This window comes from Pseudoalteromonas sp. MER144-MNA-CIBAN-0113 (assembly GCF_040308965.1).
Taxonomy (GTDB): domain Bacteria; phylum Pseudomonadota; class Gammaproteobacteria; order Enterobacterales; family Alteromonadaceae; genus Pseudoalteromonas; species Pseudoalteromonas tetraodonis.
This window is the reverse complement of record NZ_JBEOOG010000027.1, coordinates 1-47,625: the sequence shown is the minus strand read 5'-3', so window position 1 is coordinate 47,625 and position 47,625 is coordinate 1. Positions and strand designations below refer to the sequence as shown.

The 47,625-nt window shown below is 40.7% G+C and carries 46 protein-coding genes and 1 tRNA gene; 18 read left to right on the top strand and 29 right to left on the bottom strand.

What is annotated here, in order from left to right; all coding sequences use genetic code 11:
- Positions 1-283: 283 nt before the first annotated feature.
- The 3 genes from AAEY57_RS09365 to AAEY57_RS09355 all read right to left on the bottom strand — a co-directional run bounded on the left by AAEY57_RS09365 (position 284) and on the right by AAEY57_RS09355 (position 2,658).
- Complete coding sequence (locus AAEY57_RS09365; protein WP_013466001.1) at positions 284-658, bottom strand: hypothetical protein; 375 nt, start codon at positions 656-658, stop codon at positions 284-286.
- Positions 659-721: 63 nt separating this feature from the next.
- Positions 722-1,330: a paraquat-inducible protein A gene (locus AAEY57_RS09360; RefSeq protein WP_273002276.1), complete on the bottom strand. Its 609-nt coding sequence runs from the start codon at positions 1,328-1,330 to the stop codon at positions 722-724.
- Between the two features lie 53 nt (positions 1,331-1,383).
- On the bottom strand, positions 1,384-2,658 hold the full coding sequence (locus AAEY57_RS09355; RefSeq protein ID WP_024601950.1) for an EAL and HDOD domain-containing protein: 1,275 nt from the start codon (positions 2,656-2,658) through the stop codon (positions 1,384-1,386).
- 267 nt (positions 2,659-2,925) lie between these two features.
- Here AAEY57_RS09355 and AAEY57_RS09350 point away from each other — a divergent pair, with 267 nt between their 5' ends.
- Together AAEY57_RS09350 and AAEY57_RS09345 are read left to right on the top strand one after the other, a co-directional pair.
- Entirely contained in the window at positions 2,926-3,492 is a 567-nt protein-coding gene (locus AAEY57_RS09350; protein WP_273002272.1) for a PhnA domain-containing protein, read from the top strand.
- Between the two features lie 135 nt (positions 3,493-3,627).
- Positions 3,628-4,434: an META domain-containing protein gene (locus AAEY57_RS09345; protein WP_350607600.1), complete on the top strand. Its 807-nt coding sequence runs from the start codon at positions 3,628-3,630 to the stop codon at positions 4,432-4,434.
- A gap of 430 nt (positions 4,435-4,864) precedes the next feature.
- Here the strand turns inward: AAEY57_RS09345 and AAEY57_RS09340 are convergent, their stop codons facing one another.
- Positions 4,865-5,704 (bottom strand): 23S rRNA (adenine(2030)-N(6))-methyltransferase RlmJ, encoded by an 840-nt coding sequence (locus AAEY57_RS09340; RefSeq protein ID WP_013466006.1) that lies wholly within the window; start codon positions 5,702-5,704, stop codon positions 4,865-4,867.
- A gap of 238 nt (positions 5,705-5,942) precedes the next feature.
- Between AAEY57_RS09340 and AAEY57_RS09335 the strand changes: the two genes are divergently transcribed.
- The 9 genes from AAEY57_RS09335 (at position 5,943) to AAEY57_RS09295 (ending at position 13,201) form a co-directional block, all read left to right on the top strand.
- Positions 5,943-6,173, top strand: a complete 231-nt coding sequence (locus tag AAEY57_RS09335; RefSeq protein WP_008466311.1) for a hypothetical protein — start codon at positions 5,943-5,945, stop codon at positions 6,171-6,173.
- Positions 6,173-6,478: a cell division protein ZapA gene (locus AAEY57_RS09330; RefSeq protein ID WP_013466007.1), complete on the top strand. Its 306-nt coding sequence runs from the start codon at positions 6,173-6,175 to the stop codon at positions 6,476-6,478. The genes AAEY57_RS09335 and AAEY57_RS09330 overlap by 1 nt, the downstream gene beginning before the upstream one ends.
- Before the next feature lie 56 nt (positions 6,479-6,534).
- Positions 6,535-7,554 carry an MBL fold metallo-hydrolase gene (locus tag AAEY57_RS09325; RefSeq protein WP_273001722.1) on the top strand — a complete coding sequence of 340 codons (1,020 nt, stop codon included), beginning with the start codon at positions 6,535-6,537 and terminating at the stop codon, positions 7,552-7,554.
- Between the two features lie 56 nt (positions 7,555-7,610).
- Entirely contained in the window at positions 7,611-9,059 is a 1,449-nt protein-coding gene (locus AAEY57_RS09320; RefSeq protein ID WP_055012394.1) for a transglycosylase SLT domain-containing protein, read from the top strand.
- A gap of 66 nt (positions 9,060-9,125) precedes the next feature.
- On the top strand, positions 9,126-9,614 hold the full coding sequence (locus AAEY57_RS09315) for an FKBP-type peptidyl-prolyl cis-trans isomerase (RefSeq protein ID WP_054202647.1): 489 nt from the start codon (positions 9,126-9,128) through the stop codon (positions 9,612-9,614).
- A 21-nt stretch (positions 9,615-9,635) separates the two neighbouring features.
- Positions 9,636-10,364 carry an SDR family NAD(P)-dependent oxidoreductase gene (locus AAEY57_RS09310; RefSeq protein ID WP_010391710.1) on the top strand — a complete coding sequence of 243 codons (729 nt, stop codon included), beginning with the start codon at positions 9,636-9,638 and terminating at the stop codon, positions 10,362-10,364.
- Entirely contained in the window at positions 10,361-11,200 is an 840-nt protein-coding gene (locus AAEY57_RS09305) for an amidohydrolase family protein (RefSeq protein ID WP_350607595.1), read from the top strand. Before AAEY57_RS09310 ends, AAEY57_RS09305 begins: the two co-directional genes overlap by 4 nt.
- A 48-nt stretch (positions 11,201-11,248) precedes the next feature.
- Complete coding sequence (locus AAEY57_RS09300) at positions 11,249-12,811, top strand: S41 family peptidase (RefSeq protein ID WP_350607592.1); 1,563 nt, start codon at positions 11,249-11,251, stop codon at positions 12,809-12,811.
- A gap of 3 nt (positions 12,812-12,814) precedes the next feature.
- The gene (locus tag AAEY57_RS09295) at positions 12,815-13,201 is read left to right on the top strand and encodes a hypothetical protein (RefSeq protein ID WP_350607590.1); all 387 of its coding nucleotides are present in this window, start codon (positions 12,815-12,817) and stop codon (positions 13,199-13,201) included.
- 51 nt (positions 13,202-13,252) lie between these two features.
- Here AAEY57_RS09295 and AAEY57_RS09290 read toward each other — a convergent pair whose 3' ends face one another.
- The 4 genes from AAEY57_RS09290 to AAEY57_RS09275 form a co-directional block, all read right to left on the bottom strand.
- Positions 13,253-14,428, bottom strand: coding sequence for a mandelate racemase/muconate lactonizing enzyme family protein (locus AAEY57_RS09290; RefSeq protein ID WP_010391702.1), 1,176 nt, complete (start codon positions 14,426-14,428; stop codon positions 13,253-13,255).
- A gap of 27 nt (positions 14,429-14,455) precedes the next feature.
- Positions 14,456-15,223 carry a class II aldolase/adducin family protein gene (locus AAEY57_RS09285; RefSeq protein WP_350607587.1) on the bottom strand — a complete coding sequence of 256 codons (768 nt, stop codon included), beginning with the start codon at positions 15,221-15,223 and terminating at the stop codon, positions 14,456-14,458.
- A 134-nt stretch (positions 15,224-15,357) separates the two neighbouring features.
- Positions 15,358-15,681: a c-type cytochrome gene (locus AAEY57_RS09280; protein WP_010391700.1), complete on the bottom strand. Its 324-nt coding sequence runs from the start codon at positions 15,679-15,681 to the stop codon at positions 15,358-15,360.
- Between the two features lie 171 nt (positions 15,682-15,852).
- A complete protein-coding gene (locus AAEY57_RS09275) occupies positions 15,853-16,392 on the bottom strand; it encodes a DUF2058 domain-containing protein (RefSeq protein ID WP_010391699.1) in 540 nt (179 codons plus the stop codon).
- A 194-nt stretch (positions 16,393-16,586) separates the two neighbouring features.
- Between AAEY57_RS09275 and AAEY57_RS09270 the strand changes: the two genes are divergently transcribed.
- Positions 16,587-17,735: an MFS transporter gene (locus tag AAEY57_RS09270; RefSeq protein WP_350607584.1), complete on the top strand. Its 1,149-nt coding sequence runs from the start codon at positions 16,587-16,589 to the stop codon at positions 17,733-17,735.
- Here the strand turns inward: AAEY57_RS09270 and AAEY57_RS09265 are convergent.
- Both AAEY57_RS09265 and AAEY57_RS09260 read right to left on the bottom strand, forming a co-directional pair.
- Positions 17,702-18,202, bottom strand: a complete 501-nt coding sequence (locus AAEY57_RS09265) for a prolyl-tRNA synthetase associated domain-containing protein (protein WP_013466016.1) — start codon at positions 18,200-18,202, stop codon at positions 17,702-17,704. The two genes, AAEY57_RS09270 and AAEY57_RS09265, sit on opposite strands and share 34 nt — an antisense overlap.
- Position 18,203: 1 nt before the next feature.
- Positions 18,204-18,590 carry a hypothetical protein gene (locus AAEY57_RS09260; protein WP_350607582.1) on the bottom strand — a complete coding sequence of 129 codons (387 nt, stop codon included), beginning with the start codon at positions 18,588-18,590 and terminating at the stop codon, positions 18,204-18,206.
- A 165-nt stretch (positions 18,591-18,755) separates the two neighbouring features.
- On the opposite strand from AAEY57_RS09260, the gene AAEY57_RS09255 reads away from it, so the two are divergent.
- Positions 18,756-18,831 (top strand) — tRNA-Ala (locus AAEY57_RS09255).
- Positions 18,832-19,011: 180 nt separating this feature from the next.
- Here the strand turns inward: AAEY57_RS09255 and AAEY57_RS09250 are convergent.
- On the bottom strand, positions 19,012-20,259 hold the full coding sequence (locus tag AAEY57_RS09250; RefSeq protein WP_076921856.1) for a glutamate-5-semialdehyde dehydrogenase: 1,248 nt from the start codon (positions 20,257-20,259) through the stop codon (positions 19,012-19,014).
- The gene (gene proB / locus AAEY57_RS09245; protein ID WP_013466019.1) at positions 20,256-21,362 is read right to left on the bottom strand and encodes a glutamate 5-kinase; all 1,107 of its coding nucleotides are present in this window, start codon (positions 21,360-21,362) and stop codon (positions 20,256-20,258) included. The genes AAEY57_RS09250 and proB overlap by 4 nt, the downstream gene beginning before the upstream one ends.
- 862 nt (positions 21,363-22,224) lie before the next feature.
- Between proB and AAEY57_RS09240 the strand changes: the two genes are divergently transcribed.
- Positions 22,225-24,084: a cation:proton antiporter gene (locus AAEY57_RS09240; protein WP_076921855.1), complete on the top strand. Its 1,860-nt coding sequence runs from the start codon at positions 22,225-22,227 to the stop codon at positions 24,082-24,084.
- 132 nt (positions 24,085-24,216) lie between these two features.
- Here the strand turns inward: AAEY57_RS09240 and AAEY57_RS09235 are convergent, their stop codons facing one another.
- The 15 genes from AAEY57_RS09235 to cutA form a co-directional block, all read right to left on the bottom strand.
- Positions 24,217-24,855, bottom strand: a complete 639-nt coding sequence (locus AAEY57_RS09235) for a tetratricopeptide repeat protein (RefSeq protein WP_054202658.1) — start codon at positions 24,853-24,855, stop codon at positions 24,217-24,219.
- A gap of 125 nt (positions 24,856-24,980) precedes the next feature.
- Positions 24,981-26,294 carry an adenylosuccinate synthase gene (locus AAEY57_RS09230; protein WP_024601937.1) on the bottom strand — a complete coding sequence of 438 codons (1,314 nt, stop codon included), beginning with the start codon at positions 26,292-26,294 and terminating at the stop codon, positions 24,981-24,983.
- 209 nt (positions 26,295-26,503) lie between these two features.
- Positions 26,504-27,382, bottom strand: a complete 879-nt coding sequence (gene hflC / locus AAEY57_RS09225; RefSeq protein WP_013466023.1) for a protease modulator HflC — start codon at positions 27,380-27,382, stop codon at positions 26,504-26,506.
- Positions 27,383-27,387: 5 nt separating this feature from the next.
- The gene (gene hflK / locus AAEY57_RS09220; RefSeq protein WP_013466024.1) at positions 27,388-28,557 is read right to left on the bottom strand and encodes an FtsH protease activity modulator HflK; all 1,170 of its coding nucleotides are present in this window, start codon (positions 28,555-28,557) and stop codon (positions 27,388-27,390) included.
- Positions 28,558-28,657: 100 nt separating this feature from the next.
- A complete protein-coding gene (hflX, locus tag AAEY57_RS09215) occupies positions 28,658-29,947 on the bottom strand; it encodes a ribosome rescue GTPase HflX (RefSeq protein ID WP_138765203.1) in 1,290 nt (429 codons plus the stop codon).
- Between the two features lie 16 nt (positions 29,948-29,963).
- Positions 29,964-30,227 (bottom strand): RNA chaperone Hfq, encoded by a 264-nt coding sequence (gene hfq, locus AAEY57_RS09210; RefSeq protein WP_013466026.1) that lies wholly within the window; start codon positions 30,225-30,227, stop codon positions 29,964-29,966.
- A gap of 81 nt (positions 30,228-30,308) precedes the next feature.
- Positions 30,309-31,226 carry a tRNA (adenosine(37)-N6)-dimethylallyltransferase MiaA gene (miaA, locus tag AAEY57_RS09205; RefSeq protein WP_138765204.1) on the bottom strand — a complete coding sequence of 306 codons (918 nt, stop codon included), beginning with the start codon at positions 31,224-31,226 and terminating at the stop codon, positions 30,309-30,311.
- A gap of 10 nt (positions 31,227-31,236) precedes the next feature.
- A complete protein-coding gene (mutL, locus tag AAEY57_RS09200) occupies positions 31,237-33,063 on the bottom strand; it encodes a DNA mismatch repair endonuclease MutL (RefSeq protein ID WP_138765205.1) in 1,827 nt (608 codons plus the stop codon).
- Positions 33,064-33,092: 29 nt separating this feature from the next.
- On the bottom strand, positions 33,093-34,436 hold the full coding sequence (locus AAEY57_RS09195) for an N-acetylmuramoyl-L-alanine amidase (RefSeq protein WP_350607575.1): 1,344 nt from the start codon (positions 34,434-34,436) through the stop codon (positions 33,093-33,095).
- 28 nt (positions 34,437-34,464) lie between these two features.
- Positions 34,465-34,932, bottom strand: coding sequence for a tRNA (adenosine(37)-N6)-threonylcarbamoyltransferase complex ATPase subunit type 1 TsaE (gene tsaE / locus AAEY57_RS09190; protein ID WP_013466030.1), 468 nt, complete (start codon positions 34,930-34,932; stop codon positions 34,465-34,467).
- A 126-nt stretch (positions 34,933-35,058) separates the two neighbouring features.
- Positions 35,059-36,399: an acetyl-CoA carboxylase biotin carboxylase subunit gene (gene accC, locus AAEY57_RS09185; RefSeq protein ID WP_013466031.1), complete on the bottom strand. Its 1,341-nt coding sequence runs from the start codon at positions 36,397-36,399 to the stop codon at positions 35,059-35,061.
- A 26-nt stretch (positions 36,400-36,425) separates the two neighbouring features.
- Entirely contained in the window at positions 36,426-36,887 is a 462-nt protein-coding gene (gene accB / locus AAEY57_RS09180; protein WP_024601932.1) for an acetyl-CoA carboxylase biotin carboxyl carrier protein, read from the bottom strand.
- A 33-nt stretch (positions 36,888-36,920) separates the two neighbouring features.
- A complete protein-coding gene (aroQ, locus tag AAEY57_RS09175) occupies positions 36,921-37,373 on the bottom strand; it encodes a type II 3-dehydroquinate dehydratase (RefSeq protein ID WP_013466033.1) in 453 nt (150 codons plus the stop codon).
- 230 nt (positions 37,374-37,603) lie between these two features.
- Positions 37,604-39,409 (bottom strand): protein-disulfide reductase DsbD, encoded by a 1,806-nt coding sequence (locus AAEY57_RS09170; protein ID WP_350607571.1) that lies wholly within the window; start codon positions 39,407-39,409, stop codon positions 37,604-37,606.
- On the bottom strand, positions 39,409-39,729 hold the full coding sequence (cutA, locus tag AAEY57_RS09165) for a divalent-cation tolerance protein CutA (protein WP_013466035.1): 321 nt from the start codon (positions 39,727-39,729) through the stop codon (positions 39,409-39,411). The genes AAEY57_RS09170 and cutA overlap by 1 nt, the downstream gene beginning before the upstream one ends.
- Positions 39,730-39,969: 240 nt before the next feature.
- Between cutA and AAEY57_RS09160 the strand changes: the two genes are divergently transcribed.
- The 4 genes from AAEY57_RS09160 (at position 39,970) to rnk (ending at position 43,134) form a co-directional block, all read left to right on the top strand.
- Positions 39,970-40,449 carry an FxsA family protein gene (locus AAEY57_RS09160; protein ID WP_064664113.1) on the top strand — a complete coding sequence of 160 codons (480 nt, stop codon included), beginning with the start codon at positions 39,970-39,972 and terminating at the stop codon, positions 40,447-40,449.
- A gap of 109 nt (positions 40,450-40,558) precedes the next feature.
- Entirely contained in the window at positions 40,559-40,846 is a 288-nt protein-coding gene (locus tag AAEY57_RS09155) for a co-chaperone GroES (RefSeq protein ID WP_008113511.1), read from the top strand.
- 49 nt (positions 40,847-40,895) lie between these two features.
- On the top strand, positions 40,896-42,542 hold the full coding sequence (gene groL, locus AAEY57_RS09150; protein WP_350607567.1) for a chaperonin GroEL: 1,647 nt from the start codon (positions 40,896-40,898) through the stop codon (positions 42,540-42,542).
- Between the two features lie 178 nt (positions 42,543-42,720).
- A complete protein-coding gene (rnk, locus tag AAEY57_RS09145) occupies positions 42,721-43,134 on the top strand; it encodes a nucleoside diphosphate kinase regulator (RefSeq protein ID WP_024601929.1) in 414 nt (137 codons plus the stop codon).
- A gap of 80 nt (positions 43,135-43,214) precedes the next feature.
- Here the strand turns inward: rnk and AAEY57_RS09140 are convergent, their stop codons facing one another.
- Together AAEY57_RS09140 and AAEY57_RS09135 are read right to left on the bottom strand one after the other, a co-directional pair.
- Positions 43,215-45,203 carry a methyl-accepting chemotaxis protein gene (locus AAEY57_RS09140; RefSeq protein WP_350607564.1) on the bottom strand — a complete coding sequence of 663 codons (1,989 nt, stop codon included), beginning with the start codon at positions 45,201-45,203 and terminating at the stop codon, positions 43,215-43,217.
- A 74-nt stretch (positions 45,204-45,277) separates the two neighbouring features.
- A complete protein-coding gene (locus AAEY57_RS09135) occupies positions 45,278-46,780 on the bottom strand; it encodes an NAD(P)H-hydrate dehydratase (protein ID WP_350607561.1) in 1,503 nt (500 codons plus the stop codon).
- Positions 46,781-47,625 lie beyond the last annotated feature (845 nt).

Sequence of the window (47,625 nt, the reverse complement as noted above, 5' to 3'; positions counted from 1 at the left end):
TCATTAGATTTAACATCGCAAGAACTTGAAATTTTAGAGAGTAATAATCTAATGTTGGCTTAACCAGATCTCAGGTTAGTTAATTGCCTCATTTAAACTCAGTTCAGCACTGTGTACAGAGACACTAATGCTCAATAAGCTGCTCACACAAACGGCTTTTAATACTGCGAAGTGATTCATCACTTGCTCCACTTAAATTTAAAAAATAAAAAACGATTAAATTTTTAAGCAGATAGATGACAAAAAGCTAAATGGCTAGATTTTGAATACACCTATCCTGCGGTTATGCAGGCATAGGAGGACGATAAAGAGATCGTGCAAAATTAGGTTGGCGCTGCATGACAGCAAGGTGCACTTTTTCAGAGGGTAATTTAGAAGCTATAAATAGCGAGTTTACATGCAAGGCCGAATGCGAATTACAAGCACTCATCGGGCAACTGCAATCTTGGGTTAACGTGCTTTGCTCACTACAGCAATCCATAGACATGGTTGTTGTATCAGCGTCGTCACTCATTGCCATTTCACTATGCTGCATCGATGCATGGGTTGCCATGTTCATATGCGGCACATCACATACCATAGATACAGACGCAACGGCTTGACCCACAAAAGTGAGTAACAAAGTTAGCGTGAGTAAAATACAGTAAATACGTTGCAATGAATTAACCTAATAATAAATAGACATTTAAAGTTTATGGTAACTGCGTTTAAAACTCAATCATTAACTGGTTTTTACCACTGGCTTTATCAAGCTACTAGCCGCAATGGCGAACAGGCAATAGCCGGTAAAATACCAAAAACCAGTACCAAACTCAGCATGCATATTAAGTAAGTCTTCTGAGTTCGCGTTTGCATTACCAGCCATGTAAGCCACGATTAATGCAATAACAAACACATCCACCATACTCCATTTACTTAAGCCAATTATCACTTTACCAAGCTTGTACTTAAACGAAGTCTCCTTCAGTGCACAATAAAACAATTGAAGCAACAACTTAATAGTTGGGATCACTATTGAAAAAAACGCCACTAATATCGCCACTAAGTAGTTTTTGTTATCGGCCAGTTCGTTAACGGTGCCCCAAATACTACGCGTTTTTTGATAAGCGCTGATCTCACCTTCAAGTTTGTCTAACCCCAACATACTCGAGACCATCATTAGCATATTACGGGTGTTTTGATTTCCTTCATCTGCCAGCATTTCAATACCGGCTTGAGCAAGTTTAGATTTATCAATTTTTCCTTCCATACTCAGCACTGGCTGGGTCACCCCGGGGATCAATAAAGCTAAGGCAATTAAAATAGTCGTGATAGGTAAAAATAAACGCATGGTGTAATACTAAGTAAAATCAATATGTGCCAATCATACCCAAACGTTTTACGTTAGTCTTGTTCAATAATGGTGGCTAATAACTCATCCGCATATTGGCGCGCATCTAACATGGCTGTATACACCAGCTCTATATCTGATGCAGGGCGAATAGTCTCTAGCAACTTTTTAGCCAATTGCCAGTTATCTTCTTCTACTGCTTTTATTAAATGTAATGAGTTCCCCATCATGCCATCAAAACTTAAAAGTGCACCAGATAACTCAGCCCCTAAGCTAAACTCTTTGGCAATAGCTTCCAGTTCCATATCTAAAATAGCATCAAGCACCGACATCAAGCCGACTAAATAGCCTTGCTCTGCAATAATCTTTCCGCCAGGCTCTAAAATCAATTGCATAAACTGCGCTCTACATAAACCTAAACGAGTAAGTTCACTAGGTTTGTCTGAGCCAAGTTCGCTCAGCGCCAGTACTCGTACAAACTTTCTAATAGAATCTTCCCCTAAATACACAACCGCTTGTGGAATTGACGTAATCACTAAATTTTTATTAGCAGAGCGAGCATTAACTAGTTTGAGAACACGTGCGGTTAAACCCACATCTTTAGAAATACGTTGATTAATTTCGTTAAAATCCAAATCAGGACGAGATGTGCAGCGCAATAAATCAAAAACCGCCATTTTTAACGGCTCAACATTACCGTAACTGAGCATTTCTGGCCGTGCAAAAAAGAATCCTTGAAAGTAATCGCATCCAGCTTCTTTAAGCTGCCTAAATTCGTCATACGTTTCGATTCGCTCTACCACTATTTTAACCTCAGGGTGATTGCGTTTGAGCTTTTTAAGTAGCATGGTGGTTTTTATTATAGGCTCTTCTACTTCAAGCTTTATATAATCAACCAAACTGAGCAAAGGTTGCCATTTTTCATGCGCGTCATAATCATCTAACGCAAATACATACCCTGCTTTTTTTAGCTCAGTTACTCGTTGAGTAACAAGCTCGATATTTTCAGTACGCTCAACAATTTCAATTACAGTATTTTCAGGCTGTAATAATGTAGGTAAATCCTCTAAAAGCCCTTCGCTAGATAGGTTTATAAACACGGTCTGATTAAGCGCCAGCTTTTCCACCCCAACCAGCATTAACGCATTAAAAAAAAGTCGCCCAGTGGCCTGCCCGTCGGTTGTTCCCGCAGGAAAGGCATTATTAACTGAATCGCGATAAAGTAACTCAAAGGCAAAAATGCTTCTATCAGCATGAAAAATGGGTTGCCTAGCAATATATTGAGTGACCAAAATAGATGAATTTTTTACGTCTGGATTATTTGGCATTACCCTTCCTGTTTTGCAGTGATGTAAGCGTTATTTTTATTGTTATACCTAACCAGTATAGTGAAACTTTAAAGACTTGCTGCAATTTTAATTCGAATAAAAAACAAGCAACTAAGCCTAAATTTATATTCTTAAAATAAAAACCTTTATTAACCTTATTTTTTATAAGGTTTTGCTGCTATCAGCCGCTCTGAGCATACCCAAAGGTTATGGTTATAAGGTATAATGCGATTATAAATTTTTTATAAACTCACAAGAGCCCCTAATATGAGCATTGAACAAGCCTTAATAGAGCGTAGCAACAACCAATGTGAACTCTGCGCAGCAACAGATAACTTAACTGTATACGAAGTACCTCCAGTTACCGAAGCTCATTCAGATAAATGCATTTACACCTGTCAAACATGTAAAGATCAAATTGAGGGCACCCGCGATTTAACTCCTACTCATTGGCATTGTTTAAATGACAGCATGTGGAGCCAAACACCGGCGGTACAAGTTGTTGCTTATCGCATGCTGACACGACTAGCAGCCGATAATGGCTGGGCACAAGACGCACTTGATATGATTTACCTTGAAGAATACACATTAACATGGGCTCAGCAAGCCCTTGCTGAAGATGATGATATTAAACACATTGATAGTAATGGCGTAGTGCTACAAGCTGGCGACACCGTTACGTTAATAAAAGATCTAGATGTGAAAGGTAGTAGCTTAACAGCAAAACGCGGTACTGCTGTGCGTAATATTGGCTTAACCAGCAACCCAGAACATATTGAAGGGCGTGTTGATGGACAACGTATTGTAATTTTAACTAAATACGTTAAAAAATAAGTAACGAATCAAGGCGCCTAGCGTCTTTTTTTATATCTCAACTTTCTGTATTGGCTGTATTTACAAGTTAAGCGATGATTAAGTAACTTAGCCGTATGCTACTGTTTATATCCGTAATTATATCTAGGAACTGTTATGTTCTCACCAAAGCCAAACTCAATCTTAAAGTCGGTTGCAGGCCTATGTTTTTTAGCAAGTGGCACACTTATGCTTAGCGCATGTAACGATGACACCGCACAGCAAAATAGCGCTGTGAAACAAACAACAGCCTCTCTACCAGTGCAAGTTAGCTACCTAGATCGCAGCCTATTAGCGCCTAATTCACAGCTAACCGTTACCTTGGTTGATGTGTCAAAAATGGATGTGGCAGCAACCGTTATTTCTGAGCAGGTAATTGATTTAGTAGGCGCACCGCCGTATAAAGTAGAGCTTGAATACAACCTTGAAAAAATTGATCCAGCCCATCGCTACAGCGTGCGCGCAACCATTAATAATCAAGGAAACTTACTATACACCAGCACAACAAGTAACTCGCCTTTTGCTAATACGGCCTCATCAGAGCCTTTAGAAATTATTGTTTCAAAAGTAGCGTCAAAGCCAGACGTTGACTTAGTAAATACCTACTTCAAAGCCGTTTCAATCGATGGCAATCCCGTTGAAGTGAATACTAAAGAGCCATTTATTCAATTTAATAGTGACAACACTGTGCACGGTTTTTTAGGGTGCAATAACTTTAATGGCGGTTATGAAGTATCGAAGCAAGCAGTGACTTTTACGCAGTTAGCAACCACGCAAAAAATGTGTCATGACAATATGGAACAAGAAAGCGCCATGGCGGGTGTGCTGCAAGCAGCAACGCAATGGCAAATTAACGGTGAAAAATTAGTATTACAAAATGAGGCAGGCAAGCAACTTGCAACCTTTAACGCTGTTTACTTTTAATTAAGCGTAACAATACTCCGCAACTAAGTAGATCAGTATAAAGCCCAGTTAAACTAGGGTCTGTTGATCTTTCAAGGTTAAATTTGCAGCAGTCTGTTTGGTATTTAGGCAAGGCAGCGCCTATGTGGTGTGGTTATTCCCCATAAATAGGCGATAACGCAGCATCAATGCCAAACAGGCGCTGCCCGAAGGGTTCTGCCTAAGGGCGATTTACTCTTTGTTGCCTACATGGATGTAGGTAAGGGGCGTGAGCAGGACGCGGAAGCTTTGCTCGGTTTTTACTTATTCTTACATGGATGTAAGCCAGTAGAATAACGCAGGAGCAGTTATCGAGCCCACTAGGTTACAAACCTCGCGCCGCGATTAAACCGCCCCTAGTTTGAACAAATTTTAATCCGCAAAGGTCAACAGACCCTAGGCTTATTTATTTTTATTCGGCAACTAACTGCTCGCTGCGATAAAAGCCACTTGGCTTACTCAACAAGCTTACTAGTTCAGGTAACACGTCATCCATAGTTTGTTTCAGCTTCCAGGGTGGATTTATCACTATCATTCCAGAGGCGGTCATACCATGTACTTCTGTATCTGCTTCAGTACCTAATTCAAATAATTGAATATTTTTAATGCCCGCGTCAATTAAACCCTGCTCCATATTATCAATACGTTCTCTGTCCACAACCGGATACCAGATCATGTAAGTCCCTGTTGCAAAGCGTTGATGTGCTTTAACAATGGTTTGTACTACCGTATTGTAATCGTCTTTTATTTCATAAGGTGGGTCTATTAACACACAGGCTCTGCGCGAAGCTGGCGGTAACAAACCAATTAAGCCTGCAAACCCATTTTCGCCGCGTACACGAATAGAACGCTTACCTTGCATGTTTTCTTCAAGTAAGACTAAATCTCGCGGATGCAGCTCAAAAAACCAGCCCTTATCTTGACGGCGTAAAAAGTGCTCGGCTATTTTTGGTGAGCCTGGGTAAAACGCCAGCGATGCGCTCTCATTAAATGATTTTATTAGTTCAATGTAGTCATTTAAGGCACTGTGTTGGCTAGTATGTTGCCACAGTTTTTCAATGCCATCTTGGTACTCTTGGGTTTTTTGCGCGTCAGGTGCAGCAAGCTCAAAAAAACCAGCCCCCGAATGCGTATCAATATAGTCAAGCGGCTTATCTTTAATTGTTTGATAACCCAGTACTTGCGCTAACACTAAATGTTTAAGTACATCGGCAGGGTTACCCGCATGAAAGGAGTGTCTGTAACTAAGCATTATTTATTTTCACCATACGCTATTTAATAAAATCAGTGAACCATAAGCACACTACTTTGACAATCGATACCAGCAAAAGCGGGGGTTTACGTGAACCGCTTCTGAATGAAAAAGCCAATAGCGTGAATTATCCCTTAACATAGAATAAAAATCACCTAAAACCAGCGTAAATGCTGGCAAATAAACACACTTTGCTTTACATTTGCATGACATTAATTACAGTTATATGAGCGCATTTATGAACAACAACACTCTTCAACAACTCGAACAACTGATCGACCAACTAATTACCCGTAATAATCAGTTACAAACTGATATTTCAGAGCTTAAAGAGCAAAATAGCAAGCTACTTGATGAAAATGAGTTATTGCAGTTAGAAGCCCTTGAAAATGAAGAAAAACAAAAAGATGCAAGTACCACCTTGTCATCATTGTTAGATAAATTACAAAGCGCGCAACAGGCAAGCTAATGTCTGAGCTGCAAAACCAGCGAGTCACTGTTGAATTGCTTGGTAAAGAGCAGCAATTTGCTTGTCCTGCGGGGCAAGAAGAGGCACTAAAAGCGGCCGCCAAAAATCTGAATGATTTAGTTGAACAAATGAAACAACGTTCAACAGTCAGAAACGATCAAAAAGCATTACTTATGGCTGCCTTAAATTTAAGCCACGAATTGCTTGAAGCGAAAACTCAAAAATCAGTTGAGCTTGAATATCAAGATCAACTGATTGATAAATTGAGTCAGTACTTAAGCTCGAACTCTGAGCACACTAAATAAAAGCGCATTTTGCGCTTTTATTGTTTTTACCGTCAAAAATACAGCTAGAGATAAAGATGCAACCATTTTTAAGTAAAGCTCAAAAAATAGGTAAGTGCTTACTGCCTTTAATTTGCTTGTTTATGCAAACAAAAAGCGAGGCAGCAATTGAGTGGCAACCGTTGTCAGCTAATATTCAATTTCTTAAGCAACCTGAAAGACTTCGTTTTTACGATTCTAACCAAGTATTAATTGAAGGCAGTGAATGTGCCTTACTCGTTGATGCCAGTGGTAACTTTGCGGCAGTAGAACAACTGGTAACTGAGCTAAAACAACGTCTAAAGACGCCTTTATGTTACTTAGTTGCAACCCACTTTCATGACGATCACTTACTGGGGATGGCGGTTATGCAGCATTACTTCCCAGACGCAAAACTTATTACTCACCAACAAGTCGCTAACGACTTTTCGCTTTACCAGCAAGCCTTAACAGACAAGCTAGAGGGATTCGAGAAAAGCATTGAGCTGAGCTATCAACGATTAGCCACCTTACCCGATGCTGAGCAAGTTCAATGGCGAGAAAAGCTTACCCGCGCTAAAAAGCGCTTATTTCGCTGGCAAGACTATCAATTAACACCACCAAAAATGAGTATTAGTGAATCTAAAACGTTAGATTTAGGTGGCTATACACTCACTATAAACCCGCATCAGGCACATACTAATGGCGATTTAACATTACTTGCCGACAAGGGTAAAACCTTAATAGGTGGTGATATAATTGACTGGCTACCCTACCCAGGGCATGGCGAGCTTAATCAATGGCAACGCTTATTAAAAAAATATATAAATAATAATACGCTGTCACTTTTTATTCCTGGCCATGGCAATTTAGTCGATAAAGTTAAATTAAAACAGTCACTCACGTTTTTAGAAGCAATTACGGAGCAGGTTAAAAACAACCCTGAAGCCAGTATTGAGCAATTACAAAAAAAATTCCCAAGTGAAGTACTAAAACCTTACCAACAAGAACCACTTGATATAAAATCAAGTAACTTATTTTTGCAATCGGGATTACTTCGCGCTAAAAACAGTCAATAACTGAACACAATGGATTGTGTTAAAATATGGAAATATATTTTTTAAAAAGGAACAAAATGCGTCACCTGATCTTATGCTTTGCCATTATATTGCTATGTAGCTGTAAAACCACACAGCCAGAGATCATTGCGCCTGTAGTCCCTGCACCTGTAGAGCAAAAAACCGCACAATCAAACACGCCGACCTCTACAAACACCAAAAAAATCATTAATATAAAAACAATACCTAAAGCCCTAAAAGTAACTCAACCAACTGACTTATGGGCACATATTGCTGATAACTTACATTTACCGGTTGAGCAAAATCAGGCGTTAAAGAAACGCATTAACTGGTATTTAAAACAACCGAATTATTTAAATATAGTGTCTCGCCGTGCAGAGCCTTTTTTATACCATATAGTAAAAAAAGTAGAGCAAAAGCAACTCCCCATGGAACTGGCATTACTGCCATTTGTAGAAAGTGGCTTTAGGCCTACCGCCCGCTCAAGTGAGCACGCTGTGGGTGTGTGGCAACTGGTTGCAGCAACTGCACATCATTTTGGGGTTAAATCAGATCAATGGTACGACGGACGCCAGGATGTATTAGCCTCAACCGATGCAGCACTAGATTACTTAAGCTATTTACATAAACGTTTTGATGGTAATTGGTTGCATGCACTTGCAGCCTATAACACCGGTGAAGGCAGAGTTAAACGTGCTATAAAACGCAATCAAAAACGAGGGAAGTCAACTGACTTTTGGGCACTAACACTGCCAAAAGAAACCGCTGACTATGTACCAAAACTATTAGCATTAAGCTATTTAGTAAAACACCCTAAGGCAAAATTTAAACGCCCAAAGCTTCCTTATAAAGCACTGACCACCTCGTTAAATGTGGCAAAACAGTTCGATTTTTCAATTATGGCCAAGCTCTCTGGTATGGGTGTAAAACAGCTACATGCTCTTAATCGGGGTTATTTAAAAAACCAAAGTTCCCCCCATGGCCCGCATACTTTGTTGCTTCCTATTGAGCAACAAGCTTTACTAAAAAACCGTTTTTTTAAAGCCAATTTTGCAGGCGAATACATAGTCAAAAAAAATGACACACTATACGGTATTGCTAGGCATTTTGGCTTGCCTTTAAAGGCACTAAAACAGCTCAATAATAAGCAAAATAACTTTATTGGTGTTGGCGAAAAACTTATTTTAGGAGAGCCGCAAACGTTACCTGAATCGCTCACTATTAACTATAAAATAAGCCCTTACTTGGAACAAAAAGAGCCCGTTATTCCAACCATCGAGGTAGATTACCACGTTAAACCCGGTGATAACCTGTGGAATATAAGTCAGTTGTATGGCGTTGCTCATAGCGATTTAGCACGTTGGAATAAGTTATCAGCATCTAGCGTATTAAAGCCTGGGACTCAGTTAGTTTTATTTATACCCCAAGCTGCGACACCTAAAACCACACCGGCTAAAAAAGATCTGTTACTCGACTTACAAAATACATTAAATCATCCCCGTTAAGTTTCTAAAGCGCAGTATTTCGCGTAAAATTGCTTTTTAATTTATTTAAATCTTAAAGAGACATGCATGCAAATCAGTAAAAATTCGGCCGTTGAATTTCATTACACCCTTAGCGAAGCCGGTGAACAAATAGAAAGTAGCCTTAACGACGCGCCATTAAGTTACATTCACGGCAGCGAAGGCATGCTACCCGGTTTAGAAACCGCACTTGAAGGTAAAACTGCTGGTGATAAATTTAGCGTAACGTTATCTCCAAGTGAATCATACGGCGAGCGTGTTGATGATTTAATTCAGCGCATTCCGCTTAAGCATTTACAAGGCGATGTAAAAGTGTGGAAGCCAGGTATGACTGCAATGGTGCAATCAAATCAGGGTCGCCATCAAGTGACTATCGTAAAAGTAGGCCGCTTTAATGCTGATTGTGATTTAAACCACCCATTTGCTGGTAAAACGCTGACCTTTGATGTTGAGGTTGTATCAGTTCGTGAAGCAACAAGCGAAGAAATCTCTCATGGCCACGTTCATGCTGAAGGTGGTTGCGGCCACGCACATTAATTGCTAATTAGAGGAGCAAGTATGTCAAAAGTTGCAATAGTAACCGGTGGCTCTAAAGGCATTGGCTTTGCTGTGGTACAGCGATTATTAACTAACGGCTATCAGGTTCATAACTTAGATATTGAGCCAAGTGAGAGTGGTGTTTTTCATCAATGTGATGTTAGTGATGTAACCGCCGTACGCCAGTGTATACAGGCTATTATTGAAAAAACACAACGTATTGATGTACTTGTTTCAAACGCTGGTAAGCATCTAAGTGCCACAATTGAGCACACCGATGAAGCGACATTCGATGCGTTAATGGCACTGAATGTTAAAGGTGCGTACGCGGCTATACAAAGCGTATTACCAACTATGAAAGCACAGCAAGATGGCGCTATTGTGTTAATTGCCTCAGATCAGGCCATTATAGGCAAACAAAACTCATTTGCTTATAACTTAACTAAGCACGCATTGGCTTCAATGGCTAAAACCACCGCCTTGGATTACGCAAGCTTTAATATTCGCGCTAATGCAGTGTGCCCTGGCACCATAGAAACGCCGTTATTTCATAATGCAATTGATGCATATTGTAAAAGAAGTGGTGCTAACAAAGCCGATATTGTTGCCGAAGAAGCCGCATTACAACCGCTCAACCGTTTAGGTCAAGCCGATGAAGTTGCTGCACTGGTAAGCTTTTTAGTAAGTGCAGATGCCAGCTTTATTACTGGTAGCTTACAACGTATTGATGGTGGCTACACAGCACAATGAGTACTAAAATTATTGACCCGCATCTGCACTTTTTTAATTTGCCGGAGGGTCAATACACCTGGCTACAAGGTGCGAACCCACCAGCTTGGTCTAACTTAGATAAAATAAAGCAGCCCATCAGCGTTGCTGAACTGATCAAAAGTACTAACTTTGAACTCGCAGGTTTAGTGCACATAGAAGCTGGGTTTGATAATAACCAGCCAGTTAAAGAATTAAACTGGTTAGCCAAACATATTAAAAATATACCTTATAAAGCAATTAGCTTTGCAACAATTAACCAGCCAAATAACGCATTTAAACTAGCACTTCAGCAGCTAGATCATCACTCTCTTGTAGGCATTAGAGATATCACTGAAGGTCATGATGCCGAGCGCTTATTGAGCCCTCATTGTCTCGATAACCTGCGACACTTGAGCCAATTAAAGCTGCATTTTGAAGCCCAATTTGAAGTAGAAAACCTCAACATCACTGAGCGGCTCATTTCTTATGCCAACAAAGTTAGTGGCTTACAAATAATCATTAATCACGCAGGGCTTGCACACAACCTTGCAAACTGGGCAACTGCAATTGAACTACTTGCAAAACAGCCTAATGTTGCGATTAAGTTTTCAGGTTTTGAATTACTCATGCTTAATAGCGAGCAGCAAAACCAATGTTTTAAACATATTTTAAAGCATTTTGGTATGCAAAGAGTGATGTTTGCTAGCAACTTCCCCGTGTGCCAAATTAATATTAACTACAACGAGTTATGGCAACATTATCGCAGCCTGTGTAGCGACGATCTTACATGGCAATATTTGAGTTACAAAAATGCTGCAAGCCTCTATCAACTCTAAATGAAAACCGCTATATTTAGCTCAACAGTTTAAAAAACGAGCATGCGTATGGCCATTTTTAATTCATCTTCTCTTAAATACACATTACTCCCTTTTTCACTAGCCGCTTTATTAACAGGTTGTGGTGGTGGAGGTAGCGACAATGCGACCAACCCAACAACTGATAATAGCGGCTGGACCTCAGGTGTATTTGCCAGTTCAGGGCAATTTAAAGGTCAATGCCAAGCAATTAATGAAAAAAACTGGCTACGCTCTTGGAGTAACGAAACCTACCTATGGTATGACGAAATTATTGATACCAACCCTGCATTAACGTCAGGGATTATTGATTACTTTAATACTTTAAAAACGGAGCAACTGACTGAGTCAGGTGCGAAAAAAGATAACTTTCACTTTAGTTTGCCGACCGATGAGTGGCAAAGACAAAATCAATCCGGCCTAAGCTTTGGTTATGGCTTTAATATAAAAATAATTGCCGGTAGCGCGCCACGCCAAGCAATTGTTAGCTACACCGAACCAAATACCCCAGCTAGTAATCAAAATATTATTCGTGGTTTTGAGCTTTTAGAAGTTGATGGCGTTGATTTTATTAACACCACCTCATCGAGCGAGGTAGGTATTATTAATGCAGGTTTATTCCCCGAGCAAACGGGTAAAGTTACCGAATTTGTATTTAGGGATATCAGCACTAATGAAAATCGCATTGTTACGCTCACGTCTCAAAACATCGAATCGCAACCAGTAATGAATGTTCGTACCGATTTAGCCGCTGGTGATGTTGGTTATTTTCAATTTAATAGCCACAACGCCATAGCCGAAACACAGCTTTACAACGCCTTTAACCAACTCGCTGCCAGTAGCATTAAAGATTTAGTCATTGACCTGCGCTATAACGGGGGTGGGTTATTACAAATGGCTAGCCAAGTAGGCTACATGGTGGGGGGCAGTAACACGCAAGGTAAAATATTTGAACGGACCATATTTAATGATAAATTCCCTAATACCAACCCCGTCACAGGCCAAGCACTGACGCCGATGCCTTTTACAAATCGTTTTGTCGGCTTTGAAAATAATCCTGCAATTGTAGCGGGCACGCCGTTACCCACCTTAAACTTAGAACGGGTATTTGTACTTACCACCAGCAGTACCTGCTCGGCTAGTGAGGCTATCATTAACGGGCTACGCGGAGCAGATGTTGAAATTATTCAGATAGGCGCAGGCACCTGTGGTAAACCGTATGGTTTTTACCCTACCGACAACTGCGACACCACTTATTTTACTATTCAATTTACTGGCGAAAATAACAAAGGTTTTGGTGAATATTCAGATGGCTTTGCACCGCAAAATACCATTGATGACGCACGACAACCGGTTCGTATTGCTGGGTGTGCTGTTGCCGATGATTTTACTAAGCGCTTAGGTGATGCTAGTGAAAGCTTATTAAGTACAGCGCTGAGCTATAGAGAAAACGGCAGTTGCCCTGCCCCAAGCTCAATAAATAGTGTTCTTGGTTTTGCGCCCACTATCGCCACCGATATGCCAGAAGTAAAAGATATGCGAGTTCAAACCATGCTACAACAAAATATTATTCTTAGTGATAACATGAGATAAGCAATGAACATATTATTAGCAATAAGCATGACTGCAGCGACATTAGGGTTAACGGGTTGCTTAGCGCAAAGCTCAGAACCCACACCTAAGCTACAGCATGCGTTACTAATTGAGCCCAATAGCGCTAAAGTAGCCGATGCGATTACGCAACTGCTACATAGCTCACAGGTTCAATTAACCGACGATGTTTTTGTAACCTCAAGCACAGTTACCCTTGAGCAACTTAATCACAAAGACCCTCAGGGAAATCCGATTATGGGCAAGCAGCTTAATATGCCGGATCAGTTTGAACTGATGATTAAGGGAGAGCGCTGTTTTGTTCGCCATTTTGATAGCAAAGCAACCATCGAACTAAAACAAGTACTTTGTAAAATAAACCCACAGCGATAAAAAAGCCGGTAAGTGACAACTCACTTACCGGCTATTTCTCAACAGAGTAAACTATTTTATTTCTACGCGTTGTGAGCGCATTACAATTTCATCGTTAAGCTCAATCCCAAGACCTGGTTCTTCAGATACTTCAAAAAAACCATTTTTAGGTTGTGGATCTTGTAAGCATAGCTCTCTATTCCACTTTTTAATCGCGTAAGTATGATGCTCGTGAATTAAAAAGTTAGGGATCGCTGTTTCTAAGTGCAATGATGCCGCCGTTGCAACCGGCCCTCCACATACGTGTGCCTGAATACGCACATCAAAAATATCAGCGTAATCACATACTTTTTTAGTTTCGGTAAAGCCACCACATAAGCCGATATCTGGCTGTAGTACATCAATACTTTGATCTTCTAAATAAGGACGTACACCCCAGCGGTTATACAAGCGCTCGCCGCCTGCAATAGGCACAGCCACTTTGTCAGCCACTTTTGCATGTAATGAATGGTTTAAGTAATTCACCGGCTCTTCAAAATACATACAGTCAAATTCTTCTGCAATTTCACCAATTTGAATTGCCGATGTCGCTCCTGGTAAGCTATGACATTCAAAAATAATATCTACTTCGTCACCCACGGCCTCTCGAATAGCCTGCATACGTGCGCGGTATAGTTTCATCTCTGGGCGAGAAATAATATTTGTGCGGTCGTAATAGGTGTTACCGTCTTTATCGTATTGAATTGGATCGACTTTCACCGCATCGTAACCTTCCGCCACCGCTTTTAGTGCCGCTTCGGCATATTCTTGTGGCTGTACCAGCGCTTTAAATTCACTGTCCCAGTCAAACTGCAGCTGTGATGCATAAGTACGCAGCTTGTCGTTAACTTTACCGCCAAGCAACTGATAAACCGGTAAACCTAATGCTTTACCTTTTATATCCCAAAGTGCCGTATCAATCGCACTCATTGCTGCGTAAACCACCGGCCCACCGCCTAGACCCCAAAAACTTTCACGTAACATGCGCGACCATAGTTTTTCAGTTTGAAACGGGTCATGGCCAATTAAAAAGGCATCGGCCATTTCTTTGATCATCGCAGCAGCTGCACTGTGGCCTAAATCGTATGCAAGACCTGCTTCACCCACACCGCTAATACCTTCATCGGTATGAATTCGAACAAATACCGGCGTCCATGCAGGACGATCAGGGCAATGAATATCAAAGACTTCAACGCGATTTACTTTCATAAAAATTCCTTATTACCCTTCAGTGGGTTATTTTGCAAAACTAGGATCAAGACGATACGCTTTTCGTAACATGGCAGGCCATGCTAGCTGGCCCCCTGTACTGCCGCTGTGAACGACGTTCGCTTGGTTATAAATGTTATCAATAATAGCTTGAGGCACAGCAGTCGCTTCTTGCGCACTTGATTGAATGGCTAACTGTATTTCACAGGCACGCTGAAGGTCATAAAAGCGCATAAACGCATCGCCTACCGTTGGGCCTACTGTTAAACCGCCGTGGTTGACCAATAGCATATGATTGGTGGTGCCTAAATCTGTTTGCAGGCGTTTACGCTCATCGCCATTCACCGCTAAACCTTCATAGCCATGGTAAGACAGAGACGGCAATGAAAACATCGAATACTGACTTAGCGGTAACAGCCCTTCTTTTTGTGTTGCAACCGCAATCGTTTCTTTGGTGTGCAGGTGTATAACGCAATGGGCATCCTCACGTACTTCGTGAATGGCACTGTGAATAGTGAACCCTGCAGGGTTAATATTAAAGGGTGTATCGTCAATAATGCGGCCATTTAAATCTACTTTGACTAAGTTAGATGCAGTGATCTCATCAAACGTTAAGCCAAAGGCATTCACTAAATAATGATCAGTGCCCGGTAGGCGAGCAGAAAGGTGCGTATAAATTAAATCCCCCCAACGAAAATGGTCAACTAATCGATAACATGCGGCTAAATCAACACGTAGTTGCCACTCTTGTTCTGATACTTTATTTTTTAAATTGAGCTGGGGTAAATCAAACATAACAAGCCTTTTAAAACACAGCATAGCGCTAGTGATTGTAGATGTTTAGAAGTCTAAATGAGTATTAGCATGATGGCAATCACCAAATAAAAAAGCCACACATAGGTGTGGCTCTTTTTAATTAGCGTTAACGGTTATTGTACTTTTGATAGGTAATCGGCAATCGCTTCAAATTCTTCATCAGTCACAGTCGCAACCATCGCTTTCATCGCCATAGACATACCGTTGTTACGAGCGCCTGACTTGATGTCTTTCATTTGCGCTACTAAATATTCTTTGTTTTGACCATTTAGTTTAGGGTACATCGCCATAATAGGTGCTTTACCTTCTGCACCATGACATGTTTGACAATTTTTAGCTGTGTAAAGTGCAGCGCCATCTGCAGCGGCTGCTGAAAATGAAAAACTTGCGGCTAAACCAATACCCGCCCCTAATAAAAGTGTTTTTATCTTGCTCATTGTATTTACTCTTCTTTTTACGGTTAAAAAAAACGGTTGAGATTATTGTAGTCAATAAATCTTTAAAAAGCATACGTCCTTGGTAAGGTTTGACGATCAATCAGAACAAATACGTGTATCCCTCATAAAACACATACTAGCTTGCTTTAACTGAGCAGATACTTAATAGGCTTACCAAATAAGATCGTCTGGCACTTCAAAATCAGCATACGGATCGTCTTCATCTTTGGCTTTATTTTCAGGCTCAACATGAAACACAATATACTTTTCATCCACCTCAGCCACTTTACGCGCAGGCTCATCTTCTAATACGTAAAACTGACCTTCTAACACACAAATAGCTAAACGCCCGCCCGAGAGCGCCTTTTGCGTTTGCTCATTCACATCAAGCCCTTTCACTTTATTTTCATAAGTGAAGTTAAAGGTACGCTCACCGCGAATTGACTCTTGATTATGATGCTCTAAAATTTGCTTAACACGGGCGACTTGCTCGCGCTGCTTTAATTCTTCTTGGCGCGCTTTATTGAGCTCTTCAGCTTTTTGCTGCTGCTCCAACTTAGTTTGCTGAATATGCTTTTGTAAATCGTTCGGGTTGCTCGTCGCTCCCTTCTTTTGCTTTTTCTGTTGCTTGCGCTTTTCTGATTTAGCAACTTTAGCTTTATGTGATGTTGTTAAACCAGCTTGGAGCAATTGCTCTTGTAGTGACCCCATGGCGTGTTCCCACTAAAAACGAATATTAATGCTATTTTAATCACCAACGAGCGTAAATAACAGCGCTATTGGTATTAATCTAACAAACTACTGAAAACAAAGCATGATTTAGCGCAATAAAGGTTAATTTATGAAAACCCAAGCAGTTTTGTATATAATGCAGCTCAACTAATAAGCAATGTATATGGCAGTTAATGCGCTTACCTCACCTACTCATCTGTTCAGTTTTCATTTTTTTTGTTTTATACGCACCACAGCCATTATTAAGTTTATTTGCTACTGAATTTAATGTTGCTCCTGCTGTTGCAGGCAGCTTAATGACGGCCACTATGCTGCCTTTAGCTATTGCCCCTTTAGTGTATGGACTGTTTTTAGCTAAGCGAAACCCTTTATTGACATTACGCTTCGCTATGTTGTTACTGGGTGTCGGTTGTATCTTATTTATTTATGCCCCGAGTTTTGAATTACTTCTACTGGTAAGGTTTTTACAAGGACTGACTTTACCTGCAGCATTGACTGCCATGACCAGCTTTATTGGTATGAGCTATCAAGCAGATACATTACAAAAAAATATGACGCTATATATAGGTAGTACGATTGTCGGTGGTTATTTTGGTCGTGTATTGGCTGCGCTCTTTAGCGATGTTTGGTCGTGGCAGAGTTTTTATTACCTAATAGCAGCCATGCTGATTATTCTAGCGTTAAGTATTCCCCATAAACGTTTTAATCTCGTTAAATCAACCGAGGTTTTATCGCCATTAGATTATATAAAACAACTTAAAGAGGGCTCTGCACTTAAGCTCTATGGTGCCATTTTTTGTATGTTTTTTTGCTTTGCAGCATTATTAAACTACTTGCCTTTTATTTTAAAAAATACCTTTTTAATTAATAACACGCGCGACATTGGCTTTGTTTATAGTGGCTATTTGGTGGGTGCTTTGGCTTCTATTTTCACTCCTTGGCTATTAAAAAAAATGACTTCAGCCTGGCGATTGTTGGCCGCGGTATTCGTGTTTTATAACCTCAGTATTGTGTTATTAATGAGTCATTCACTGTTGTTGTTTTTAATTGCATTCACACTCTTTTGCGGCGCTATGTTTGTGATTCATTCCACAGCGGCACCACTGGTTAATAAAATCAGTCACGCACCGCCAAGCGTTACCAACGGGTGCTATGTATCATTTTATTACAGCGGCGGCGCAATGGGCTCGTTATTACCAGGGGTGGTTTATCAAACTCATGGACAAACGGCGTTTATGGCAACATTACTCGCTGTATGTTTGTGTGGACTGGGGCTTATTTTGTGGGCTCAACGCGATGGCAAAAACATCACCCGCGGCTGATGCTCAGTAAAGTCAAAAAAACGCAGTAAATCAGGCTTAGTTAATAACCATGTTTGGGTATTTTCAAACGGGTGGCAATGAAATAAATCGCCAAACCAAATATCTTGATCAAGCCAAAGCGTTACATCACGCTGTTTGTCGTTCATTAAGCTGAGCATTGACACGCAACCCGGTGCAACCTTTAAGTACTTAGCCAAGCGCTCATTAGAGGCAAAGCCTAAGCGCGATAGCCCTTGCTGTTTGGCAAGTGACTTTAAATCCAACTGTTTATCATGCGCGGTGATCACTAAAAAATGACGCTTACCTTCATTGTCTCGCAAAAATAGGTTTTTTAAACGTGTTCCTGGGCGATTTACCATCAGTTCATCGGCATCTAAACTGCCATGTAGCGCTGGATGTTCTATTACGTCATATTCTATATTTAGTTGGGTTAACACTGCCGCTAGTTTTTGTTTATCCGCTAACATATTACAAACAACGCCCTCTTAATTGCACACTTAAATCACGCCATAGTACTTCGTTTATTTCATGCTTATCTGCACAATAGTTACGCTGTGCTAGTTCTTTATTAAGAAACTCTACCGCTTGATCTTCTAATTGTAATTTTAAAACACTCGACTCTTCAAAATGCTCTTGCTCAGCAAAACGCTGAACATCATTGCGGGTTAGTTTTTTATTAATATTAATTTGCTCACGACTTTTAGCCTTTACAGAAACCACATAAGCAAAAAGCTTGTTACCTTGCTCATCAAGGGTGTCATAAAATTGTTTATTATTAATTTCGTAGGGCGGTTCATCTACTGAACTGGCACAACCAAAAAGGAAAATCATGAAAACTAACGCGTATTTTTTCATTATGTATTGTCGTTTTAGTAAATATTTAGCTCGAGTTTAACAAAAATTAGTTAAAACGGAAAAATTTGTGAAAAAATACTTGACCAAAAACGTAAAAATATTTAAAGTTCACCCCGCTTGAGACTCAGCACTTAAGCATTTACATTGTATGTAAATTAGGAATGTGGGGCTATAGCTCAGCTGGGAGAGCGCCTGCCTTGCACGCAGGAGGTCAGCAGTTCGATCCTGCTTAGCTCCACCACTTTCCTACTCTCTCCCCTAAGTAATATCCTTATTTTTATATTCTAAATAAATTTCTCTGTTAATAATTTTTTGCCCTGTTTTAATCTTTATGTTTGCTTAGTTGTTTGATTTTGCTAAATCGAGATCAAAAATGCCGAGCAAAAGCCCGGCATTTTTATCGTTTATTAGGTTGGGTAAGTTATTCGCGAACTTGACCAACACCATTAACTAAATATTTCTCAGTCGTTAGTGACTCAAGCCCCATTGGACCATAAGCATGCAACTTAGTCGTTGCAATACCAATCTCGGCGCCTAAACCTAGTTGTGAGCCATCAGAGAAACGTGATGACGCATTAACCATAACAACCGATGCATCCACACTACGTTGGAATAACTCTGCCGCAGCATCGTTTTTAGTACAGATAACTTCGGTATGATTTGAGCCAAATTGAGCAATGTGCTCAACGGCTGCATCAAAGCTTGGCACTATACGAATAGCAATTTCTAAATCTAAATATTCTTCACCAAATTCGTTATCTGCAAGCACAGTGACATTATCAAAATACTCAGCCGCTTTGGCATCGGCATTTATTTTTACGCCTTCTTGGCGAAGCACTACCGCGCACAGGTTTAAAAACTCATCAGCAACATCTTGGTGTACTACTAACCCTTCTAAGGCATTACATACGCCAGTACGTTGAGTTTTACCGTTAAGTAGTAGATTGAGTGCCACTTCTAAGTCTGCATCTTTATCTACGTATAAATGACACACGCCTTTAAAGTGCTGAATAACAGGAATTGTACTGTTTTCTGTTACATAGTTAATAAGCCCTTCACCGCCACGTGGGATAATTAAATCAATACTGTCGCGTTGCTGCATTAATTCCATTAGTAAAGCACGGTCAGGATCTGGAATAACTGAAATTAGCGCCGTTGGCAAACCATGTTTAGTAAGCACGCTGTGCATTACACTAGCAATGGCTTGTGAGCTTTTAAGCGCTTCTTTACCACCGCGCAAAATAACACCATTACCCGACTTAAAGCACAATGCACCCGCGTCAGCCGTTACATTAGGTCGTGCTTCGTAAATCATACATACCACGCCCAGTGGTACACGCATTTTTCGAATTTTAATGCCATTTGGACGTTCAGTGATATCACGTAACTGGCCAACCGGATCATCAAGTGAAACAATCACTTCGATACCTTCAGCCATCGCTTCAATGCGCTCATCATTCAATGTTAAACGGTCTATCATTGACGCTGCTAAATTATTGTCACGCGCAGCGCTTAGGTCACTTTCATTTTCTTTGATTATAAATTCTTTTTGATCTCTTAATGCCGCTGCCATATCGGTTAACACGTTGTTTTTAGTCTCGGTATCGAGTAAAGCAAGTGTATGTGCAGCTTTTGCTGCTTGGCGTGATATATCCGTAATTAAACTCATGACTTCTCCAATAATGCGATATCTTTTTCTGAAATAATTGGTCCAATTGAATCCTGCATTTTTTCGCTGAATTCACTCTGCTCGTTGTCTGCAATAAAGTTTAACAAGCAGCTACTGTAATTTGCTGTGGCTTTAGCTAAACGCGTACCATCTTCACTGCGAACTAAGATAGTATCGCCCACAGCAAACTCGCCATGTACTTCCTTGATCTCATCGCCTCGTAAACAGCCGTCTTCGCCTTCTAGCGAATCATCAAATGACCCATCGACAACCACTTCACCTTGTTCATTTGCGGTATGTGTCATCCAGTGAATAGAGTCTTGCATTGGTTTTTCATAAGGCAAGAACACACTACCTGGATTTTCGCCCGCTAATAAACGAGTAAAGGTTTCTTCTTTAAAGCCATTAATAATATACGTTGCAATACCATGTGATGTGGCTTTTTCTGCCGCTTCAATCTTGGTTTTCATTCCACCGGTGCCTACTGCACTGGTAGCACATCCTGCCATAGCATAAATAGAATCATCAATTGATTTTATTTCAGGCAATAATACGGCATCGTCATGCAGATTTGGATTTTTGTCGTACAGCCCATCTACATCCGAGAAAATCATTAATGCGTCAGCGTCAGCGGCAGCTGCCACCATCGCTGATAAGTTATCGTTATCACCCACTTTTAAATCATCTGTTGTCACCGCATCATTTTCATTAATGATAGGTAGCACGCCGTGTTCTAACAAGGTAAATACGGTTTCACGGATACTCTGGTAACGCTCACGGTCACGTAAATCACCATGAGTTAATAATAGCTGTGCTGATGGAAAATCAAAGAAACGATCCCACATGGCCATCATTTCTGTTTGCCCTGCTGCAGCCATCGCTTTTTTCATAACAACTGAGCGCGGCTTCTCTGATGGAAATAAATGCGAGCCTGCCGCTACAGAGCCTGATGACACTAAAATAACCTCTATACCACGTGCGCGACAGTGAACAATAAACTGTGCGATGGTTAATAAATAACGTGAACGACAGCCATCTTGATCGGGTGCAATTAAGGCACTGCCCACTTTAAGTACGATACGTCGCCAATTTAACTTTTGCATAAGTGCTCAACTTTCCATTTAATTTGTATTCATCACATAGATGAATGAAACCAGGTCGCTATGTTTAAAACATAACGTCGAATTTGTTTATCATTGCCCACACTTTTTTTACACACGCGTACACCGTCTCTAAAACCATTGTTTTAAATTGAGATGCAAAAAATAAATAGTATTAACCCAATAAAATTGGATTGTACTAACTAAAAAAATATAAAGTGTTGTTTATGTATCGCTGTAAAAAGCTGTGTGCGGCTTTTTTATTAACAACATACATAGAGCCTCTTAAGTCTGGTACACCAACAGATAGGGTGATGACTTAAGGACCGAGATTTAACCGCCACGATGGGGATTAAATATTGAAAGGTAATAGTTCAACTCAAACTTTAATTTATATGCGTTAAGCAAATAAACACCTTGAGCAAAACTATACCAAAGAGTTCGGTAAATGATATTTGATGTTCGAACATTATAAAACATCGCTGAAACAATCACTAAGAGAGTTAAGATGTTTATATCTAACACGTTTACTTACTTAAACAACAAACTTTATTAGATAACTAATTATTCGAACACGAAGTATAATACGTTAAAATAGCCGCTTAGATCAAGGCTAAAATTAAAGCTAAATAGGTCATAACAGACAAGGCATGCACATTTTGCAATAGATATCATGAAGTTAGACTACTATAAATAGTAATTATAGAGACTATAACTTTGATAACACTCTCACAAAAGACGTTAACACTAAATAAATAAACATTATTTATTAGCTAAATTTAATTTACACGTGTATACCCACTGTATTACTGGTTGGTAACCGTTATACTTTTAAACATTATTAAAATTAAGGAGTTTTTACTCTATGTCAGCAATTTATATAGCCGGTATTGCACTGTGTTCAGTGTTAGCCCAATGGGTCGCTTGGGCGTTTAGAGTACCCGCTATTCTGTTTTTATTGCTTACAGGGCTTTTATTAGGGCCATTTAGTGGCGTATTAGACCCTGATGCATTATTAGGTGATTTACTTTTTCCTGTGGTCTCTTTGAGTGTCGCTGTGATTTTATTTGAAGGGTCCTTAACCTTACATTTTCGAGAACTTAAAGGGATCAGTAAAGTCGTCAGAAACCTCTGCTCTATTGGTATGCTTACAACTTGTATTGTTATTAGTTTTAGCGCCTATTGGTTACTCGAGTTAAATTGGCGAGTTGCTGCAGTACTTGGCGCAGTGCTTGTTGTTACGGGGCCAACCGTTATTGCTCCATTACTTAACTCGATGCGACCTACCCAGGATATCGATCGTATTTTACGCTGGGAAGGCATAGTAATAGACCCCATTGGCGCTTTATTTGCAGTACTAGTGTTTGAAGCCGTAATGCTGGTTGGTCAGGGTGAAGTACTTAGCCACACTATCGTTGCACTGGTTAAAACCGTTGGCGTTGGTTTAAGTATTGGTGTGGTTTCGGGTTGGATCACGACGCAACTAATGCGCCGAGAATGGCTGCCATTTGAGCTACATAAGTTTGGTATTTTAGCGTTAGTGTTAATTAGCTTTTCTATTTCAAACCACATAAGCCATGAGTCAGGCTTACTGGCTGTGACGGTGTTTGGCATTTGGTTAGCTAATCAAGATGACTTGGAAATAGATTCGGTACTCGAGTTTAAAGAAGATTTGTCGATGATTTTAATCTCGACTTTATTTATTTTATTGGCCGCAAGACTACAACTCTCTGATTTAATGATGCTCGACAGCGACGTATTTATATTTTTAGCTATTGTGCTATTTATCGCCCGCCCATTGTGTATTGCTATTTCAACCTTTGGTACAGACTTACCGATGAAATCGCGCCTAGTACTTGCTTGGATTGCACCTCGCGGTATTGTTGCAGCAGCCGTTGGTTCAGTATTTGCGCTGAGTATGATGGAAGCGGGAGTGGCCGATGCCGAAAAAATGGTGCCACTCATATTTACTGTTATTATTGTTACTGTGGTACTGCAAAGCTTAACGGCTATCCCTGTTGCGAAACTACTTGGAGTGCGTCAACCATCCCCTAATACTATTTTAATCATTGGTGCAAACCATGTATCGCGTGCAATTGCACGTGGCTTAAAAGAGCAAAATATTCCTGTTCATCTATCAGATCCTGCTTGGGAGAACTGTAGAATGGCGCGTATGGATGGCCTGCCTTGTTATTACGGTAACCCGCAATCGGAGCATGCTGAACGTTATTTACCTTTAACCACGATTCGCAGTGTTTTAGCGCTTTCACCTAATCGCCACCACAACGCATTAGGGGTGCAGTACTTCTCTCATTTATTAAATGAAAAAAATGTATTTTCACTACGTTCCTCTTCTTCGCACGCCAAAGCAAATAAAGACAGTGCAACGTTCTTATCACGACAAATTCTGTTTGGTGAGAACGGCGCATATGCTCGTTTAAGTAGCGTGATAGCCAAAGGCGGCAAAGTGAGTGCAACGCGAATATCTGAAGAATTTAGCTGGCAGCAGTATTTAGAAATGAATCCTGAAGCGATCCCACTGTTTATTCTCAAAGGGGATAAAGACAGTGATGAAGACGCACCAGTGAAAATAAGACCTTTTACCAGTGATATGGAAAAGCCACCACAAGAGGGTGAACGAGTAGTTGCATTGCAACCGCCTAAAATATCGCTATTAAAAGATCCGGCCAATAACAAAGCCAAAGACAATAAAAAAGACGAGTAATAACTAAAAAGCGAGAGTGCTAAAAAAGCACTCTCGCTTTTTTATTTACAAACCTGAACTCTGATTAAAAGATTTACTAACATATTAAATCATAGTCATAATTAGGTTTATTTTCTCTAGCTAGAGTTTAGGTTACATAGGTAAGCGCGCGCGGGTAACGACACTGGCTGGCATTTTTTCAGCAAGTTTAGTTAATGCTCGCTCTATTTTTTTATGTGTCGCTTTATCAGCTACCGTGGTGTTAAACAACCAACGATAAGCATCTTCAAAATCTCTTGGACTACCATAACCTTGATTAAACAAACCAACTAATCGTAACTGCGCTTTTAAATTGCCTTGCGCTGACGCCTCACGTAAGTAGGTTATTGCCATGGTTTTGTCTTTTTGGACCAACTGCCCAACGTCGTAGTAGCGACCTAGTTGCTCTAATGCTGCCGCTAAGCCCTGCTCAGCCGCTTTTTTCATGTAATACACACCTAGAGCTACATCACGCTCAACACACACCTTGTAGGCAAGCATATCACCGTATAAAAATTGATACGACGGCAATGCCATTTTATTGGCTCGTGCTTCTATATCTTGCACTAACTGGCAATTATCTGCCTTCACGCGGGCTAGATGAGTGTTCTCATTAATTAAAGCTATTAACTCAGATTCGGTATACAGCGGCACAGCTGCAGGGCTTTCTTCAGCTAAGCTATTGCTTATATTAAATAAAGAAAGTGTAAGTAGTGATAATGACCACACTGAGCAACGAGAAGATAAACGCATATTAACCACTTTAAAAATAAACTTACCAAATAATATACAAAGATCGTTCCACTATTAATAGGTGTGCTTTTTTATAGGCATAAAAAAAAGCTGCACATGGCAGCTTCTTTTCAACATAAACCCAATTATGCAAATGGGCTACGAAGTATCATGGTTTCAACACGATCTGGACCTGTAGAGATAATATCAACAGGGACGCCCGTGATTTCTTCAATACGTTTAATGTAATCAATTGCTGCTTTAGGTAAACCTTCAAGCGATGTTACACCCACGGTATTTTCAGACCAACCAGGCATTTCTTCGTATACTGGTGTTACTTTATCGTAACCTTCAGCCGCTAATGGCGTAACGTTAGTCACAGTACCATCTTCAAGCTTATAACCAGTACAGATTTTAAGTGTTTCTAAACCGTCTAGAACGTCAAGTTTAGTTAAACAAAAACCTGAAATGCTGTTAATTTGAACTGCACGGCGCATAGCCACTGCATCTAACCAGCCAGTACGACGTAAACGACCAGTAGTAGCACCAAACTCATGACCTTTGTCACCTAAATGCTTACCTACTGGGTCTTGTTTTTCAAGGCCATCGTAAAGCTCTGTAGGAAAAGGACCTGAACCTACACGTGTTGTGTACGCTTTAATGATACCTAGTACATAATCAAGGTGTAATGGGCCAAAACCCGCACCTGTAGCAACGCCACCAGCAGTAGTGTTTGAAGATGTAACATAAGGATAAGTACCGTGATCGATATCAAGTAATGTACCTTGTGCACCTTCAAATAAGATGTTGTCACCGGCTTTACGCGTTTGATCTAAAAGCTCAGTTACATCAACTACCATTGCTTTTAAGATGTCAGCAACAGCCATTGCGTCATCAAACGTTTTTTGAAAATCTACTGCATCTACTTTGTAGTAGTTAACTAATGTGAAGTTGTGGTATTCCAATACTTCTTTTAACTTAGTAGCAAATAATTCAGGATTGAATAAATCGCCAACACGTAAACCACGACGTGCTACTTTATCTTCATACGCTGGACCGATACCACGACCCGTTGTACCGATTGGTTTATCGCCACGCGCTGTTTCGCGAGCTACATCTAATGCAACATGGAAAGGCAATATTAGCGGACATGCTTCACTGATTAAAAGACGTTCGCGTACTGGTACGCCACGCTCTTCAAGCATGCCAATTTCTTTCATTAGCGCTTCTGGTGATAAAACAACACCATTACCAATCACACATTTAACATTGTCACGTAATACACCCGATGGAATAAGGTGTAGAACTGTCTTTTCACCGTCGATCACTAAGGTATGGCCAGCGTTATGACCACCTTGATAACGAACTACTAAAGATGCTTTATCTGTAAGGAGGTCAACTACCTTACCCTTACCTTCGTCACCCCATTGGGTGCCTAGTACAACAACGTTTTTACCCATTGCAAATTCACTTAGAGAAAATTAGGACGAGATTTTACCAGAAAACTAAAGCAATGTTCACCCCGTTTAGCTTATTTTTTCCTCGTGCCCTTAGTAAACATCAGTGTTTAGCTAATAATCACATAAATAACAGTCATTTATAAACTTAAAATTCAGATAACAAAAAGCCCTGCAATTGCAGGGCTTTTTAAATTTAACTAAAGCTGTGATTACTGAGCTTTCGCGCCTTTCATGTATTGGAAGAAGTCGCTATCCGGTGATAACACCATCACGTCTTGCTTTCCTTTGAAAGTTTGCTTGTAAGCTTCTAAAGAGCGAACAAAGCTAAAGAACTCAGGGTCTTTATTATAAGCACTAGCGTAAATCGCAGCAGCATCAGCATCGCCTTGACCACGAACAGAACGCGCATTACGTTCTGCATCAGCAAGCATTACTGTTACACGGCGGTCAACACCTGCACGAATCGTTTCTGCTTTTTCCTGACCTTCAGAGCGGTGCTCTTTAGCAACGGCAGTACGCTCAGCACGCATACGTTGGTAAATAGAGCTACTCACCTCTTGAGGTAAGTTAATTTGCTTAACACGCACATCAAGTACTTCAATACCCAGCTCACTAGCACTTTCAGAGGCTTGTACTAACGCTTCTTCCATCAGCTCGCTACGTTCACCCGATACAATTTCACGAATAGTACGAGTACCAAAGTTAGTACGTAGGCCATTATTTACTTTTTGCTTAAGCAGTGTTTCAGCGTATTGCTTATCACCACGTGCACGCAGGTAAAAAGAGCTAAAGTCGTTAACACGCCATTTTACAAACGAATCAACAATTAAGTCTTTTTTCTCGCTAGTTACAAAGCGATCCGGTGTGCCATCTAGCGTTTGAATACGCGCATCAATGCGGCGCACTTGGCTAAAAAATGGCACTTTTAGATGTAGACCTGGACCATAAACTACCGCTTGATCATCGCTGTCTTTTTGTACTTTACTAAATAAAAGTACAATCGCCTTTTGGCCTTCAGAAACCACAAATACTGACGAGAAACACATTACAATGGCAGCTAATAGGATTACTAAACTAAAGTTTTTCATTATGCTTATCTCCCGTCGTTGAAGCGATCATTGTTAAAGCGATCATTACCACTATTAACAGTGCTGTTACGTGACGTATTTACCTTGTTACGTAAATCGTTAATATCGCTTGAGCTAGGTAAAGCAACGCGTGTTGATGAACCCTGTTTTTCCATGATTTTATCAAGTGGTAAATACATCATGTTGTTACCGCCCTTAACGTCAACCAATATTTTAGAGCTATTACCTAATACTTCTTGCATTGCGTCTATGTATAAACGCTCGCGTGTTACTTCTTTAGCTGCTTGGTATTCTGGAAGTAATTTCTCAAAACGAGCCACTTCACCTTGCGCTTCTAAAGTAATACGCTCTTGGTAACCTTCAGCCTCTTGCGTCATACGCGTTACTTGACCACGCGCACGCGGTTCAATTTCACGGGCATACGCTTCGGCTTCACGAATAAAGCGTTGTTCATCCTCTTGGGCTGCAATTGCATCATCAAACGCATCTTTAACTTCCATTGGCGGACGTGAATCCTTGAAGTTAACGTCAGTTACGATTAAACCTAAATTATAAGGTTCAATGATTTGATTTAGCTCATCCCAGGTATTTTGACGCACAACTTCACGGCCGTTAGTCAGTACTTGGTCCATTTTTGAATGGCCAACAACATAACGCAGCGCACTATCTAATGCTTCTTCAAGGCTGCTGTCAGCGTTAGTGACACTAAACTTGTATAAGTATGGGTCGATTACTCGATACTGTACTTCAAACTCAACGCTTACTACGTTTTCATCTTCAGTTAGCATAAAACCTGATGCTGATAACGAACGAACAGCTTCGATATCGACTGGAATAACCGTCTCAACAAAGGTCATTTTCCAACGCAAGCCTGGATCTGCAATTCGGTCAAACTTACCAAATTGAAGAACGACACCGCGTTCAGCTTCTTTCACCGTATAAATACCGCTTAACGCCCACACAATGGCAGCGATAATAAGTACAAATGAAATACCGGCTCCGCCAAGTCCACCGCCGCTACCATTGCCGGATTTTTTACCGCCAAATAAGCCGTTAAACTTGTTACTGAATTTACGGAACACCTCGTCTAAATCAGGTGGGCCTTGATCACGTCCGCCTTTGTTATTCCACGGATCTTTGTCATTGCCATTATTACCCGGTTCATTCCAGGCCATAGCTATACTCCATTGTTATCTAAATAAATTCGGAAATTGTGTTAAATCTAACAAATCTTATGCATTTCTTATACTAAAACCGACATTAATCTTTCAGTTTTTAGTCGCAGCTAATAAAACTTTCAATCTCTGGGCCAAAATCTTTAATCAAACGATTCCACTCAATCATAGGTAATCGCACATCTAGCAACCAATTACCTTGCTCATCAAAACGTTCGTTATGTACTGCACTTAAGTTAAATAAAGATGCTCTTAAACGTCCATACTGAGGAGCCAGTATTAAAGTTTCACTCAACATCTTTTTAGCTAGTAGGTCACTAATAGCCTCACTTAGCAGCTCGCAACCTTCACCTGTTTTTGCTGATAACCATATCCTTATAGGTTGGCCTTCGTCATCGCGATCAATACGTGGGGTTACATCATCCAGCGCATCAATTTTGTTGTATACAAGTAATTGCGGTACATCATCAGCTTCAATTTCTTTGAGTACTTCTTGTACCTGTTCAATATTTTCTTTTCGACGAGGGTCGGCTACATCTATCACGTGTAATTGTAAATCAGCCTCTCGCGTTTCTGTCAGCGTTGCTTTAAATGCAGCCACTAAGTCATGCGGTAAGTGGCGAATAAACCCTACAGTATCCGCTAAAATAACCGAACCAACATCGCCAATATCTAATTTGCGTAAGGTTGGGTCTAGTGTTGCAAACAACTGATCAGCGGCATACACATCAGAATTTGTAATACGGTTAAATAAGGTTGATTTACCCGCATTAGTATAACCCACTAAAGAAACCGTTGGGATCTCATTACGAGTACGTGCTCGTCTACCTTGCTCACGTTGTACGCCAACTTTAGCCAAACGGGCGCGTATATTTTTAATACGTGCACGTAATAAACGTCGATCGGTTTCTAACTGCGTTTCACCAGGACCACGTAAACCAATACCGCCTTTTTGGCGTTCAAGGTGGGTCCAACCTCGGATTAAACGAGTCGACATATGACGAAGCTGCGCTAACTCAACTTGAAGTTTACCTTCGTGAGTACGTGCGCGCTGAGCAAAAATATCAAGGATAAGTGTGGTTCTATCAAGCACCCGACATTGGCAAACACGCTCTAAATTACGTTCTTGAGACGGACTTAACTGATGGTTAAAAATGACAACATCGGCATTGTGGATTTTGACAATTTCAGCTATTTCTTCTGCTTTGCCGGTACCGACAAATAGCTTCGGATGTGGTGCTTGACGGCTGCCTTGCACAACCGCCAAACTACTAACACCAGCAGAAGATACCAACATTTCTAATTCGTGGAGATCTTCACGATCCCCCTCTTTAGGTAAGTCGATATGGACTAAAATTGCCTGTTCGCCAGATTCATAGCGGTCAAACAAGCATTACGCTCCTAATTTAAAAGTTTCCAGCTTCAGGTTCTTCAGTGTCTTCATTTCCCTGAACACCTTGGAAGTTGACTGCGCGTGCAGGTACAACTGTAGAAATTGCATGTTTATACACCATTTGGTTAACAGTGTTTTCCAGTAAAATTACAAATTGGTCAAATGACTGAATTTTACCTTGTAATTTTATGCCATTTACCAAAAAAATTGATACTGGAATGCGCTCACGGCGTAGTGCATTTAAAAATGGGTCTTGTAACGATTGGCCTTTTGCCATGTTATTATTCCTTCGTTCTAGGTGTTATTATAATTAAGTGGCTGAACTGATTTAACAAAGATAAATTTTGTCCAACTACTACTAGCTTAGCGAACTTACTACACGATGCAAGTTTTCTTCATCACCTGTTGTTAACCATGTAACATCAGGCCAGCTTCTTAACCACGTTAATTGGCGTTTAGCCAATTGACGTGTGGCTGCAATGCCGCGAAAAATCATTTCATCATGATCAATTTCACCCGCAAGGTAATCCCACATCTGTCTATAACCTACACAACGAATAGAAGGCATATTGGGATGTAAATCCTCACGTAGATATAGGGTCGAAACTTCTTTTTCAAACCCCTGTTCAATCATTATTTTAAACCTTTCTTCAATTCGATGATGTAATTCACTGCGATCATCGGGTGCAATTGCAAATTGATGAAAAGTATAGGGTAATGCTGGCTGCTTTTGCTTTTGCAATTCAGTCATCGTTTTACCTGTTATACGGTAAACTTCCAAAGCACGATTAATTCGCTGCGAATCATTTTCACTCATCTTTTGTGCGGCTTGCGGATCAACTTTAACCAGCTCTTTGTATAAATAAGGCCAGCCATGCTCTTTAGCTTGTATTTCTAGTTCGGCTCTAACGTTTGCATCGGCCTCAGGTAATGGCGACAACCCATCAATTAGCGCTTTGAAGTACATCATTGTACCTCCAACCAATACAGGCACTTTACCTTGTTGATGAAATTTATCAATTTTTTCTATAGCATCACGTCTAAAATCAGCAACCGAATACGTTTCACTCGGATCAAGTAAGTCAATTAAATGATGTGGGGCACGAGCTAATTCGTCGGCATCAGGCTTAGCCGTACCAATATCCATACCTTTATAAACAAGCGCAGAATCAACGCTAATAATCTCAGTATTTAAATACTCACACAGTGAAATTGCCAATGCTGTTTTACCAGCAGCGGTTGGGCCCATTAAAAATATGACCGGTAAATTACTCAACACGAATACCTTAATTAAATTGCGTTAGATAAGAGTTTAGATCTATTTTAACTGCTTTTTCTCGCAAGCGTTCAATTGTTTGCGGATTATTTTGTAAGCGCGCTTGCTGCTCTAAAAAGACATTGCTCGCATAGAACCGTGCGGGAATTATATTTACCTGCCATTGTAGCCATTCATCAATACTTGCTAACTGAGCCTTACATCCCTCAAGCAATGCACCTATTGCAGCACTTACATCTAATAAGTACAGACTTGTAGGCAGCTTCTTTACCATAATAAACTGCTTTTCTATTAATAACTCAAAACCTAGTAAGGTAAACCAAGACTGCTGAGCAGCAAGAAGCGCCGTGTCTTGTTTTGATACGTTAACACGCACAGGCAATAGAAGTGCTTTACCTTCAAGGCTGCCGTGCTCTTTTATTTGTGTATGCCAATCATCCGCTAATGTGTATTTAAAGTGTGAACAATAAAGTTGATTTTCATTATTGAACACGCAAACGCCCTTTTCAATGCTTATTATATCGACAGTGCGCAGTGCTGTATCTGATACTTGCGTCTCATTAGATTGTACAAATGCTGCCGCAGTATCAAAGTGCTGCGCTTGTTGCTCATTCACGCCCTGATAAAACGCATTCACATCATGGTAATTTTGGCTTTCAATACGCACCTGTCTACCCGCACCTTGACGACTGCCACTATAAGAGGCATTACTTGTAGATGGCGAATGACTTGGTTGTAATGACGACTTAGGATAATCAAAAAGTTCACTATTGGTCGTGTGTTCTTGGTTAAACGATGTAACCGGTGATTGATGCGTGTGAGCGGCTGGCGAATTAACAAACTCAGCTTGAAGTGGCACCACAACTTGTTTGATAGCTTGTAAAATAAAGTCATGTACCAAACGACCTTGATGAAAACGTACCTCATGCTTTGCCGGGTGCACGTTAACATCCACTTGGCGTGGGTCTATATCAATGTAAATCACAAATCCGGGAAGTTCTTGCTCGCCACTGACCTCTTCAAATGCTTGACGAATAGCATGCAGAATAAGTTTGTCGCGCATCATACGATTATTTACATAGGTATACTGAGTAGTATTAGCCGATCCAACTGGCAATACCCAACCGTGTAGTTGCAACCCAGTCTCACCCGATTGAATATGCAATCCTTGCTCAGCAAACGCTTTACCCGCCACTTGTGCGACTCGTGTAATCGCTTGAGCGGGATCAGCTTTAGCGCGATACTGGCGCACCACTTTTTCATTATGGGTTAATGTAATTGATACATCAAAACGGCTCAGCGCAATACGCTTAATAAGCTCATCAATATGACTAAATTCGGTTTTTTCAGTGCGTAAAAACTTACGTCTCGCTGGGGTGTTAAAAAATAAATCTTTAACTTCAATTGTGGTACCGCTAGGGTGAGCAACCGGCTTTACCTCTACGGCCATATCTCGGCCTTGTGCAAAGGCTTGCCACGCAGCTTCTTGATTTTCCGGTTTAGAGCTTAAGGTTAAGCGAGATACCGAACTAATAGATGCTAAGGCTTCCCCCCTAAAACCAAGAGAACAAATATTTTCTAGGTCGTCTAAGGACTTTAGTTTACTGGTTGCATGGCGAGAGAGCGCTAATGTGAGCTCATCCTTTGCAATACCCGCTCCATTGTCGCGAATACGAATTAACTTGTGGCCCCCGCGTTCAATATCTATTTGAATACGTGTCGCGCCTGCATCAAGGCTGTTTTCTACTAACTCTTTAACCACCGATGCGGGACGCTCAACAACTTCACCCGCCGCAATTTGGTTTGCTAAGCGCGCAGGTAATATTTCAATACTCATAACAACCTTAAATGTGTGCGCTTTTAAAATTAACTCTGAGGAATATCAAGTTCCTGACCAATAAATAGCGTATTTGAACTGAGCTTATTAACTTGTTTTATTTTACTGATACTCACGCCATATCGACCTGCCAACATGCTCAGTGACTCACCAGGACGTACTTTATGTTTTGTTGGGTATTGAGACTTTAATGACGCAAACAGTGAGTCGTCAGGCGGGTTACGTAAATAGTAATTTTTAATTGAGGTAAACATGGCTTTAGCTAAGCGCTCTTGATGATTGGCACTTTTAAGCAGTCGCTCTTCACGTGGATTAGAGATAAACCCAGTTTCAACCAAAATAGACGGAATATCTGGCGACTTTAATACTGCAAGGCTGGCATGTTGCGGCTCTTTTTTATGAAGTTTAGCCACCTTTCGTAGCTCTTTAACTACTTCCTCAGCCACGTTTAAGCCGGTTTTCATGGAGTGATCCATCGACATATCAAGCAAGGCTTGCGCTAAGTACTTTTCATTTGCAGCATCTTTAATTACATCGGCAGCACCGCCAAGTAACTCAGAGTGTTTTTCTTTATCCTCAATCCATTTACCAATTTCTGAATTGGCACGTCGCAGCGACAACACCCATACAGAAGCACCTTTTGGCCCAGGGCTGGTAAACGCATCTGCATGAATAGAAACAAAAAAGTCTGCTTTTTTCTGACGTGCGCGGTTGGTACGTGTATTGAGTTTTACAAAGTAATCGCCACTGCGAACCATACGCGAAATCATGCCTCGCTCAGCATCAATCATCCGCTCTAAACGCTTGGCAATTTGCAGTGTAATGTCTTTTTCGTAAGTGCCTGACGGGCCAATGGATCCAGGGTCTTCACCGCCATGCCCTGCATCAATAGCAATTACAATATCGCGCTCTTGGCTTAATTGGCGTTTTTTAGCCGCCGTTTGCGCAGGGGTAATTGCACCTTTAGCTTGGCTTTTATCGTATAAATCTACCACCAATCTATTTTTATAAGGGCCTGTGGGGGCTAGTGCAAATATAACCGGTTTAACTGGCCCATTTAATTCAAACACTAAACGCACGCTGTGTTTATTTTTAGGTTTCGAGTAACGTAACTTACTAACAATTTGGTGTTTTGGTGGCACACCTGGCAATGTTTTCAACTCATCAGTGTTTTCTAAATCAACCACTAAACGGCTTGGATTTTTTAGCATAAAGTAGCTGAAATCGGGTTTATCGTCGAGATCAAACACCACCCGGGTGCTATCAGGGGATGGCCAGACACGCACACTATTAATAGTGTTTTGCGCCCACAATGGCAAGCTCACTGTAAAAACCATGAGGTAAATAAAAAGTTTAACTAAACCACGACTCATTTTGATAATCACTGCCTTAACTATTTTATTATCTATTATTTAGTTTTTCGACAATTGCTACACCACGCTCACTCGCACTGTTAATAACAATTTTACGCTCATCACCTACATAACTTAGCGTAGCATTTAGATCGGGAACAGGAATAAATTCTCCGCCTTTTTCCGGCCACTCAACAATACAAGTTGCCGTTTCTGAAAAATAATCACGAATTCCCATAAATTCAAGCTCTTCTGGGTCACCTAATCGGTATAAGTCAAAATGATAGACATTGCCACGCACAAGCTCGTAAGGTTCAACAAGTGTATAAGTGGGACTTTTAACCTTACCTGTATGACCAAAACCTTGCACTATACCGCGAGTAAATGTCGTTTTACCGGCCCCCAAATCACCATGCAAATAAATAACTGCGCCCTGTTCTATTATGGCAGCTAATTTATTACCCATAGCAACAGTGGCATTTTCATCGACTAAATGAAAATCAAAACTACACGACATGATTACCTCAAAATTTACGAAAAGCGCATATTTGTTAATCATACCAGATTATTTATTTAAGGTGATACTGCCTCTTTTTTAAAGATAAAAAAACCGGCCTGAGCCGGTTTTTAATTAGCATAGACTTTACAGCCCTAATTTCTTCTCAAGGTAGTGGATATTTGTACCACCGTTTTTGAAGTTTTCATCTGCAAGAATGCGTTTATGCAATGGCGTATTCGTTTTAATACCGTCGATTACCAACTCATTCAATGCATTACGAGCGCGAGCAATAGCAACATCACGGTTTTCACCGTAAGTGATCAGCTTACCAATCATAGAATCGTAATGTGGCGGTACCGTGTAATCAGCATAAATATGGCTGTCCCAACGAATACCTAAACCACCAGCTGGATGAAAGCGAGTGATTTTACCTGGTGATGGAATAAAGGTTTCAGGGTCTTCAGCATTTATACGACACTCAATAGCGTGGCCACGAATAACAACGTCGTCTTGAGTGAATGATAATGGCTGACCAGCGGCAATTTTTAGCTGCTCTTTGATTAAATCCACACCGGTAACCATTTCAGTCACTGGGTGTTCAACCTGAATACGGGTATTCATTTCAATGAAGTAAAACTCGCCGTTTTCGTATAAAAACTCAAACGTACCTGCACCACGATAACCAATTTCGATACACGCACGTGTACAACGCTCACCAATGAACTTACGTACTTCTGCAGTAATCCCTGGTGCTGGCGCCTCTTCCACTACTTTTTGGTGGCGACGTTGCATTGAACAATCACGCTCACCTAGATGAACCGCGTTACCTTGACCATCGGCCAATACTTGCACTTCAATGTGGCGTGGGTTTTCAAGGAATTTTTCCATGTAAACCATGCTGTTGCCAAAGAACTGCTTAGCTTCTTGCTGCGTAAGCGCAATCGAGTTGATTAACTCAGCCTCGTTGCGTACAACACGCATACCACGACCACCACCGCCACCAGCTGCTTTAATAATTACCGGGTAACCAATACGCTTAGCAATTTGCATGTTGCGTTCTTTATCATCCGATACCGGACCATCAGAACCTGGCACACATGGAACACCGGCTTTACGCATCGCTTCGATAGCTGATACTTTGTCGCCCATTAGGCGAATAGTGTCGCCGCGAGGACCAATAAATACAAAGCCACTTTGCTCAACTTGGTCGGCAAAGTCGGCATTTTCAGCAAGAAAACCATAACCTGGGTGAATAGCGACCGCATCAGTTATTTCAGCTGCGGCAATAATGCGTGGAATGTCTAAGTAACTTTCAGTTGCTGCTGGTTTACCAATACAGATGGTTTCATCTGCTAGTAATACGTGCTTAAGATCGCGATCCGCCGTTGAATGCACAGCAACCGTTTTGATCCCAAGCTCTTTGCAGGCGCGCAATATACGAAGTGCAATTTCACCTCGGTTTGCAATGACTACTTTATCTAACATGAGAGTTGGCCTTTTACGTTGCGCTATTATTCAATGATGAATAAAGGTTGATCAAATTCTACTGGCTCGCCGTTTTCTACTAAAATAGCTTTTACTGTACCGGCTTTATCTGACTCAATTTGGTTCATCATTTTCATTGCTTCAACGATACATAATGTGTCGCCAACTTTAACCTGTGAACCGACTTCAACATATGCTGGCGCTTCTGGAGAAGCTGCTGCGTAAAAAGAACCTACCATAGGTGATTTAACTTGGTGTCCTGTAGGACCTGCCGCTGGTGCTTCAGACTCTGCTACAGGTGCTGCTGGTGCAGCCGCAGGAGCGGGTGCTGGAGCATATTGCTGTGGAGCAAATTGCGCGTATGCAGGACCGGCACTCATGTTGTTACGGTTAATACGTACTGATTCTTCACCTTCAGTGATTTCTAGTTCTGCAATACCTGATTCTTCTACTAATTCAATTAGTTTTTTGATCTTGCGAATATCCATAAACGACCCGCCTATTAGTTTGTTAGTTTAAATTTAGTTTGAGTTTTGCAATCGGCTCACCGCTGCATGTAAAGCAGCGTGATAGCCCATTGCACCTAATCCACAAATAACGCCTTGCGCCACATCAGAAAAATAAGAATGATGGCGAAACGTTTCACGTGCATGCACATTACTTAAGTGCACTTCAAAAAACGGAATATCAACGCTTAGCAATGCATCACGTAATGCGACGCTTGTGTGCGTAAATGCTGCAGGGTTAATTATTATGTAATCAACCGCTTGCCAAGCATCATGAATGCGTTCAATGAGCGCTTGCTCACTATTACTTTGAAAATGCGTTAACGCCACATCTAAACTATTAGCAGCGCTGTTTAACTCGCTCATAATATGCTCTAAAGAGTGCGAACCGTACTTATCGGGCTCACGCTTTCCTAGCATGTTTAAATTTGGGCCATTTATAACTAAAATCTTTAATTTTGCAGCCATAATACGCGATATATCCTATAAGTAATGAGTTAAGCGGTTACTAACTAATTTTTCACTAAAAAGTAAGCTGAAAAAAGTAAGATAGCAACAATTTCTCACGTTAACCAACTATTATAGTGATTTCGAAGTAAATAGCAGCAAAATACTGGTCTAATCTCTATTTTGGGGACGAATCTTGAGGGGGGAATAATGGCACAACATTAACAATCATGTTGTGCCATATAGAATGGTTATTCAGCGCTGGCACGCACTGCAGCAAGGTGCTTAGCGAAATCATCCGCATTTAAAAAGCCAGTAACACGTTGTGCACTTAGCTCTTCACCTTGAGTATTGAAGAATAAAATACTCGGTAAACCAAACACTGAATATGCTTCCATTAGCTCAATTGTTTCATTATCGCTTTGGGTTAAGTCAATTTGAATCAGTTGGTAATGGCTAAACTCACTTTGTACTTGCGGGTCGGGAAAGGTGTAATGCTCAAACTCTTTACACGCTACACACCAGTCAGCGTATAAGTCCACCATAACCATGCGCCCTTCGCTATTTGCTTGTGATACGGCTTGTTTAAGCTCGGCTAAATTGGCAACGTGTTTAAACTCATTGCTTTGCGAGGTTGTTTGTAAACTCACGGCTTGTGTTGGCCAAAAATAGTTTTTGGTTAAATTAAAGCCAGTAAGCATTAATAAAACAGCCATAAACCACAATAAGGTTTTTAATTTGCCTTGAGTTTGGGCGCTTTGCCAATAATGGAAATAAAGCGCTGTGGCGATAGCTAATAAGCCTGCCATAAGCATAATAATTTCAATATCTATAATGCGCTCTAGCAAAATAAGTGGCACAACTAACATAATAAAACCAAATAAGGTTTTAACTTGTTCCATCCAGCCGCCAGCTTTCGGTAATAGCTTACCTCCCGATGTACCTAATAATAACAGCGGTAGCCCCATACCTAAACTCAGTACGTAAAGTGTTAGCCCGCCTACTAGGTAATCGCCGCTTTGTGCCACAAATAATAATGCGGCTGATAAAGGCGCTGTAGTGCAAGGAGATGCAATAAGCCCTGATAAAACCCCCATCAAGAACACCCCAATATAGTTACCGCCTTTTTGATTGTTGCTCACTTGGGTTAGCTTGTTCATCATGCCGCTGGGTAACTTTATTTCGTACCAACCAAACATCGACATAGCCAGCAGTACAAATAATAAGCTAAAGCTAATTAATACATATGGATGCTGTAAATAGCCTTGCACTTGCCCGCCTAACGCAGCAACCACAAGCCCTAATGCTGCATAGGTAACCGCCATGCCTTGAATATAAACAAATGATAGGGCAAATGCTTTTTTGGTAGATAGGTTCTTTTGACCCGCAATTAAGCTAGATAAAATAGGGAACATCGGAAATACACACGGTGTAAATGCCAAACCTACACCCACGGCAAAGAAAATAGCTAAGTTAACCATTAAGCTTTGGCTGGCTAACTGCTCTGTAAATGTGAGTTCTTTATCAGGTGTTGATGCAGTTGCTGGTTTTTCTGCAGATTGGCTAAGTGCTGCAAATGCACTGCTTGCTGCGGTATTGTCATTAGTATTAGTTTCACTTGCCAGTACACTTAATGGAATGCTGATGATTTCAGGTGGATAACACAGCCCTGCTTTTGCACAGCCTTGATAACGCACCTTCACAACGCCATCTTCACTCACATTACTTAGTTTGCTGATAACGCTAAGAGAATTAAAAAACACCTCAGTTTTGCCAAAAAATTCATCTTCAATTATTTCACCAGCGCCCAACTCAGGCACGTCAATGCTGGCACCTTTGGCAATAATTTCTATTTTATCTTTATATAGGTAATAGTCATCAGCGATATCCCAACCAATAAATAACGTACTTCCTTGCTGGTCAAAATCAAATACAAACGCTTCATTTACCGGTAAAAATGTGTGCTGAGTCGGTTTTAGAAAATCATCAAGGGTATTTTGTGCTGCCCAAGCAGGCGCCATTAATACGCTTAATAAAAAAAATAAAATAAAGCGCATTAATGAAGCACCTCGTCCATCCAATTAAAGTAAGCCAAGTTACCCGTTGCCACATCAACAACTTGTATTTCTGGTACTTCGTAGCTGTGAAGATCTTTTAAGGTTAAAAATACATCGTTCATTTTGTCAGCCTTAGTTTTAATTAGCAGCTTTACTTCAGTTGCTTCAGCTACTTCACCTTCCCATATGTAAATAGAAGTCATGGCCGGTAAAATATTTACACAAGCGGCTAGTTTCTTTTCAATTAGCGCCATAGCCAATAAACGGGCTTCATCGTTATCTTTGCAAGTGGTAAAAATAAGTTTAAATTGCGTTGTCATAGTGAACCTTTACTTGTTTACGGGGGTCTAGCCCCATAGTAGCTGATAGCGGGTATAATGTGTAGACACGAACTCTGTCTGCATTTTGGGTCTTTGCAGTAAATTGATTTAGACCCGCTACCTATAACTTTACTAACATTAACGTTTATTACTTACTCTTATTAGCTTGAAAATAGACCCGACAACCCTCACTTATATTTCATTAGCACCTTAATAAGTGTCATTTTTTTAGAGAGTCTTATGTTTAGAATTTTATTTTTGCTGTTTATCATCATCCCTATTATTGAAATTGCCTTACTAATTCAGGTTAGTGACGTGATAGGTGGCTTCGCAACAATCGCTTTGGTAGTACTAACCGCGATTGTGGGTGCGAAAATGGTGAAACAGCAAGGAATGGGCGCACTACAAAACGTACAAGTGCAAATGGCTCAAGGGCAAATGCCTGCTAAAGAATTGTTTACCGGTATTTGCGTAATTATTGCAGGGGTACTTTTATTAACACCCGGCATTATGACAGATGTATTTGGCTTACTACTCCTTACCCCTGCTATTCGTAACAAATTAGCTGCAGGACTTGCTAGTCAAGCAACTGTAAGAATGAGCGCCAGCATGCATCAAACTGGCACTTCAGGGTTTTCGCAAACTCATCAATCAATGCATCACGAGCAAGATGAAAACCGCCCTAAGACCATAGATGGTGAATACGAGCGAAAAGATTAAAAATTTATCATTTTTTCTCTTGGAATTTTTCACTCCACCCCCATTAATGAAAGCAAATTAGATACACTTTTTTCTGTACTGTTCAGAAACTGTTAGGAGAACTAAAAACATGAACATTCGTCCTTTACAAGATCGCGTAATCATCAAGCGTCTAGAAGAAGAAACCAAGTCTGCTGGCGGTATTGTATTAACTGGCTCTGCAGCTGAAAAATCAACTCGCGGAGAAGTTGTTGCCGTAGGTAATGGTCGCGTTTTAGAAAACGGTGACGTTCGAGCATTAGAAGTGAAAGCCGGTGACACTGTGTTATTTGGCTCATATGTTGAAAAAACAGAAAAGATCGAAGGTCAAGAGTACCTGATCATGCGTGAAGACAATATTTTAGGCATTGTAGGCTAAACCTACTTTTCGTTTAACACACATTTTAAGAATTTAGAGGAAATTAAACATGGCAGCAAAAGAAGTACTGTTTGCAGGCGACGCACGTGCAAAAATGCTAACTGGCGTAAATATTCTAGCAAATGCAGTAAAAGTGACATTAGGCCCTAAAGGTCGTAACGTTGTATTAGACAAATCATTTGGCTCTCCTGTGATCACCAAAGATGGTGTATCTGTAGCAAAAGAAATCGAACTTGAAGACAAGTTTGAAAATATGGGCGCACAAATGGTTAAAGAAGTAGCGTCTAAAGCAAATGATGCTGCTGGTGACGGTACCACTACCGCAACTGTGCTTGCTCAGTCTATTGTAAACGAAGGTCTTAAAGCGGTTGCTGCGGGTATGAACCCAATGGATCTTAAGCGCGGTATTGATAAAGCAATCATTGCTGCAGTTGCAGAACTTAAAGCGCTTTCTGTTCCATGTGCTGATACTAAAGCGATTGCACAAGTAGGTACTATTTCAGCTAACTCTGATAAAGAAATTGGTGAAATCATTGCTGATGCAATGGAAAAAGTAGGCCGTAACACAGGTGTTATCACGGTTGAAGAAGGTCAATCACTGGAAAACGAGCTAGATGTTGTAGAAGGCATGCAGTTTGACCGTGGTTACTTATCTCCTTACTTTATCAACAACGCTGAAAAAGGCGCAGTTGAACTAGATAACCCATTTATCTTACTTGTAGATAAAAAAATATCTAACATCCGTGAACTATTACCAACATTAGAAGCAGTTGCTAAAGCAAGTAAACCTCTACTAATCATCGCAGAAGACCTTGAAGGTGAAGCGTTAGCGACACTGGTAGTTAATAACATGCGTGGTATTGTAAAAGTATCAGCGGTTAAAGCACCTGGTTTTGGCGATCGTCGTAAAGCAATGCTACAAGATATCGCGGTTTTAACTGGCGGTACTGTGATTTCTGAAGAAATCGGCCTTGAGCTTGAAAAAGCAACAGTTGAAGACTTAGGTACAGCTAAACGTGTAGTAATCACTAAAGATGACACAACAATCATTGATGGTGCTGGTGAAGAAGACGGCATTAACGGCCGTGTTGCACAAATCAAAGCACAAATTGAAGAAGCGACTTCAGACTACGATAAAGAAAAGCTACAGGAGCGCATGGCTAAATTAGCTGGCGGTGTTGCAGTAATCAAAGTAGGTGCCGCTACTGAAATTGAAATGAAAGAGAAAAAAGATCGTGTTGAAGATGCATTACATGCAACTCGCGCAGCGGTTGAAGAAGGCGTAGTACCAGGTGGTGGTGTTGCATTAGTGCGTGCTGCTAGCAAATTAGCAGACTTACTAGGCGATAACGAAGACCAAAACCACGGTATTAAAGTGGCACTTCGCGCGATGGAAGCACCACTTCGTCAAATCGTTACAAACGCAGGTGATGAAGCATCAGTTGTTATTAACGCAGTTAAAGGCGGCGAAGGTAACTACGGGTACAATGCAGCCACTGGCGAATACAACGACATGATTGAAATGGGTATCCTAGATCCAACAAAAGTAACGCGTTCTGCATTACAATTTGCAGGATCGATTGCCGGACTAATGATCACCACAGAAGCAATGGTCGCTGAAATTCCTAAAGAAGAAGCGGGCGCTCCTGATATGGGTGGCATGGGCGGCATGGGTGGTATGAGCGGCATGATGTAATCATTCCCTCACACACCTAGCTCAAATAAAAACCCAGCTTCGGCTGGGTTTTTAGCAATAGAGATAAAATAAATTCACTAAGACAACAATAAAATTATCTCAGTGTATTCCAATGCAACTGAGTTCCTGCAAGCTATACCCAGAGTAAATTTTATTTAACATGATTAAGGATATTAAGTTGAATACTAAACCTGAAATAATCATCTCATCACTGGATGCAGATAGATTGTATGCGCTAATGGAATCATTACCTGCGAACAGTTTTGCGGGTGAAAAAGAACTTGAAGCAGAACTTGGTAGAGCTAACATAGTGGAGCCACACGAAGTTCCCTCAACCGTGGTAACCATGAATTCAACAGTGAACTTTGTTGTTGAGTCTACAGGTGAGGAGTTTACTTTAACGCTTGTTTACCCGAAGAATATTGACTCAAGTGGCAACAAAATATCAATCTTAGCCCCTGTTGGTAGTGCATTACTTGGCCTTTCACAAGGAGATCAAATTGAATGGCCAAAGCCAGGCGGAGGGTTAATAACAGTAACTATTAAAGAGGTAACTTATCAACCAGAAAGAGCTGGCGAGCTTCATAGATAGACTTTTAAATCCTCACAATTTTAAATTAATAAACAAACTTATATAAAAAATCCAAGCAAGGCTTGGATTTTTTTATTGAGTTACTGCTGACTAATGTCGTATAGCCTTTGTGCTTGACTATTAGAGGCTTTACTTACTTCTCTAAAGTCTTCGGCATCGGCGGCATTTTGCCCTGATATTTCTCGGATCCGTTCCGCTAGTTTTTTAACATTGACAGTTACTTGAGCCTGTTCTTCAGTGGCTACGGCAATACTTGCTGAGCGCCCTTTAATGTCGTTAAATGCATCGACTATATTTTCATATTGCGTGCGTGTTGTATTTGAACGATCATTGACCACTTCTGAGAACTCTCGGCATTCTTGAATAACACTGACTCCTTTTGCAGCCGCTTGTTGTAACTGACTGATCATGGTTTCAATTTCACCAGCTGATTGTTGCGTTCTTTGTGCCAGTGTTCTAACTTCATCAGCAACGACCGCAAACCCCCTTCCAGAATCACCAGCACGAGCAGCCTCAATAGCAGCATTAAGCGCAAGTAAATTAGTTTGCTCAGAGATATTCATAATCACATCTAATACCGAACCAACCTGCTGTGAATCTTCAGAGATTTGTGATATTGCATTGGACGACTCAGTTAGTTTATTGAACAACAGCTGGATAGATTCTGCGTTTTGTTCAATAACATTAAATCCAGAGTTTACAAGATCTGATGACTTAGCGGTAATATCTGCAACGCCACCAATATCTTCTGATGCCGATGAAGCCGCTATCGACATTTCATTGATAGCCGTGGCTAACAGCTCATTTTCTTGCATTAGTTCATGTGCGCGTTGCTGACTATTACTACTCAAGTTATCAATAGATTCAGCATTATTTTTTACTGAGGCCGCCTCTTCTTTAATCAGCCCAAGAATTTTAATAAGATGATCACCGTAATCATTAATAGCTTCGCAAAGATGATTCATTTCATCATCCCCCGATATTGGTAATTTAGAATCTGTTTGCCCTTGCATTAATGACCTAACTTGCGCCGAAGTCTGCTCTATTTGCTCAACTAATCGCTTACCAAAGACTAATAATGCCGATATAAATATAACAATGAGCACAATGAATGAACCATACAAATAATATGTCAGCGTATTAGCTGCTTTTTTTGCAATCGCTGTTGGAATTATCACGCCAGAGCGCCACTTTTGCTCCGGCAGTGAAAATGTCACTAGAATTGAGCTATCCCCCTTTATGACACCTGAACTAAACTCTGCTACGAGTCTATCTTTATTTTTCAAGGCGTTAACTAGAGGCTGTAAAGAGCTATCTTTACTCACAACTTGTGAAAAATTTAGCATGGCTAAGTTCGTATCTCTAAATGTAGGAATAGAAACAAACTGCTGCGCACTATCAATAATAAAACTGTAGGTACCGGTTGCTTGGTTTTCAGCAAGTAGTGACTTTTCAATATGAGAAAGCTCTATATCTAAAGTAGCGACTCCCCAAAACTGATTATTACGCTCAATTTTAACGGAACAAGTTACCATAGGCACATTCGAAACTGCATCAACATAAGCCTCAGACCATACACATACGCCTGGTTGAGCGTTAGCAGCACTTGTATACCAGCTTTCTTGTTGATATGGACTACTATCAGCTTGGTTGTAGTCATCTAATAAAGTGTATTGACCATTATCGCCCTTAGCCCAAAACAAAGATGCCCTTTGTGCTAATGCATCTAACATATTTGGCTCTGGCCATATTCCACCACCGGCAATGCCTGAACCACTAGCAATTAACGGTGCCAAATTTTTAATAAATTGATCTTTATCAAGGGGAAGTGTTTGAGCAACAACAGATAAGCTTTTAGTTAATGCTGCACTTTTTCCTAAATCCTTAGCAAATGATTCACCGATTACTTTAGCCTGTAACTTAGCAGCAGAAATAGCTTCATTTTTTATAATTGGCGTTATTACCCATTGCATAATTACGGTTAAAACGAGCAAAGAGAAAACGATAAGTAATAAGCTTCCCGCATACATTTTTTCTGTATTAACATTTTTAACCTCAGTTACAACCAAACAGCGTTAACCAAGTATAAGAAGGTTAATCGATTTATCAAAAAAAGAACAAAATTAATATGAATGCTTTTATCTTATGGTTTTATATTATTAATTAACCGCCTCACTATACAAAACAGATCGCTAGGTAGCATACCTCGCTCTCCATTTTTTTGCCCAGCAATATCAGCCGCTTTAGCATGCAGTGTAACACCATAGCAAGTCGCCTCAGCACAATCTAACCCTTGAGCAAGTGATGCCCCTACAATACCAGTAAGAACATCACCGCTACCGCCAACAGCAAGCGCAGGGCTTCCTTCTTCACAAACCCAAGTATGCTTACCATCGGCTATTAAAGTTCCTGCGCCTTTTAAAACACAAACTGCTGAGTAACGTTTAGCACATTGTTGAACATAGCTGAACCGATCAGACTCTATCTCCCCAGTCGACACCTTTAATAATCGAGAGGCTTCGCCCGGATGCGGGGTAAGTACACACCGCGTGGGCATTTTCGGTGAAGCTTGTTTAGCGAGTAAATTAAGTGCATCAGCATCAATAACTAAAGGCATATTATTACGTGTACAATACTCAATGACTTGATTAAAGGTATTTTGCGCCCATTCGTCTTGTCCAAGACCTGGGCCAATAACAGCACAGCTTGCCCACTCCAATGCGTGTTGCAAGTTATTACTACTTACCATAAGCTCTGGTCGGCCAAAACTGACTGGCATAATTGAGCTTTCATGGGTATACACTCTGACCATTCCAGCACCAGCTCTAAGCGCTGCCTCGCTTGTTAATCTGATAGCACCTGCCGTTCCTTGATTCCCACCAATACACAGTAATTTTCCATAACTACCTTTATGACTATTCAGAGCACGTGGTCCTAAGCCTTTAAAACTATTGATATTAATAAGCTTACCCGATGGGCTCGCTAATTCTACGAATGGCTCACCAATAGCCAAGTCATCAAAGATAAGCTCACCAACATACTCTTTACCCGCAGCCGTTGTTAACCCTTGTTTTACCCCTACAAAAGTAATTGTTTTAGTGGCTTTAATTGCAATGCCTAAAGGTTGGCCTGTATCAGCATTTATACCTGATGGCACATCAATACTGAGTATTGGTTTAGTGCTTTCATTCGCCGCTTTAATTATAGTGGCAACATTATCGCGTACCGTATTTTCAAGACCAGTGCCCAGTAATGCATCAATGATTACATCACACTCATCGAGTGCATCAGCGCTAAAGTTACAAATTTCACCACCGGCATCAATCCAGCGCTTTTGTGCTTTTGCAGCATCGCCGGTTAATTCTTTATTTTCATCTACGGCACACACCACTACATGTCTATCGGCTTGCTTAATAAGGCTAGCCGCAATATAGCCATCTCCTGCGTTATTGCCACTCCCTACGAGTACTAGAGTCTGCTGTGCATTGAATGATTTCCAATTTAAAAATGCGGCATGCCCCGCTCGTTCCATTAGGGTAAACAGATCACAACCACTGGCTTTTGCAGCATTACCCTCATGCTCTCTTATTTGCTGTGTTAAATATACGAATTGTTTAACGCTGGAAGATGAAGGTAATAACGACATGATAGGCTCTATTAAAATAAGTGTTGATTAAGTAGACTTTGGGCTCATTGGTTTTTTTTCAAGTAAGATCAGAAATGTATCATTCAAAAATAAGGGTGCAATCCTCTTATTTGAGTATTTATTACCAATTTATACCAATTCGCTTAATTAAGCAGTCTATTTTGAGGCAGGAAAAACGGGGTGATAGCTAGGCAAAAAATTCGCTATTTAGTTGTTCTAAATGAGAATTTTTTAACACAGGTAGCGACACGTTTAGCCCCCAAAATGATTGAGTATTATTGCGGATTGGTATTATATGGATTTTCTACCTGATGCTGATACGTTATTCTTAGCGACAACGCAGTAGAATATCGTAGTGCCCACAGCGCTCTAGAGCCACACAGCAAGGTACACTTATGTTTTTTTAATGGGATGAATTGGACTCTGAGGTAGTCGGTGCGTTCTTTTACCCGTGGGTTTCGTGTTACTCAACCCACGCTACGAAGTACAGGTTGACGCTGTGCAGCTGATAGCTGACGGCTGATAGCTAATATTTTTACTTTCCTGCAGACGTAAAAAAGCCCGACTATTGCTAGTCGGGCTTTCTCAATTTGGAGCCATGGTGCGCTACTTCGTAGCAACAACGCAGTAGAATATCGTGGTGTCAGCTCTGATCAACTCTCTTCCTTTAACCTAATACCTTTCACCTCGAACCTGCATTTTCACTTTCCTACAGACGTAAAAAAACCCGTCACATTGCTGTAACAGGTTTCTTTTATTTGGAGCCTAGTAATGTCGTAGTGCCCACAGCGGTAGAGAGCCACATAGCAAATGCTAGACCACCATTGTGTCGGGGCGGCCTTGTG

Bases quoted from the DNA above. Each gene is read 5' to 3' on its own strand.
- AAEY57_RS09360 (WP_273002276.1), bottom strand. From the start codon at position 1,330: ATGCGTTTATTTTTACCTATCACGACTATTTTAATTGCCTTAGCTTTA.
- AAEY57_RS09355 (WP_024601950.1), bottom strand. From the start codon at position 2,658: ATGCCAAATAATCCAGACGTAAAAAATTCATCTATTTTGGTCACTCAA.
- AAEY57_RS09350 (WP_273002272.1), top strand. From the start codon at position 2,926: ATGAGCATTGAACAAGCCTTAATAGAGCGTAGCAACAACCAATGTGAA.
- AAEY57_RS09345 (WP_350607600.1), top strand. From the start codon at position 3,628: ATGTTCTCACCAAAGCCAAACTCAATCTTAAAGTCGGTTGCAGGCCTA.
- AAEY57_RS09340 (WP_013466006.1), bottom strand. From the start codon at position 5,704: ATGCTTAGTTACAGACACTCCTTTCATGCGGGTAACCCTGCCGATGTA.
- AAEY57_RS09335 (WP_008466311.1), top strand. From the start codon at position 5,943: ATGAACAACAACACTCTTCAACAACTCGAACAACTGATCGACCAACTA.
- AAEY57_RS09330 (WP_013466007.1), top strand. From the start codon at position 6,173: ATGTCTGAGCTGCAAAACCAGCGAGTCACTGTTGAATTGCTTGGTAAA.
- AAEY57_RS09325 (WP_273001722.1), top strand. From the start codon at position 6,535: ATGCAACCATTTTTAAGTAAAGCTCAAAAAATAGGTAAGTGCTTACTG.
- AAEY57_RS09320 (WP_055012394.1), top strand. From the start codon at position 7,611: ATGCGTCACCTGATCTTATGCTTTGCCATTATATTGCTATGTAGCTGT.
- AAEY57_RS09315 (WP_054202647.1), top strand. From the start codon at position 9,126: ATGCAAATCAGTAAAAATTCGGCCGTTGAATTTCATTACACCCTTAGC.
- AAEY57_RS09310 (WP_010391710.1), top strand. From the start codon at position 9,636: ATGTCAAAAGTTGCAATAGTAACCGGTGGCTCTAAAGGCATTGGCTTT.
- AAEY57_RS09305 (WP_350607595.1), top strand. From the start codon at position 10,361: ATGAGTACTAAAATTATTGACCCGCATCTGCACTTTTTTAATTTGCCG.
- AAEY57_RS09300 (WP_350607592.1), top strand. From the start codon at position 11,249: ATGGCCATTTTTAATTCATCTTCTCTTAAATACACATTACTCCCTTTT.
- AAEY57_RS09295 (WP_350607590.1), top strand. From the start codon at position 12,815: ATGAACATATTATTAGCAATAAGCATGACTGCAGCGACATTAGGGTTA.
- AAEY57_RS09290 (WP_010391702.1), bottom strand. From the start codon at position 14,428: ATGAAAGTAAATCGCGTTGAAGTCTTTGATATTCATTGCCCTGATCGT.
- AAEY57_RS09285 (WP_350607587.1), bottom strand. From the start codon at position 15,223: ATGTTTGATTTACCCCAGCTCAATTTAAAAAATAAAGTATCAGAACAA.
- AAEY57_RS09280 (WP_010391700.1), bottom strand. From the start codon at position 15,681: ATGAGCAAGATAAAAACACTTTTATTAGGGGCGGGTATTGGTTTAGCC.
- AAEY57_RS09275 (WP_010391699.1), bottom strand. From the start codon at position 16,392: ATGGGGTCACTACAAGAGCAATTGCTCCAAGCTGGTTTAACAACATCA.
- AAEY57_RS09270 (WP_350607584.1), top strand. From the start codon at position 16,587: ATGCGCTTACCTCACCTACTCATCTGTTCAGTTTTCATTTTTTTTGTT.
- AAEY57_RS09265 (WP_013466016.1), bottom strand. From the start codon at position 18,202: ATGTTAGCGGATAAACAAAAACTAGCGGCAGTGTTAACCCAACTAAAT.
- AAEY57_RS09260 (WP_350607582.1), bottom strand. From the start codon at position 18,590: ATGAAAAAATACGCGTTAGTTTTCATGATTTTCCTTTTTGGTTGTGCC.
- AAEY57_RS09250 (WP_076921856.1), bottom strand. From the start codon at position 20,259: ATGAGTTTAATTACGGATATATCACGCCAAGCAGCAAAAGCTGCACAT.
- proB (WP_013466019.1), bottom strand. From the start codon at position 21,362: ATGCAAAAGTTAAATTGGCGACGTATCGTACTTAAAGTGGGCAGTGCC.
- AAEY57_RS09240 (WP_076921855.1), top strand. From the start codon at position 22,225: ATGTCAGCAATTTATATAGCCGGTATTGCACTGTGTTCAGTGTTAGCC.
- AAEY57_RS09235 (WP_054202658.1), bottom strand. From the start codon at position 24,855: ATGCGTTTATCTTCTCGTTGCTCAGTGTGGTCATTATCACTACTTACA.
- AAEY57_RS09230 (WP_024601937.1), bottom strand. From the start codon at position 26,294: ATGGGTAAAAACGTTGTTGTACTAGGCACCCAATGGGGTGACGAAGGT.
- hflC (WP_013466023.1), bottom strand. From the start codon at position 27,382: ATGAAAAACTTTAGTTTAGTAATCCTATTAGCTGCCATTGTAATGTGT.
- hflK (WP_013466024.1), bottom strand. From the start codon at position 28,557: ATGGCCTGGAATGAACCGGGTAATAATGGCAATGACAAAGATCCGTGG.
- hfq (WP_013466026.1), bottom strand. From the start codon at position 30,227: ATGGCAAAAGGCCAATCGTTACAAGACCCATTTTTAAATGCACTACGC.
- mutL (WP_138765205.1), bottom strand. From the start codon at position 33,063: ATGAGTATTGAAATATTACCTGCGCGCTTAGCAAACCAAATTGCGGCG.
- AAEY57_RS09195 (WP_350607575.1), bottom strand. From the start codon at position 34,436: ATGAGTCGTGGTTTAGTTAAACTTTTTATTTACCTCATGGTTTTTACA.
- tsaE (WP_013466030.1), bottom strand. From the start codon at position 34,932: ATGTCGTGTAGTTTTGATTTTCATTTAGTCGATGAAAATGCCACTGTT.
- accC (WP_013466031.1), bottom strand. From the start codon at position 36,399: ATGTTAGATAAAGTAGTCATTGCAAACCGAGGTGAAATTGCACTTCGT.
- accB (WP_024601932.1), bottom strand. From the start codon at position 36,887: ATGGATATTCGCAAGATCAAAAAACTAATTGAATTAGTAGAAGAATCA.
- aroQ (WP_013466033.1), bottom strand. From the start codon at position 37,373: ATGGCTGCAAAATTAAAGATTTTAGTTATAAATGGCCCAAATTTAAAC.
- AAEY57_RS09170 (WP_350607571.1), bottom strand. From the start codon at position 39,409: ATGCGCTTTATTTTATTTTTTTTATTAAGCGTATTAATGGCGCCTGCT.
- cutA (WP_013466035.1), bottom strand. From the start codon at position 39,729: ATGACAACGCAATTTAAACTTATTTTTACCACTTGCAAAGATAACGAT.
- AAEY57_RS09160 (WP_064664113.1), top strand. From the start codon at position 39,970: ATGTTTAGAATTTTATTTTTGCTGTTTATCATCATCCCTATTATTGAA.
- AAEY57_RS09155 (WP_008113511.1), top strand. From the start codon at position 40,559: ATGAACATTCGTCCTTTACAAGATCGCGTAATCATCAAGCGTCTAGAA.
- groL (WP_350607567.1), top strand. From the start codon at position 40,896: ATGGCAGCAAAAGAAGTACTGTTTGCAGGCGACGCACGTGCAAAAATG.
- AAEY57_RS09135 (WP_350607561.1), bottom strand. From the start codon at position 46,780: ATGTCGTTATTACCTTCATCTTCCAGCGTTAAACAATTCGTATATTTA.